At 60.8% G+C, this 55,594-nt stretch carries 55 protein-coding genes, 1 tRNA gene and 1 pseudogene (1 of these 57 running past the window's edge); 19 read left to right on the forward strand and 38 right to left on the reverse strand.

The features are described from left to right. Positions 1-1,295 carry the 3' portion of an HlyC/CorC family transporter gene (locus ACSQ2W_RS11430; RefSeq protein ID WP_436086339.1) on the forward strand. 22 nt of this gene lie to the left of the window's left edge, so only the last 1,295 of its 1,317 coding nucleotides appear in the window; its start codon lies off the left edge, out of view; it ends in the stop codon at positions 1,293-1,295. A 32-nt stretch (positions 1,296-1,327) separates the two neighbouring features. Here ACSQ2W_RS11430 and ACSQ2W_RS11435 read toward each other — a convergent pair whose 3' ends face one another. Beyond that, complete coding sequence (locus tag ACSQ2W_RS11435) at positions 1,328-2,923, reverse strand: caspase family protein (RefSeq protein WP_436086340.1); 1,596 nt, start codon at positions 2,921-2,923, stop codon at positions 1,328-1,330. Between the two features lie 213 nt (positions 2,924-3,136). After that, complete coding sequence (locus ACSQ2W_RS11440; protein ID WP_436086341.1) at positions 3,137-3,418, reverse strand: BolA family protein; 282 nt, start codon at positions 3,416-3,418, stop codon at positions 3,137-3,139. A 151-nt stretch (positions 3,419-3,569) separates the two neighbouring features. On the opposite strand from ACSQ2W_RS11440, the gene ACSQ2W_RS11445 reads away from it, so the two are divergent. From ACSQ2W_RS11445 to ACSQ2W_RS11460, 4 genes are all read left to right on the forward strand, one after another. Then, on the forward strand, positions 3,570-4,205 hold the full coding sequence (locus ACSQ2W_RS11445) for a J domain-containing protein (RefSeq protein WP_436087757.1): 636 nt from the start codon (positions 3,570-3,572) through the stop codon (positions 4,203-4,205). Positions 4,206-4,292: 87 nt separating this feature from the next. Next, positions 4,293-5,288 (forward strand): cobaltochelatase subunit CobS, encoded by a 996-nt coding sequence (gene cobS / locus ACSQ2W_RS11450; RefSeq protein WP_436086342.1) that lies wholly within the window; start codon positions 4,293-4,295, stop codon positions 5,286-5,288. Positions 5,289-5,291: 3 nt separating this feature from the next. Further along, on the forward strand, positions 5,292-7,196 hold the full coding sequence (cobT, locus tag ACSQ2W_RS11455) for a cobaltochelatase subunit CobT (RefSeq protein WP_436086343.1): 1,905 nt from the start codon (positions 5,292-5,294) through the stop codon (positions 7,194-7,196). Positions 7,197-7,360: 164 nt separating this feature from the next. Next, entirely contained in the window at positions 7,361-8,314 is a 954-nt protein-coding gene (locus ACSQ2W_RS11460; RefSeq protein ID WP_436087758.1) for an esterase-like activity of phytase family protein, read from the forward strand. Positions 8,315-8,380: 66 nt separating this feature from the next. Here the strand turns inward: ACSQ2W_RS11460 and ACSQ2W_RS11465 are convergent, their stop codons facing one another. Continuing rightward, positions 8,381-9,016 (reverse strand): VUT family protein, encoded by a 636-nt coding sequence (locus ACSQ2W_RS11465; RefSeq protein WP_436086344.1) that lies wholly within the window; start codon positions 9,014-9,016, stop codon positions 8,381-8,383. Positions 9,017-9,181: 165 nt separating this feature from the next. Next, a complete protein-coding gene (gene rpmB, locus ACSQ2W_RS11470) occupies positions 9,182-9,478 on the reverse strand; it encodes a 50S ribosomal protein L28 (protein ID WP_436080187.1) in 297 nt (98 codons plus the stop codon). A 356-nt stretch (positions 9,479-9,834) separates the two neighbouring features. On the opposite strand from rpmB, the gene ACSQ2W_RS11475 reads away from it, so the two are divergent. Both ACSQ2W_RS11475 and yddG read left to right on the forward strand, forming a co-directional pair. Further along, positions 9,835-10,611 carry a DUF3108 domain-containing protein gene (locus tag ACSQ2W_RS11475; protein WP_436086345.1) on the forward strand — a complete coding sequence of 259 codons (777 nt, stop codon included), beginning with the start codon at positions 9,835-9,837 and terminating at the stop codon, positions 10,609-10,611. A gap of 31 nt (positions 10,612-10,642) precedes the next feature. Continuing rightward, the gene (gene yddG / locus ACSQ2W_RS11480; RefSeq protein ID WP_436086346.1) at positions 10,643-11,533 is read left to right on the forward strand and encodes an aromatic amino acid exporter YddG; all 891 of its coding nucleotides are present in this window, start codon (positions 10,643-10,645) and stop codon (positions 11,531-11,533) included. 3 nt (positions 11,534-11,536) lie between these two features. On the opposite strand, the gene ACSQ2W_RS11485 is transcribed toward yddG, so the two are convergent. Next, the gene (locus tag ACSQ2W_RS11485; RefSeq protein ID WP_436086347.1) at positions 11,537-11,980 is read right to left on the reverse strand and encodes a cupin domain-containing protein; all 444 of its coding nucleotides are present in this window, start codon (positions 11,978-11,980) and stop codon (positions 11,537-11,539) included. Further along, complete coding sequence (gloB, locus tag ACSQ2W_RS11490; RefSeq protein ID WP_436086348.1) at positions 11,980-12,750, reverse strand: hydroxyacylglutathione hydrolase; 771 nt, start codon at positions 12,748-12,750, stop codon at positions 11,980-11,982. Before gloB ends, ACSQ2W_RS11485 begins: the two co-directional genes overlap by 1 nt. Before the next feature lie 88 nt (positions 12,751-12,838). On the opposite strand from gloB, the gene ACSQ2W_RS11495 reads away from it, so the two are divergent. The 3 genes from ACSQ2W_RS11495 (at position 12,839) to ACSQ2W_RS11505 (ending at position 15,876) form a co-directional block, all read left to right on the forward strand. Further along, complete coding sequence (locus tag ACSQ2W_RS11495; RefSeq protein ID WP_436086349.1) at positions 12,839-13,588, forward strand: class I SAM-dependent methyltransferase; 750 nt, start codon at positions 12,839-12,841, stop codon at positions 13,586-13,588. A 258-nt stretch (positions 13,589-13,846) separates the two neighbouring features. Further along, positions 13,847-14,953, forward strand: coding sequence for a histidinol-phosphate transaminase (hisC, locus tag ACSQ2W_RS11500; RefSeq protein ID WP_436086350.1), 1,107 nt, complete (start codon positions 13,847-13,849; stop codon positions 14,951-14,953). Beyond that, positions 14,953-15,876: a prephenate/arogenate dehydrogenase family protein gene (locus tag ACSQ2W_RS11505; protein WP_436086351.1), complete on the forward strand. Its 924-nt coding sequence runs from the start codon at positions 14,953-14,955 to the stop codon at positions 15,874-15,876. Before hisC ends, ACSQ2W_RS11505 begins: the two co-directional genes overlap by 1 nt. A gap of 167 nt (positions 15,877-16,043) precedes the next feature. Here the strand turns inward: ACSQ2W_RS11505 and ACSQ2W_RS11510 are convergent, their stop codons facing one another. Continuing rightward, positions 16,044-17,087, reverse strand: a complete 1,044-nt coding sequence (locus tag ACSQ2W_RS11510; RefSeq protein ID WP_436086352.1) for a DUF2125 domain-containing protein — start codon at positions 17,085-17,087, stop codon at positions 16,044-16,046. 188 nt (positions 17,088-17,275) lie between these two features. On the opposite strand from ACSQ2W_RS11510, the gene ACSQ2W_RS11515 reads away from it, so the two are divergent. After that, positions 17,276-17,821, forward strand: coding sequence for a gamma-glutamylcyclotransferase (locus tag ACSQ2W_RS11515; RefSeq protein ID WP_436086353.1), 546 nt, complete (start codon positions 17,276-17,278; stop codon positions 17,819-17,821). Here the strand turns inward: ACSQ2W_RS11515 and ACSQ2W_RS11520 are convergent. From ACSQ2W_RS11520 to ftsE, 4 genes are all read right to left on the reverse strand, one after another. Next, the gene (locus tag ACSQ2W_RS11520; RefSeq protein WP_436086354.1) at positions 17,812-18,597 is read right to left on the reverse strand and encodes a lysophospholipid acyltransferase family protein; all 786 of its coding nucleotides are present in this window, start codon (positions 18,595-18,597) and stop codon (positions 17,812-17,814) included. The two genes, ACSQ2W_RS11515 and ACSQ2W_RS11520, sit on opposite strands and share 10 nt — an antisense overlap. 93 nt (positions 18,598-18,690) lie before the next feature. Then, positions 18,691-19,389: a YdcF family protein gene (locus ACSQ2W_RS11525; protein ID WP_436087759.1), complete on the reverse strand. Its 699-nt coding sequence runs from the start codon at positions 19,387-19,389 to the stop codon at positions 18,691-18,693. Between the two features lie 91 nt (positions 19,390-19,480). Beyond that, on the reverse strand, positions 19,481-20,491 hold the full coding sequence (locus ACSQ2W_RS11530; RefSeq protein WP_436086355.1) for a cell division protein FtsX: 1,011 nt from the start codon (positions 20,489-20,491) through the stop codon (positions 19,481-19,483). Beyond that, a complete protein-coding gene (gene ftsE, locus ACSQ2W_RS11535; protein ID WP_081920897.1) occupies positions 20,484-21,143 on the reverse strand; it encodes a cell division ATP-binding protein FtsE in 660 nt (219 codons plus the stop codon). Before ftsE ends, ACSQ2W_RS11530 begins: the two co-directional genes overlap by 8 nt. 278 nt (positions 21,144-21,421) lie before the next feature. Here ftsE and ACSQ2W_RS11540 point away from each other — a divergent pair, with 278 nt between their 5' ends. The 3 genes from ACSQ2W_RS11540 (at position 21,422) to ACSQ2W_RS11550 (ending at position 23,230) form a co-directional block, all read left to right on the forward strand. Next, positions 21,422-22,102 (forward strand): hypothetical protein, encoded by a 681-nt coding sequence (locus ACSQ2W_RS11540; RefSeq protein WP_436086356.1) that lies wholly within the window; start codon positions 21,422-21,424, stop codon positions 22,100-22,102. 69 nt (positions 22,103-22,171) lie between these two features. After that, the gene (gene hpt / locus ACSQ2W_RS11545; protein WP_436086357.1) at positions 22,172-22,717 is read left to right on the forward strand and encodes a hypoxanthine phosphoribosyltransferase; all 546 of its coding nucleotides are present in this window, start codon (positions 22,172-22,174) and stop codon (positions 22,715-22,717) included. Positions 22,718-22,870: 153 nt separating this feature from the next. Next, positions 22,871-23,230, forward strand: coding sequence for a response regulator (locus ACSQ2W_RS11550; RefSeq protein WP_436086358.1), 360 nt, complete (start codon positions 22,871-22,873; stop codon positions 23,228-23,230). Positions 23,231-23,421: 191 nt separating this feature from the next. Here the strand turns inward: ACSQ2W_RS11550 and ACSQ2W_RS11555 are convergent, their stop codons facing one another. From ACSQ2W_RS11555 to argH, 11 genes are all read right to left on the reverse strand, one after another. After that, positions 23,422-24,333, reverse strand: a complete 912-nt coding sequence (locus ACSQ2W_RS11555) for a glycoside hydrolase family 26 protein (RefSeq protein WP_436087760.1) — start codon at positions 24,331-24,333, stop codon at positions 23,422-23,424. 74 nt (positions 24,334-24,407) lie between these two features. After that, positions 24,408-24,584, reverse strand: a complete 177-nt coding sequence (locus ACSQ2W_RS11560; RefSeq protein WP_436086359.1) for a hypothetical protein — start codon at positions 24,582-24,584, stop codon at positions 24,408-24,410. Then, on the reverse strand, positions 24,577-26,040 hold the full coding sequence (locus ACSQ2W_RS11565) for a UDP-glucose dehydrogenase family protein (protein ID WP_436086360.1): 1,464 nt from the start codon (positions 26,038-26,040) through the stop codon (positions 24,577-24,579). Before ACSQ2W_RS11565 ends, ACSQ2W_RS11560 begins: the two co-directional genes overlap by 8 nt. Before the next feature lie 24 nt (positions 26,041-26,064). Next, complete coding sequence (locus ACSQ2W_RS11570) at positions 26,065-27,927, reverse strand: glycosyltransferase family 2 protein (protein ID WP_436086361.1); 1,863 nt, start codon at positions 27,925-27,927, stop codon at positions 26,065-26,067. Next, positions 27,911-28,903 carry a UDP-glucose 4-epimerase GalE gene (gene galE, locus ACSQ2W_RS11575; protein ID WP_436086362.1) on the reverse strand — a complete coding sequence of 331 codons (993 nt, stop codon included), beginning with the start codon at positions 28,901-28,903 and terminating at the stop codon, positions 27,911-27,913. Before galE ends, ACSQ2W_RS11570 begins: the two co-directional genes overlap by 17 nt. A gap of 11 nt (positions 28,904-28,914) precedes the next feature. Then, positions 28,915-29,943: a UDP-glucuronic acid decarboxylase family protein gene (locus ACSQ2W_RS11580; RefSeq protein WP_436086363.1), complete on the reverse strand. Its 1,029-nt coding sequence runs from the start codon at positions 29,941-29,943 to the stop codon at positions 28,915-28,917. 1,211 nt (positions 29,944-31,154) lie between these two features. Continuing rightward, positions 31,155-32,759 carry an ArnT family glycosyltransferase gene (locus tag ACSQ2W_RS11585; RefSeq protein ID WP_436086364.1) on the reverse strand — a complete coding sequence of 535 codons (1,605 nt, stop codon included), beginning with the start codon at positions 32,757-32,759 and terminating at the stop codon, positions 31,155-31,157. Positions 32,760-33,100: 341 nt separating this feature from the next. Beyond that, a complete protein-coding gene (locus ACSQ2W_RS11590; protein WP_436086365.1) occupies positions 33,101-35,722 on the reverse strand; it encodes a TIGR02302 family protein in 2,622 nt (873 codons plus the stop codon). Positions 35,723-35,866: 144 nt separating this feature from the next. Then, positions 35,867-37,135: a diaminopimelate decarboxylase gene (gene lysA / locus ACSQ2W_RS11595; protein ID WP_436086366.1), complete on the reverse strand. Its 1,269-nt coding sequence runs from the start codon at positions 37,133-37,135 to the stop codon at positions 35,867-35,869. Between the two features lie 12 nt (positions 37,136-37,147). Continuing rightward, positions 37,148-37,342, reverse strand: a complete 195-nt coding sequence (gene lptM / locus ACSQ2W_RS11600; RefSeq protein ID WP_436086367.1) for an LPS translocon maturation chaperone LptM — start codon at positions 37,340-37,342, stop codon at positions 37,148-37,150. Positions 37,343-37,438: 96 nt separating this feature from the next. Then, positions 37,439-38,842 carry an argininosuccinate lyase gene (argH, locus tag ACSQ2W_RS11605; protein ID WP_436086368.1) on the reverse strand — a complete coding sequence of 468 codons (1,404 nt, stop codon included), beginning with the start codon at positions 38,840-38,842 and terminating at the stop codon, positions 37,439-37,441. A gap of 42 nt (positions 38,843-38,884) precedes the next feature. Between argH and tlpA the strand changes: the two genes are divergently transcribed. Next, complete coding sequence (gene tlpA / locus ACSQ2W_RS11610) at positions 38,885-39,568, forward strand: thiol:disulfide interchange protein TlpA (protein WP_436086369.1); 684 nt, start codon at positions 38,885-38,887, stop codon at positions 39,566-39,568. On the opposite strand, the gene ACSQ2W_RS11615 is transcribed toward tlpA, so the two are convergent. From ACSQ2W_RS11615 to ACSQ2W_RS11650, 8 genes are all read right to left on the reverse strand, one after another. Next, complete coding sequence (locus tag ACSQ2W_RS11615) at positions 39,554-41,146, reverse strand: EAL domain-containing protein (protein ID WP_436086370.1); 1,593 nt, start codon at positions 41,144-41,146, stop codon at positions 39,554-39,556. The two genes, tlpA and ACSQ2W_RS11615, sit on opposite strands and share 15 nt — an antisense overlap. Before the next feature lie 89 nt (positions 41,147-41,235). Further along, entirely contained in the window at positions 41,236-42,108 is an 873-nt protein-coding gene (locus tag ACSQ2W_RS11620; RefSeq protein WP_436086371.1) for a 3-hydroxybutyryl-CoA dehydrogenase, read from the reverse strand. 233 nt (positions 42,109-42,341) lie between these two features. Next, positions 42,342-43,271: an electron transfer flavoprotein subunit alpha/FixB family protein gene (locus ACSQ2W_RS11625; protein WP_436086372.1), complete on the reverse strand. Its 930-nt coding sequence runs from the start codon at positions 43,269-43,271 to the stop codon at positions 42,342-42,344. A 24-nt stretch (positions 43,272-43,295) separates the two neighbouring features. Then, complete coding sequence (locus tag ACSQ2W_RS11630; RefSeq protein WP_436086373.1) at positions 43,296-44,045, reverse strand: electron transfer flavoprotein subunit beta/FixA family protein; 750 nt, start codon at positions 44,043-44,045, stop codon at positions 43,296-43,298. Positions 44,046-44,335: 290 nt separating this feature from the next. Continuing rightward, positions 44,336-45,130: a rhomboid family intramembrane serine protease gene (locus tag ACSQ2W_RS11635; RefSeq protein WP_436086374.1), complete on the reverse strand. Its 795-nt coding sequence runs from the start codon at positions 45,128-45,130 to the stop codon at positions 44,336-44,338. Positions 45,131-45,163: 33 nt separating this feature from the next. Beyond that, positions 45,164-45,742 carry a cob(I)yrinic acid a,c-diamide adenosyltransferase gene (locus tag ACSQ2W_RS11640; RefSeq protein WP_436086375.1) on the reverse strand — a complete coding sequence of 193 codons (579 nt, stop codon included), beginning with the start codon at positions 45,740-45,742 and terminating at the stop codon, positions 45,164-45,166. A gap of 3 nt (positions 45,743-45,745) precedes the next feature. Further along, a complete protein-coding gene (locus ACSQ2W_RS11645; protein WP_436086376.1) occupies positions 45,746-45,943 on the reverse strand; it encodes a twin transmembrane helix small protein in 198 nt (65 codons plus the stop codon). A 21-nt stretch (positions 45,944-45,964) separates the two neighbouring features. Further along, the gene (locus ACSQ2W_RS11650) at positions 45,965-46,798 is read right to left on the reverse strand and encodes an SDR family oxidoreductase (RefSeq protein WP_436086377.1); all 834 of its coding nucleotides are present in this window, start codon (positions 46,796-46,798) and stop codon (positions 45,965-45,967) included. Between the two features lie 92 nt (positions 46,799-46,890). Here ACSQ2W_RS11650 and ACSQ2W_RS11655 point away from each other — a divergent pair, with 92 nt between their 5' ends. Continuing rightward, the gene (locus ACSQ2W_RS11655) at positions 46,891-47,805 is read left to right on the forward strand and encodes a YihY/virulence factor BrkB family protein (RefSeq protein WP_436086378.1); all 915 of its coding nucleotides are present in this window, start codon (positions 46,891-46,893) and stop codon (positions 47,803-47,805) included. On the opposite strand, the gene gluQRS is transcribed toward ACSQ2W_RS11655, so the two are convergent. Beyond that, on the reverse strand, positions 47,800-48,687 hold the full coding sequence (gene gluQRS, locus ACSQ2W_RS11660) for a tRNA glutamyl-Q(34) synthetase GluQRS (protein WP_436086379.1): 888 nt from the start codon (positions 48,685-48,687) through the stop codon (positions 47,800-47,802). The genes ACSQ2W_RS11655 and gluQRS overlap by 6 nt on opposite strands. Before the next feature lie 97 nt (positions 48,688-48,784). Between gluQRS and ACSQ2W_RS11665 the strand changes: the two genes are divergently transcribed. After that, on the forward strand, positions 48,785-49,432 hold the full coding sequence (locus ACSQ2W_RS11665; protein WP_436086380.1) for a DNA-3-methyladenine glycosylase family protein: 648 nt from the start codon (positions 48,785-48,787) through the stop codon (positions 49,430-49,432). Positions 49,433-49,540: 108 nt separating this feature from the next. Beyond that, positions 49,541-50,098 (forward strand): HNH endonuclease, encoded by a 558-nt coding sequence (locus ACSQ2W_RS11670; RefSeq protein ID WP_018327092.1) that lies wholly within the window; start codon positions 49,541-49,543, stop codon positions 50,096-50,098. A gap of 73 nt (positions 50,099-50,171) precedes the next feature. Here the strand turns inward: ACSQ2W_RS11670 and ACSQ2W_RS11675 are convergent, their stop codons facing one another. Beyond that, the gene (locus ACSQ2W_RS11675; protein ID WP_436086381.1) at positions 50,172-50,681 is read right to left on the reverse strand and encodes a disulfide bond formation protein B; all 510 of its coding nucleotides are present in this window, start codon (positions 50,679-50,681) and stop codon (positions 50,172-50,174) included. Positions 50,682-50,702: 21 nt separating this feature from the next. Then, positions 50,703-51,290, reverse strand: a complete 588-nt coding sequence (locus ACSQ2W_RS11680; RefSeq protein ID WP_436086382.1) for a YqaA family protein — start codon at positions 51,288-51,290, stop codon at positions 50,703-50,705. A gap of 177 nt (positions 51,291-51,467) precedes the next feature. On the opposite strand from ACSQ2W_RS11680, the gene ACSQ2W_RS11685 reads away from it, so the two are divergent. Then, positions 51,468-51,552, forward strand: a tRNA-Leu gene (locus tag ACSQ2W_RS11685). Between the two features lie 271 nt (positions 51,553-51,823). On the opposite strand, the gene ACSQ2W_RS11690 is transcribed toward ACSQ2W_RS11685, so the two are convergent. The 5 genes and pseudogenes from ACSQ2W_RS11690 to ACSQ2W_RS11710 all read right to left on the reverse strand — a co-directional run bounded on the left by ACSQ2W_RS11690 (position 51,824) and on the right by ACSQ2W_RS11710 (position 55,497). Continuing rightward, on the reverse strand, positions 51,824-52,141 hold the full coding sequence (locus tag ACSQ2W_RS11690; protein WP_436086383.1) for a hypothetical protein: 318 nt from the start codon (positions 52,139-52,141) through the stop codon (positions 51,824-51,826). A 252-nt stretch (positions 52,142-52,393) separates the two neighbouring features. Then, the gene (locus tag ACSQ2W_RS11695; RefSeq protein WP_436086384.1) at positions 52,394-52,669 is read right to left on the reverse strand and encodes a hypothetical protein; all 276 of its coding nucleotides are present in this window, start codon (positions 52,667-52,669) and stop codon (positions 52,394-52,396) included. Positions 52,670-52,970: 301 nt separating this feature from the next. Next, a pseudogene (locus ACSQ2W_RS11700) lies at positions 52,971-54,824 on the reverse strand (diguanylate cyclase); the annotation flags it as partial. Positions 54,825-54,862: 38 nt separating this feature from the next. Continuing rightward, positions 54,863-55,054 (reverse strand): hypothetical protein, encoded by a 192-nt coding sequence (locus ACSQ2W_RS11705; RefSeq protein WP_436086385.1) that lies wholly within the window; start codon positions 55,052-55,054, stop codon positions 54,863-54,865. Positions 55,055-55,305: 251 nt separating this feature from the next. After that, positions 55,306-55,497, reverse strand: coding sequence for a hypothetical protein (locus ACSQ2W_RS11710; protein WP_436086386.1), 192 nt, complete (start codon positions 55,495-55,497; stop codon positions 55,306-55,308). Positions 55,498-55,594 lie beyond the last annotated feature (97 nt).

A 55,594-nucleotide genomic window follows, 5' to 3' on the forward strand; every position in this document is an offset into this window, starting at 1 on the left:
TTTTCTTGACGGACTATGGCCCGGGCATCCTGATCATCCTCCTGATGGTCCTGCTGTCGGCCTTCTTTTCAGGCTCCGAAACCGCGCTTACCGCCGCCTCCCGGGCGCGCATGCATACATTGGAGGCCAATGGCGACGAGGACGCCGGCCTCGTCAACAGCTTGATCGAGCGCCGCGACCGGTTGATCGGCGCGCTGTTGATCGGCAACAACCTTGCCAACATCCTCTCATCGTCTGTAGCCACCAGCCTGTTTTTGCATTTCTTCGGCGCGTCCGGCGTTGCCTATGCAACGCTGGCCATGACTGTGATCCTCGTCATCTTTGCCGAGGTACTTCCCAAGAGCTGGGCGATCTCGGCGCCGGACCGGTTTGCGCTTGGGGTGGCGCGCACCGTCAATCTCTTCGTCATGGTGGTAGGCCCGGTTTCGAGCTTGGTAAACTGGATCGTTCGGCACATCCTCGCTGTCTTCGGCATCAATCTCTCCTCCGAAATGCCGATGCTGACGGCGCATGAGGAGATTCGCGGCGCCGTCGATCTGCTGCACCGGGAAGGCTCCGTCATCAAGGCCGACCGCGACCGGCTCGGCGGCGTGCTCGATCTTGGCGAGCTGGAAGTCTCCGACATCATGATCCATCGCACGTCGATGCGCGGCATCAACGCCGATGATGCGCCGGCGGTCGCGGTTCGGACGGTGCTCGAAAGCCCCTACACCCGCATGCCGGTGTGGCGTGGATCGACCGACAACATCATCGGCGTCGTCCATGCGAAAGACCTGCTGCGCGCGCTTGCGGAGCCGGATGTGGAGCCGGAAAATCTAGATATCGTGCGCATTGCGCAAAAGCCCTGGTTCGTGCCGGAGACCACCAACCTCAAGGAGCAGCTGAACGCCTTCCTGCGTCGCAAGATGCATTTCGCCGTCGTCGTCGACGAATATGGCGAGGTCCAGGGGCTGGTGACACTGGAGGATATCCTGGAGGAAATCGTCGGCGATATCTCCGACGAGCACGACCTGGAAATCCAGGGCGTTCGCCAGGAGGCCGACGGATCGATCGTCGTCGACGGCAGCGTGCCGATCCGCGATCTCAACCGGGCGCTCGACTGGAACTTGCCGGACGAGGAGGCAACGACGGTCGCGGGCCTCGTCATCCACGAATCGAAGTCGATCCCCGAGGAACGCCAGGCGTTCACTTTCTACGGCAAGCGCTTCATCGTCATGAAGCGGGTGAAGAACCGCATCACCCGGCTGAGGATCAGGCCGGCTGACGACGCGACGATGCCTCCGCCACTGGCGTAGGGCGAAGGCTGCGCGTCAGGGTCGGGCCTGGTTCAGCGGTTGCCGATGATCCCACCAAGGGCGCCGCCGAGCAGGCCGCCGGCAAATGCCGCCCCTGCCGGGTCCATTTCGCTGCCCCTGCGCTCGACCGGACCTTCCAGCGTGTCTTCCGCCGGCTGCTGCTGCCGCGTGACGCGCTGCTGTGCCACCGCTTTCTGGCGCGCCGGGGCCTGGGCCTTGCGAAGCGCTGCGGCTGCTTTCTTCTGGGCCTCGTACTGCGCGCGAACCTGAGGCATCATCGGGTCGGTCTGGACGACGAGGAACATGTGCTGCTGCTGCGTCAGGTAGGTCGTTTCGACAAGCCCGTTCTGGCGCTGCCAGGCGCCGATCGCGCCGCGTGACTTGGCACCAAGTGCGCCGTCCGCACCGCCGGTGACATGGCCCAGTGCCCCGAGCCGCAGTTGCAGGTCAATCCGGGCTCCCTTGTCGAGGTTCAGCGCGGTTTCCGTTTCCGGCGTGCCGACCGTCTGCTTGACGTCGTCAGGAACGGCAACGGCTGTTCTGATCTGCGATGCCGATGCGCTTGCCTCGCCGGCGGGAGCCACGGCCGCCACTTCGGTTTTCGCCACTGTCTTCAACTGGTCGAGATTGAGCTTCGCCAGTGTTGCGAAATTGCCGTTCGGATATTGCTGCAGGTAAAGCTCGTAATGCGCCACGGTGTTGCGCTTGGAGGCTTCCTCCCAGAGCTTCTGCTCGACGGTCCAGTTGACGTCGGTCTTGTCGGACGAGGCGCTGGTGTCCGCGCTGGCTTTGGCTTCCGTTGCCGGGGTCTGTGCCTGTAGAGCCGAGGCATCGCCGCCGATGAAGACTTCGCGGGAGAGGGAAGCGTTGTGCCATGGACGCTGCGCGCCAGCCGTTGCTTCCGACACGTCGGCCCGCACCCGTGTCAGGGCGCTCTGGATTTCCAGACCCGGCGTCGTCAGGTGCCGTGCAAGGGCTGCCGTGTAAGGGCTGTTGATGCCCTTGCCGTCATAGGCGACTGCGCCCGGATCTGTCGCATAGGCGATCAGCAGTCCGCCGGAACCCGTGCTCTGGCCGTTGGCCTGCACCGGCGCCAGGCCGGCGCCCATCGAGGCGGAACGGCTGGCCGGCAGCACCTTTGCCAGTGAGCGTGCCAGCGGATTGTCGCGGCAGGCGTCGAGAATGATGATGCTGACGGCCGGATCCGGCGGCAGGGCGCCGAGAACCTTGTCGGCCGGAATGGTGCGGGTCTGGAGCTGCGCCGCCTTTTCCAGCTGCGCGTCGATCGGGACGAGATAGTTGCGGCCATCCACCTGCAGCCCGTGGCCGGCATAGTAGACGATCGCGACCTCGGCGTCGTAGGCGATCTCGGTGAACTGGTCGACCAACGCCGTCATCGCCGCCTTGTCGAGATTCTCGCCGTCAAGCACGGTAAAGCCCGCAGCGCGCAGCGTCTCCGACATCAGCTTGGCGTCGTTTTTCGGATTGGGCAGCTCGACCGCGTGCTGATACGCGCTGTTGCCGATGACGAGCGCGACGCGTTTGCCTGAAGGCGTCGCTGCCGATGCGTAATCGATTGATAAAAACGCGGCGACAAACGCCGCGACAAGCCCAAACCTCCTGAGCATAGTCTTGACCCCAAAAAACAAAGGCCGGCCGGACAACTTGTCGGCTGCGCCTTAAAGATGAAAATTTTCCGTATGTCGCAATTTCAACGGATCACGAGATCCGTCCATTCTCCGCCCGCTATAATTGTAGATGCAGGACCGAAAACCGTCAATTCGACGCAGTGTCGGTTTTGATGAGTTCGGTCGGGCATTGCGAGAGAGTTAACACGGCCGTTACCAGCGCGTTGTTTCCCCGGGAACAGCGGGTTCGACCGCAAGCGCATGCAGCCCGGCGTCGAATTCGGGTTTCAGGAGATCGTTGATGGCGCGGTGGCGCGCGACGCGGCTCATGCCGATAAAGGCGCTTGAGACGATGCGCACGCGTATATGTGTTTCGCCGGTGCCGTGGAAATCCGGCTGATGGCCCGCGTGCAGGTGGCTTTCATTGATGACGATCAGCCGTTCGGGTGAAAAGGCCGCCTTGAGTTTTGTTTCGATGCGGCTTTGAAGCGACATGTTTTAGCCCCGTTTCTCTGGCTTTTCCGGTGCGTCGACCGCAGACGAAAGACCCGTCCCGGATTGCTTTTTGCTCGGTGCAAAATGGTTTCACAAAGCCAGCAACATTCCGATTTGTCAATTCTTGTCGTGGTGCTCGCCACGCCCCATAATTAGCGCCATGAAACTCGATTCAAAATACTTCGATGGCATCCGGACCCGCCGCAAGGTGAACCAGAAACCGGAACCGATGGCCCCAAAATGCCAGTGGGATGGGTGCGAGGAAAATGCTGCGCATCGCGCGCCCGTGGGGCGCAATGCCGAGAACGAATATTTCATGTTCTGCTTCGAGCACGTGAAGGAATACAACAAGGGCTACAACTACTTTTCCGGCCTTTCCGACAATGAGATCGCGCGCTACCAGAAGGAAGCTCTGACCGGGCATCGCCCGACCTGGACGGTCGGCGTCAACAAGAATGCCAAGAACGGTCCGGCGCAGTCGCAGATGCGGTCCGGTTCCGCCGGCGCACAGGCCCGCATGCGCGATCCGTTCGGCTTCGTCGAGCAGGCGCGCGCCCGCGCCGCCCGGCAGGAACCGCGCCTGCGCAAGCTGAAGACGCTGGAGGCCAAGGCCTTCGATACGCTCGGCCTGCATGCCAATGCCACAGCCGCCGACGTCAAGGCCGCCTACAAGGAGCTTGTAAAAAAGCATCACCCCGATGCAAATGGCGGAGACAGGGGATCGGAAGAGCGTTTTCGCGCCGTGATCCAGGCATATCAATTGTTAAAACAGGCTGGCTTCTGCTAGTAACCCGTTTTATTACGGTCACACATTTAAAAGCATAGACGGGACGCCCCACGAGAAAAATCAAGGGGCTTCCGTGCTGGAGACATGATGAGCAAGGTAGACCTCGACATTTCCAACCTTCCCGACACGACCGTTTCCGTCCGCGACGTTTTCGGTATCGATACCGATCTCAGGGTTCCGGCCTATTCCAAGGCGGATGCCTATGTGCCGGACGTCGATCCGGACTACCTGTTCGATCGCGAAACCACGCTCGCCATTCTCGCCGGCTTTGCCCACAACCGCCGCGTCATGGTGTCCGGTTACCACGGCACGGGTAAGTCGACCCATATCGAGCAGGTCGCCGCACGTCTCAACTGGCCTTGCGTGCGCGTCAACCTCGACAGCCACGTCAGCCGTATCGATCTCGTCGGCAAGGACGCGATCGTCGTCAAGGACGGCATGCAGGTCACCGAATTCAAGGACGGCATCCTGCCCTGGGCCTACCAGCACAATGTCGCGCTCGTCTTCGACGAATACGACGCGGGCCGCCCGGACGTGATGTTCGTTATCCAGCGCGTGCTCGAATCGTCGGGACGTCTGACATTGCTCGATCAGAGCCGCGTCATCCGCCCGCATCCGGCCTTCCGTCTGTTTGCAACCGCCAACACCGTTGGCTTGGGCGATACGACCGGCCTCTACCACGGCACGCAGCAGATCAACCAGGCGCAGATGGACCGCTGGTCGATCGTCACGACGCTGAACTACCTGCCGCATGACAACGAGGTCGATATCGTCGCTGCCAAGGTCAAGGGCTTCACCAAGGACAAGGGCCGCGAGACGGTCTCGAAGATGGTGCGCGTCGCCGATCTTACCCGCGCTGCATTCATCAATGGCGACCTGTCGACCGTCATGAGCCCGCGCACGGTCATCACCTGGGCCGAAAACGCCTATATCTTCGGCGATCTCGCCTTTGCCTTCCGCATCACCTTCCTCAACAAATGCGATGAGCTCGAACGGCCGCTGGTGGCCGAACATTATCAGCGCGCCTTCGGTGTCGAGCTGAAGGAAAGTGCGGCCAACATCGTGCTCGAAGCCACGGCCTGATCCATGGCGGGCCGCGGCGACAATTCGAAACCAAGACCGGCGGGGACCGTTGACGTCGAGCCGTTCCGCCGCGCGCTGACCGGCTGCATCCGTTCGATCGCCGGCGATGCGGAGATCGAGGTGGTCTTCGCCAACGAGCGCCCCGGCCTGACCGGGGAGCGCATGCGGCTGCCTGAGATCTCCAAGCGGCCGACCCGCCAGGAGCTTTCGGTAACGCGCGGGCTCGGCGACAGCATGGCGCTGCGCAAGGCCTGCCACGACCAGCGCATCCATGCCACCATGTCGCCGCAGGGCGCGGATGCCCGGGCGATCTTCGACGCAGTGGAGCAAGCGCGTGTCGAAGCCATTGGTTCGCTGAGGATGAGCGGGGTTGCGGACAACCTCGCCTCCATGCTCGACGAGAAATATGCCCGCGCCAACTTCGGCAATATCGACCGGCAGGCCGATGCGCCGCTTGAGGAAGCGATGGCGCTGATCGTGCGCGAGAAGCTGACAGGCCAGAAGCCTCCGGCCTCGGCCGGCAAGGTGCTCGATCTCTGGCGCGATTTCATCGAGGAAAAGGCAGCCGGCGACATGGCCAACCTGTCGGCCACTGTCAACGACCAGCAGGCCTTTGCCCGTGTCGTGCGCGACATGCTCACCTCGATGGACGTTGCCGAGAAATACGGCGACGATGACGTCGAGCCCGACGACCAGGATACTGAGACCGACGAGGACCAGCCGCGCAGCCAGGAGCAGGATGAAAACAGCTCCGACGAGGACGCAGGCTCCGACGCCGCTCCCGCCGATGAGAACGAATCCGCCGACGAGCAGATGGACGAAGGCGAGATGGACGGCGCCGAGATCTCCGAAGACGAGATGTCGGATGACGGCGAGGACGACAGCGAGACGCCCGGCGAGGTCAAGCGACCGGCCCATCCCTTCGACGATTTCAACGAGAAGGTCGATTACACCGTCTTCACCGAGGAGTTCGACGAGACCATCTCGTCCGAGGAACTGTGCGACGAGGCCGAACTCGACCGGCTGCGCGCCTTCCTCGACAAGCAGCTGGCTCATCTGCAGGGCGCGGTCGGCCGCCTGGCAAACCGATTGCAGCGCCGCCTGATGGCGCAACAAAACCGCTCCTGGGAGTTCGACCTGGAAGAGGGTTATCTCGATTCGGCGCGTCTGACGCGCATGATCATCGATCCGATGCAGCCGCTGTCCTTCAAGCGGGAGAAAGACACCAACTTCCGCGATACGGTGGTGACTCTCTTGATCGATAATTCCGGCTCCATGCGCGGCCGGCCGATCACGGTTGCTGCCACCTGTGCCGATATCCTTGCCCGCACGCTGGAGCGTTGCGGCGTCAAGGTCGAGATTCTTGGCTTTACAACCAAGGCCTGGAAGGGCGGCCAGTCGCGGGAAAAGTGGCTGGCGAGCGGCAAGCCGCAGACGCCGGGGCGCCTCAACGACCTGCGCCACATCATCTACAAGTCGGCGGATGCGCCATGGCGGCGCGCCCGCCGCAATCTCGGCCTGATGATGCGCGAAGGGCTGCTGAAAGAAAACATCGACGGCGAGGCGCTGATCTGGGCGCACAACCGGCTGCTCGGTCGCTCCGAGCAGCGCCGTATCCTGATGATGATCTCCGATGGCGCGCCGGTCGATGATTCGACCTTGTCGGTCAATCCGGGCAATTATCTCGAGCGGCATTTGCGTGCCGTCATCGAGCAGATCGAAACGCGTTCGCCGGTCGAACTGCTGGCGATCGGCATTGGCCATGACGTGACGCGCTATTATCGCCGCGCCGTGACCATCGTCGATGCCGATGAACTGGCCGGCGCGATGACCGAGCAGCTTGCGTCACTCTTTGACGACGAGAGCAGGCGGCGTCGCTCGGCTCCTGCGCGGCGGCGCGCAGGTTGAGATACATCGTTCGGGGCGATGATCGCTGTCCCGGTCTTGTTTGCGCATTGTTTAATTGATTTTTTAAGGAGCGACATTGCATGCTCCTCACCGGCCGGCCGGAAGGAATCCTGTTGAAAGCGATACTGATTCGGACCGCCGCTTTTTCTCTCGCGCTCGCCGTGATGCAGATGGCGGCTGCACCGCTTCAGGCGCAGGATATCATTCCGGTGAAAAGCCGGCAGATCGAGAATTTCAAGATCGGCTCGGACCGGAAATTGTTCGGAAAGCTGGAATTCATCGGCGGCATCGAGATGTCATCGAGCAGTCCCTTGCTGGGGGCAATCTCTTCTATCCGCTTCCGGCCCGACCGGAGATCCTTTCTCGGCGTCATGGATACCGGGCATTGGGTGGAAGGCGCGATCCGCCGTGATGACAAAGGCCGGATCGCTGGTGTCAGCGATCTGGCCGTGACGTCGATAATCGATGCCGCGGGGCGGACGGAGCAGGCCAAGGAACTGATGGACTGCGAGAGCGTGGCGTTGCGCGCCGCAGAGGTGCTTGTGAGTTGCGAGCGGGTTCACCGGGTCGACGCCTATCCTGATCCGGGTTTCGCGCAATCGCGGCCGATCGAAAGCCTGCCGATCCTCATTTCGCCGAATTCCTTGCGCGGCAACCGCGGGCTTGAAACAGTTGCCGTTTCGCCAAAGGACAGCCCGCTTGCCGGTGGCGTGGTGATTGTCTCCGAGTTGAGCTTCGACAAGGCCGGCCACCTCTATGCAGCGGTCCTTGATGGTCCGCGCAAAGGCATATTCGGCGTGGTCCAGAAGGATCCCTTCGCGATCACCGATGGCGCCTTCCTGCCGAATGGCGACCTCTTGCTTTTAGAGCGCCGCTTCAGCTTCGCCGAGGGCATGGGCATGCAGGTGCGCCGTATTCCCGGCGACGAGATAAAGCCCGGCGCTGTCGTCGACGGCGGGGTCATCCTGCAGGCGGATATGGGCTACCAGATCGACAACATGGAAGGTCTGGACGTGGTTCCCGGCCCGGACGGCGATATCCGCGTCGTTCTCGTGTCGGACGACAATCACTCCATTCTCGAACGCAATCTGATGCTGGAATTCCGGCTGGTTGATTGACGAGCTATCGCGCGGGCTTTGGCTGTGCTGAGAGTTTCGAGCAGTCGCCCTGTCGTTCCAAACAACTCACGTGGCCCTTCGCGCCGGCATCGGCTTGATGACGCTCATCAGGGCGCCGTAGGGCAAAAGCATGGCGAGGCCGACGAGAATCTTCACGCCGAGGTCGCCGAGCGCCCAGGAAATCCAGCGCGGCGCTTCGGCAGTCATGACACCGAGGATCGGTGCGTTTTCCAGGGCGAACGGGTCGTTCGGGCCGAAGACGGCGAAGAAAGAGGCGAACGCGAAGGAAAAGAAGATCGCCGTATCGAGGAAGGAGCCGAACAACGAGCCGATCAGCGGCGCGCGCCACCAGCTCTGTGCTCTCAACGTGTTGAACACCGAGATATCAAGGAGCTGGCCGAGCAGGAAGGCCGATCCGGATGCGATCGCAATGCGCGGCGTGGCGATCAGCGCCGATAGCAGGATGGCAACGGCAAAGCCGGCGATCACCACCTTGCGGGCGGTCTGTGGTCCGAACTGGCGGTTGGTGAGGTCGGTGACCAGGAAGGCGACCGGATAGCTGAAGGCGCCCCAGGTCAGGAGGTCTCCCAGCTGCATGCCGGCGATCGAGCCCGGCAGGGGATACTGGACGAGGAAATTGGATGCTACAACCACGGCGGTCATCAGGGCGACATAGATCAGGAAGGTGCGGTTCGTCAGCATTTTTTTATCCTGGGGTATGCCACCAGTTGGAGGAATATGAAGTCGCGATTTCACCATTCGTCAAGCCGGTGATCGCAGCGAATGTTTACTGAAAACGTCACACGAGAAAAAGGCTCGCCGGTTGCCCAGGCAAGCCTCTCAAATCTCTACCCGCAAGTCTGCTGATTAGGCAGCGACCGCTTCAGCCGTCTTCTTGACGATCTGGCGGCGCAGCAGGCGCGCGCGCATGGACAGCTCGGCTTCGTCAGCCTTGAGCAGGAATGCGTCGAGGCCGCCGCGATGTTCGACCGAGCGCAGGGCTGCAGCCGAAACGCGCAGACGGTAACGCTGGCCAAGCGCGTCGGAGATCAACGTGACGCTGCACAGGTTCGGCAGGAACTTGCGCTTGGTCTTGTTGTTTGCGTGGCTCACATTATTGCCCGACTGGACGCCCTTGCCGGTCAATTCGCAACTACGGGACATGATGCACCTATTTTTCTTTTCGGCTTCGGTCCATGCGTTAGCGGGCCTAAGCGCCCAGGCCGCATTCCGTTGGCCATGATTGGAAAGTTGCGGTTCTATAGTCAGGCCGAGCCCCGCCGTCAAGCCAAACCTTCGTTTTCCGGGAAAACTCTTGAAATCCACGCCGGTTTTTACAAGGTCGCGAGAGGCTTCGATAGGGATGGGACACGTTCCCATACATCTTTGACCGGCGCAATTCCACTTTGCTGCGCCGTGGGTTAAAGCTTGTGGCAAATGCGGGTCTTGCGGCGCAGAAATGCCGCAAACCCGCCGTATCTGCGAAGTTTGCTTGAGCGGAAAATGGAAGGGCTTCCCGAATGAACTGGCGCATCGGTATCTCGGCGCTTCTGGCTTTCGTCACGACGACGTTTTCCACAGGCTCGGCTCGGGCCGTCGAGGTGAAGCACAACACGGATTACAACATTTCGCTGGCCGGCCTGCCGATTGCCAAGGCGTCGTTCCACACCGAGTTCAATGCCGATCGATACACCATCTCCGGCACGATGAATTCGGCCGGTCTCGCCGACATCTTTGCCCAGACCTCCGGTCAAACCTCCGTTTCCGGCGTTGTCGGCCGGTATCGTTTGAGCGCGTCGGAATATCGGGTGCGCTATCAGACGGGCAAGAAGGGCAGGGCCATTGCCGTGCAGTTTCGCAACGGCAATGTGCTGTCGGCCTCGATGAAGCCAGCGCGCAGGATCCCGAAAAACTGGGTGCCGGTGACCAAGGCCGACATGCGCAACGTCGTCGATCCGCTTTCCGGCCTGATCTTTCCCGCGGACGCGCGCGTCTGCCCGCAGAGCGTGCCGATCTTCGACGGCGAATCACGAATGGACCTGAAACTCTCCGCAAAAGGCACCAAGCCCTTCAAGACCGATGGTTTCGAAGGCGATGTCATCGTCTGCGGAATCAAGTTCGTGCCGAGATCCGGCTACCGCAAGGGGCGCCAGGACGTCGATTATCTGCGCAAGCTCGAAACCATGGAAATCTGGTTTGCCAAGTCTGATGCCGCGAATGTATATGCTCCCGTCTATGTCCGGATCCCGACGCGACTCGGCCCGGTGACCGTTTGGGCCACCAGATTCGGCGGCTGACATTTCCCTTTAAATGCCCGGGGGCAGGCGCATGAAGTTCAAGGCAACGCTGATCGGATTTTCGGCGATCCTCATGTGGTCGCTGCTGGCCTTGTTAACGGCAGCCTCGGGCACCATGCCGCCCTTCCAGCTCTCGGCGATCTGCTTTTCCATCGGCAGCCTGCCGGGCGTCGCTGTATTGGCGCTGAAGCCGGAGCGGTTCGCACTGCTGAAGCAGCCGGCAAAGGTCTGGATCGTCGGCATTGCCGGGCTGTTCGGCTACCACTTCCTTTATTTCACGGCGCTGAGAAACGCACCTGCCGTCGAGGCCGGGCTCATTGCCTATCTCTGGCCTTTGCTCATCGTCGTCGGTTCGGCGCTGCTGCCGGGTGAGCGGTTACGCTGGTATCACATTGCCGGCGCGCTTTGCGGTCTTGCGGGGACGATCCTGATCGTCGCGCGCAACGGGGTTCAGTTTGAGAATGCTTATGCCATGGGCTATGGCGCGGCTCTGGCCTGTGCCTTTACGTGGTCCGGTTATTCGCTGCTGACCCGGCGTTTCGACGCGGTCTCGACGGATGTCGTCACCGGCTTCTGCCTGGCGACCGCGGCGCTGTCCTTCCTCTGCCACCTCGGTCTGGAAACGACGGTTTGGCCGGAAACGGCAACGCAGTGGATCGCGGTCGCCGGTCTCGGGCTGCTGCCCGTCGGCGCGGCCTTCTACGCCTGGGATTACGGCGTCAAGAACGGCAATATCCAAATCCTTGGTGTTGCCAGTTATGCGGCGCCTGTGCTTTCCACGCTCGTCCTCATCCTGTTCGGCTTTGCCGAGCCGTCCTGGCGCATTGCGCTCGCCTGCCTGTTCGTGACAGGCGGGGCGGTGCTTGCGGCCAAGGACGTCATTTTCCGGGATCGGACCGAAGCCCCGCAACCAGCCGAGTAGAGATCATGCTGCGGGCGGCTGCCAATCCGGCGGCGCCATCTCGAAGGCGGCAAAGTCGAAGCCCGGCGCAACGGTGCAGCCGACCAACGTCCAGGCGCCGAGCGAGGCGGCCGACTGCCACCAATCGGCCGGCACGATTGCCTGGGGTCGCTCACCGCTCAGGATGTCCGGTCCCACCGTGATGCGTGTCGCCGGCTTGCCATCCTCGGCAATTCTGAGCGCCAGCGGCGCACCGGCATAGAAGTGCCACACCTCGGCTGCGTCGCGGACACGGTGCCAGTGCGAACGCTCGCCACGCTCCAGAAGATAGTAGATGGCTGTCGAATGGCCGCGCGGGCCGCCCGCCTCATCCCTGAAGGTCTGGATGTACCAGCCGCCCTCGGGATGGCGCTGCATCTCCAGGGTCTCGATGATGGCCTGCGCCGACAGCGGTAGTTGGACGTGCATCAGAAATTGTCCTTGCGTTTGCGGATTTCGGCAAAGACTTCGGCATCCGTTGCGTCCCTCATATCGAGATGTGCCCGTATCCCGGCGTCCTGCGGCCGCAGGAAGGGGTTGGTCTGCTTCTCCAGCCTCAGCGTCGTCGGCGCCGTGGGTTCGTCTCTTGCACGGATCGCGTCGATGTCTGCGGCACGTTTTTTCAGAGCCTCGTTTTGCGGATCGATGGTCAGGGCAAACCGGGCATTCGACTGCGTGTATTCGTGGCCGAAATAGACCGTCGTGTCGTCCGGCAATGCCATCAGTTTCTGCAGCGACGACCACATCTGCGCCGGCGTGCCCTCGAACAGCCGTCCGCAGCCGAGCGCAAACAGCGTGTCGGCGGAAAACAGCAGTTTATCGTCAGGAAAATAAAAGCAGATGTGTCCGGCCGTATGCCCCGGCGTTTCAAAGACTTCGACCCTGTGGCCGGCAAAATCGAAATGGCCGCCGTCCCCGATCGTGCGGTCGATGCCGGGGATTTTGGTTGCCTCGTTCTCCGGTCCGATGATCGTAACGCCAAACGCCTCCTTCAAGGCGAGGTTCGCCGAGACGTGGTCCGGGTGATGATGGGTCGTCAGAATATGGGTCAATGCCCAGCCGCGCCGTTTCAGCGCGCCAAGGATCGGTTGTTCTTCCGGCGCATCGATGGAGGCGGTCGCGCCGCTTTCAGGGTCGTGGACCAGCACGCCGAAATTGTCGGTGCGGCACAGAAAGAGGTCGAGTTCGAGATTGGCCATGATATGGCTCCTGGCAGAGACGGGTCGTTACGGCAAATGTAGTGACGGACGCCTTGAAGTCCACCCGTTCCAGACTAACATGGGGGTCATGCACTCAGATATTGTCGACCTCCGCGAGTTCTATCATTCCGGCCTCGGACATTTTGCCGAACAGTCGATCAGTATGGCGCTGTCATCCGTCTGGGCGCGGCTGCCGGAGGAGCGGCTGGTCGGGCTCGGCTATGCCGTGCCCTATCTCGACCGTTTTCGCGCCGATACGGAGCGGACCTTCGCCTTCATGCCGGCAGGGCAGGGGGCGGTGAACTGGCCGGTTGCCGAACTCTCCTCGACGGCACTGATCTTCGACGAGGAGCTGCCCTTGCCCGATTCGTCGATCGACCGGGTGCTGATGGTGCATTCACTGGAATTCGCCGAAAATCCGCGCGAGACAATGAAGGAACTCTGGCGCGTGCTCGCACCCGGCGGCCGCCTCGTCATCGTCGTGCCGAACCGCCGCGGCGTCTGGGCCCGGATGGAACATACGCCCTTCGGCTCCGGTCGCCCCTATTCGCGCGGACAATTGACTGCGCTTCTGCGCGAGACCAATTTCACGCCCGGCGCATCCGCCGACGCGCTGTTCTTCCCGCCCTCCAAGCTGAAGATGGTGCTCAAGCTGCGCAGCGCCTTTGAGCGGATCGGCCGCTCGCTTTGGCCGGTGTTCTCCGGCGTCATCATCGTCGAGGCGCAGAAACGGCTCTACCAGGGCCTGCCGGTTGCTGCCCGCGCCTCCCGCCGCGTCTTCGTGCCGGTGCTGGCACCGCACGGCGTTCCGACGACGCGGGAGAGTGCGTTGAGTTGAGGTCATGAGGCCTCCAGCAAGTTCGCCCCCTCCGTCAGCTTCGCTGACATCTCCTCCACAGGTGGGGAGATTGTTCTTTTCCCTTGTGAGTTCAAAGGTTGGCGGCTGATCTCCCCCCTTGAGGGGGAGATGTCACGGAGTGACAGAGGGGGGTAACGCCGCTTTATGCGGAGAAAGAGCCACAGGCCAACACTCGACAAAATCAGCATTCGCCGGTATTGGCTGGGCCTCGTCTTTTGTCTCCGGAAAGCTGATCCCATGAGCACTGAACTGCAAGGCCCCGCACCCCGTCCCGGTATCCTCGACATCGCCGCTTACGTACCGGGCAAGGAACATGCTCCGGGTGTCGCCAAGGTCTACAAGCTTTCCTCGAATGAAACCCCGATGGGCGCCAGCCCCAAGGCGATCGAGGCCTTCCAGAAGGCGGCGGCGAGCCTTGAGCGCTATCCGGATGGCCAGGCGGTGGAATTGCGCGAGGCGATTGCCTCCGTGCACGGCCTGAACGCCGCAAACCTGATCTGCGGCAACGGCTCCGACGAACTGCTCGGCCTGCTCTGCCACGTCTACCTGGCGCCGGGCGACGAGGGCATCATCACCGAGCACGGTTTCCTCGTCTACAAGATCCAGATCATGGCTTCGGGCGCGACCCCGGTCATCGTCAAGGAAAAGGATTGCCGCGTCGATGTCGACGCCATTCTCGCCGCCGTGACCGAAAAGACGAAGATCGTCTTCATCGCCAATCCGGGTAATCCGACCGGGACCTATGTGCCGGTCGAGGACATTCGCCGCCTTCAGGCCGGGCTGCCGAAAAACGTCATCCTCGTTCTCGACGCGGCCTATGCCGAATACGTCCGCCGCAACGACTACGAGGCCGGGCTCGAGCTCGTCTCGTCGAACCGCAACGTGGTGATGACCCGCACCTTCTCGAAGATCTACGGCCTTGCTGGGCTGCGGATCGGCTGGATGTATGCCCCGCTCGCGATCATCGATGCGCTGAACCGCGTACGCGGCCCGTTCAACATGAACGCCCCGGCCATCGCTGCCGGTGCCGCTGCCGTTCGCGATCAGGCATTCATCGCGACGGCCGTCGATCACAACCTCGATTGGCTCGGCAAGGTCAGCGGCGCTCTCAGCTCGATCGGCCTCAAGGTGACGCCGTCGGTTGCCAATTTCGTGCTCATCCATTTTCCGGATGTGGACGGCAAGCGGGCACCGGATGCGGATGAGTTCCTGACGAGCCGCGGTTTTATCCTGCGGGCCGTTCGCGCGTACGGCCTCCCCAATGCATTGCGCATGACGATCGGTTCTGCAGAAGCCAATGAAGGCGTGATCGCCGCGCTCACCGAGTTCATGGGCCGGGCGTGATGGCAAAGCAGTTCGAAACCATCGCGCTGATTGGTATCGGCCTGATCGGATCGTCGATCGCACGCGAGATCAAGGACAAGGGGCTTGCCGGCTCCATCACGGTTGCGACGCGCAGCGACGCGACGCTGAAGCGGGCGCAGGAACTGAACCTCGGCGACCGCTACACGACATCCGCTGCCGAGGCCGCCAAGGATGCCGATCTGGTGATCGTTTCCGTCCCGGTCGGCGCGTCCGGTGCCGTTGCCGCAGAGATCGCTGGCAACCTCAAGCCGGGCGCAATTGTCACCGATGTCGGTTCCACCAAGGGCTCGGTCATTGCCCAGATGGCGCCGCATATCCCCGAAGGCGTCCATTTCATTCCGGGCCACCCGATTGCCGGCACGGAATATTCCGGCCCGGATGCCGGCTTCATCGGTCTGTTCAAGGGCCGCTGGTGCATCCTGACGCCGCTGCCGGAGACGGACGAGACGGCGAAGGCAAAGCTCAGGACCTTCTGGGAAACGCTGGGCTCGATGGTCGATGATATGGACCCCGAGCATCACGACAAGGTTCTGGCGATCGTTTCGCACCTGCCGCACATCATCGCCTACAATATCGTCGGTACCGCCGACGATCTCGAAACGGTGACCGAATCGGAAGTGATCAAATATTCCGCTTCCGGTTTCCGCGATTTCACCCGTCTTGCCGCGTCTGACCCGACGATGTGGCGGGACGTTTGCCTGCACAACAAGGACGCGATCCTTGAAATGCTGGCGCGGTTTTCCGAGGATCTTGCCTATCTGCAGCGGGCGATCCGGTGGGGCGATGGTGAAAAACTCTTCGATCTCTTCACACGTACTCGCGCCATCCGCCGCTCGATCATCCAGGCCGGCCAGGATACCGAGATGGCCGACTTCGGCCGCCACGCGATGGATCAGAAGTAGCGGGACCCGGCATCTACCGTTGCCCCTCACCCTAACCCTCTCCCCGCAGGCGGGGCGAGGGGATTTGCCCGAGGCTCGCCGCTTGTTCCTTCTCCCCGTTCATGGGGAGAAGGTGCCCGACAGGGCGGATGAGGGGCTGCTGCTACTGTTATGACACTCGCGCAGCATCACAGCTGCGGCAATTCCCCAATCGGGAAGAACGCCAAAAACGCTATCCCGTCGCGCACATTCAGCTTCACGGTCGCCTCGTTCTTGCCGTCGGCAAGAGCCGTCAGCATGTTGGCGATGTTGTTGACCATCGCCATGCCGTCTTCATTCGAAAACACCTTGACGAGGTTCTGACGCCAGCCCTCGATGTTCTTCATCGTGACGCTGAACTCGCCCGAGATCAGGCCCTTGTCGTCGACGGTGAAGGGGCCGGATGCGGTGGTGACCATGCCGTTTCCGAGATCGAGCGTCAATTTGCGCATCTCCCCCTTGCTGTTGCGAAGCGCCCCGGGCTTGAGCCCGCCGGCATTCATCAGCGCCGCGCGGTCGACAAGGGTCATATCGGCGCTGGCGCTGAGCAGCGGCAGGAGGCTTGGGCCATTGTCCAGCCTTGTGTCAAATCCGTCGACGCTGAATGCCGCATCGAGATCGTTGCCGTTCTGGCGGAGATGCGCCTCGCCATGTCCGGCGAGGAAAGCGAGCTTGTGCGTATCGCCTATTGCGGCGTCCTCATGCGTGGCGGGCAGAATGGCAGTGCCCGTCAACTGGTCATAGGTCATCGAGGTTCGTTGAAGGCCGGAAAGGGTGGCCTGCACGCTGGCATGCAGCAGCGACCAGTCGCCCGATACCGACAGGCCCGGAGACACCCGGATTTCAGCCGGGCCGTCGAGCTCGATCACCGCATGTCCCGGCCGGTAGACCTGGGCTGCCGAGCGTAGTGCGCCGAACGAGGCCGAGGCTCCACGTGCCGCATCGTCAAGGCGGACCGTATCGCAGAAGAGGCCGATGCGGAAAGGAAAGCCGCGCACCGTCATGCCGCCGCATTCCGCCGACGACCCGGTGCCGTTGTCCTCGCTCAGAAAGGCCGGCAGCCGCGTCTCGATCTGGTTTGCCGCAAAAAACCATGCGCCGGCATAGAGAACCAGAAACAGGAGGATACCGATCGCCAGCCATCGCATCTTTCGGCTCCCTGCGCTGGGTTCGGCAATGTCTGCTGCTGTCATGGTCTGCTCCAAGGATATCGCCGATCTCTGATGCAGGTGCACCAGGGACTGGCTGCTGGCGTCTTCGCGTTTGCGCGCAATCGTGCAGGAAACCGATTCCGATTGGCGATCTTATGCGCTAGGAAAGCACCAGAGTTGTCTGTCGGCCATTCCGGCGCCTTATGGCTGCGTCGGAATGGCGACAATGAATGGCAGGGGATATGGACGATTTTTGGGTCTTTGGCTACGGTTCGCTGATGTGGAACCCCGGTTTTGCCTTCGAGAACAAGATGACGGCCCGGGCTTTCGGCTACCGGCGCTCGCTCTGCGTCCGCTCCTGGGTGCACCGCGGCACGCAACAGCGCCCCGGCCTGGTGCTCGGCCTTGACTACGGCGGCTCCTGCCGCGGGATGGCCTTCAAGGTCGCTCCGAAGGACAAGACCGACGTCATCGACTATCTGCGCGAGCGCGAACTGGTCACCCATGTCTACAAGGAGCGCACCATGCCGGTTAAGCTTGCCGATGGGCGGCGCGTGCCGGCGCTTGCCTACATCATCGACCGTGCCCATGTGCAATATGCCGGCGCACTGAGCACCGAGGAAGCGGCCGCGACGGTTGCTGTTTCTCATGGAAAATCAGGCGCCAACACGGAATATGTGATGAACACGCTCGCCCATCTACAGGAGATGGGCATCCGTGACCACTGGCTCGAAGAAGTGGCAGCGACCGTCAAGCGGATGCAGAGTCAGGCCTGAGCCTGCAATTCCTTCAGCCGCTGTCTTGCCGTCGGCGGCAGCGGCAGATGCGGATTGTCCTTCACCGTTTCCACCAACAGCGCGTCGCTGGCTTTTTCCATCACGTCCATCAGCGTCTGCAGAAAGACGTCGGGATCGAGGCCGGCTTCGATCGGCGGCAGGATGCGCACCTTGAAATGGCCGGGATAGCGCAGGAACTTGCGGCGGGGCCAGAACAGGCCGGGATGCATGACGACCGGTACAACTGGCACGGTCAGGTCACGGTAGAGCCGGGCGATGCCGTATTTATAGTGCGGCGGCGCACCGGGCGGGCGGCGCGTGCCTTCAGGGTAGATGATCAACTGGCGGCCCGTTGCCATCTCATCCTTGGTGCGCTGCATCACCGCAGCCATCACCCTGCCGCGGGCGCCGCGATCGACCGGCACCATGCGCTGTTTCTTGACGTACCAGCCGAACAGCGGGATCCAGACGAGTTCGCGCTTGAGGATGAAGAAGGGATCGGACAGCCAGGGCAGCAGCGCATAGACGTCCCAGAAGGACTGATGCTTGGGAGCGAAGATATATCCCTCCTTGGGGATATTCTCGAGACCCTCGATCTCGAACGTCGTGCCGACGATCGTCTTGAAGAGCCAGTGATTGCTGCGGGCCCAGTTCTTCGGAACGAACCATGCCGTCTTGCGGGGCACCAGGAAGTAGATCGGCGTCATTACGATCATCTGGGCAATCAGATTGACGTAGAACGCGATGTTGAACAGGACCGAACGCAGGATGATCATCAGGCAGGCTTTCGCAGCAAAGGACTGATCGCTGCCTACACGAATATTTGAGGAAGGAAAACCGCTTCGCTTGCGAGTTTCCAGCCTTGTCGCTCAGTTTCCGGACGTGGTCGTGTCCTTACCTTCGGTGCGAAGGCCGCTTGCCGGATGGGCACCCAGCGTGTCACGCGCGGATGCGATCGTCAGTTTGACGTATTCGGAAAGGATCGTCTTCAACACCATCGGATTACGCAGCCAGTTGGTGCTTTTCAGATCGGAGTTGACGACGGGATAGGCTATGAACGCGATGCCCGGATTGGCACGGCGCAGTTCGAGCAGGCTGCGCGGCATGTGGTAATTGTTGGTGACGACGAGAATGCTCCGATAACCGTTGTCGCGAATCCAGCTGGCGGTTTCGTTGGCATTACCGATGGTGTCGATCGCGTCATGGCCGATATCGACGCAGCATTTGAAGAGGTCGGCGGAACTCTGCGTATTGCGGCGAATCTGGCCGCCCGTCGTCGAAGGGTGGACGCCGGAGATGAGCAACCGCTTGCCTGCTCCACCTTTCAGGAGTTCCACGGCCTGGTCGATCCGTTGGAAACCTCCGGTCAGGACAACGATGGCGTCAGCTCTGGGGTTGGCCGGCGGGTGCAGCGAGGCGACGGAATCGGCGAAATAGAGGAAGCCTGCCGTGGCGCAGCCGGCGACGAACAGCAGAACATAGAAGGTCAGCCGCACCAGCCGCCGGCGAAGGCTGACATGCCTGCGCACCCAGGCCCCGTTCCGCCGCATTCCGCCACTTTCGCTCATTGCTGTCCCGGGCGCATCGCCAGCCATTGTGATTCTTCCATACAGGCAGATTGCGGCAAGGAATGGATGCGTGGCAATGCAATCATGTCGGTCAGTTTTGATGGGTATCGATACGGGCCGGATCGGAGCGGATCTGGTCGATCTCGTAGATCGTCCGCATGACGGTGAACCGCGCGGTCAGCGTGGTCAAAAGCGCGATGACGATCATGATCGCAGCGATGCCGAGATAGCCGGTATAGCCGATGGTGAAGCTGCCGAAGAGCGCGGTCGCCTGGTCGCTTTGTGGCGTCGCGATCGATCTCGATTGCCAGAAACCTGCGACCGCGAAACAGGCCGCGGCCAGCGCGCCGCCGGCGCCGGCGCCCTTGAGGCTGATCTTCAGGAAGTGTTTCTGGAATTCCGAGGCAACAAAACCGGCTTCGGCTCCAACAAAATGCAGGACCTCGACGATATGCCGGTTGCCTGACAGCGTCCCACGTGTGGCGAAGATGACCGTCAACACCATCGCGGAAAACACCAGCATCAGCACACCGGTGCCGATCAGCGCCGTCGTATGGGCCATCGCCACCAGCCGGTCGACCCAGGTGCGATGATCGTCGAGATAGGCTTGCGGGATGGTTTCCGTCAGCATCTTGCGCATCGCGGCGAAATCGGGCGGATTTTTCTCGTCGATGGTGATGATCACCAGACGCGGCACCGGAAGGTCGTCGAGATTGAGGCCTTCGCCAAGCCAGGGCTCGAGCAACCGGGCCGTCGCCGCCTTGTCGACGATGTTGCCGTCGGTGGTGCCATCGAACGTCAGCGCCAGGTCGCGTGTGTCGGCGAGCGCCTTTTCCATGTCCAGCTTTTCATCCGGCTTGATCTGGATGGTGATCTCGCGGGAAATCTGGCTCTGCCAGCTTTGCGCCGTCGCGCGCACCATGCTGACGGCGCCGAGTGTCAGGCAGGCAAGGAATGCCATGATGGCGATCACCAGCATCAGTGCATTGCCCGACACATTGCCGGGCGGAACGATCGGTGCCGTTGGCCGCACCCGCAGCGCTGCCTTGCGCTCCTGCGGTGCAGCCGGCTGCGGGCGATCGGTGGCGCGGGCGTCACTCATAGATATCGAGCCGTCCCTGCGAGAGGATCATGCGCCGCGCCTCGACCTGATCCATCAGAGAAAGATCATGGGTGGCGATGACGACGGCCGTGCCGAGCCGGTTGAGCTCGAGAAAGAGGTTCAGGAGCCGCCGGGCCATCGGCGGGTCGACGTTGCCTGTGGGCTCGTCGGCGAGCAGGATCTCCGGCCGGTCGATCAGGGCACGGGCGATCGCCGCGCGCTGCTTCTCGCCGCCCGACAGAACTGGCGGCAGAACGTTGATACGCTCGCCGAGCCCGACCCAGCCGAGAAGTTCGAGAACGTCGGCGCGGTAGGACGATTCGTCCTTGCCCCGCACGCGCAGGGGCAGCGCGACATTCTCGTAGGTGGTCAGGTGATCGAGCAGGCGGAAATCCTGGAAGACGATACCGACGCGGCGCCGCAGCATCGGGAACTCCTCGCGCGGGATGGTCGAGATGTTGCGGTCGAACATGCGGATCAGGCCGCGCGTTGGCTTCAACGAGAGGAACAGCAACCTGAGCAGAGTGGTCTTGCCGGCGCCCGACGGGCCGGTCAGGAACTGGAAGGATTTTTTGGGAATGTCGAAGGTCAGGTCGCGGAGAATTTCCGGGCCCATTCCATAGCGCAATCCGACATTTTCAAAGTGAATCAACGGGTCAGTCCAGCTTCTGGTCAGGCTTCTTGGCACGCATTTCCGGCGGGTTGATGGCCTCTGCCACAGGAAACGGCGTCGCGCTCACTGCTAAGCTCCCAACATGGTTAAACAATGGTTAATTTTCGATGAAAGCGGCTGGTTCCAGGGCGTCATTTTCGAAGCATTAACCATTTAGGTTTACGTCTCGGAAAGGTTTGTTTCAATGCCCGATACCGGCCCTCGGGCCGATCCCGGCATTCTGGCGTGGCCGGTGTGGCTGCGAGAGAGGAGAGACCATGAACGCTTTCCGTTCCAACAGGGGCAATACCGCGCGGATGGACCTTCTGCCGCCTGATCGTCCTCAGCGTTCGGCCCAAACGTCAAGTGCTTCTCGTGCGACCGATATCATCGACGCGGATTTCGAGACCGTCACCGCGAACAGCCGCCGCAATGTCTACCCGGTCTTCAACGATCATTGCCGCGCTGCACCTCGGCAGCAAACGCGTGCCGCCGTTGGTCAATCGCGCGCCGCGTTGGTTCTTCTATGGGCGGTGAACCATCTTGAACGCCTGCTCCAAACCGCGTCGCCTAAGGCGTTTGCGGTGCTTGTGACCTGTCTGTGCGCCCCCGTCTTCCTGCTTTTCGCCGGTCTTTCCCACCATCAGCCGGCCGTTGCGGCATCTCCTGGCTTGGCCATCAGCGGCGTCACTGCGGCATTGAGCGATGCCAACGGCATGAAGGTTGTTTCGGTCTATGGCGCCGTCGAAAATCTTTCCGATGCGCCGAAGGCCGTGCCGATGATCCAAGTCGATGTCATCGCCGGCGGACAGAAACGCACGGCCAGCCGGATATTCTCGGGCGAGCCGGTTCTGGCTCCCGGCGAAAGCCGGCCGTTTTCGGCGCGTCTCCCACACGCAGGTGGAAAACTGCCGGACGTGACGGTTTCCTTTGGCGAAAAGGGTGATTCGGCCCCGTGACTGTGCTAAGCGGCTAACTTCCGGAGGCATAGCACGCGGTCTCCATGACCATTTCTGGAGAATATCCGTATGCCCGTTGTCCGTGGGAAAAACATCGAACAGCTCTATTCCGCCGAAACCATCGCGGCGCGCAATATCGAACTGGCCAAGAAGATTGGCGAAGGCCCGACAAACGATCTCCTGGTAATTGCGGTGCTCAAGGGGTCCTTCATTTTCGCAGCCGACCTGATCCGCGCCATGCACGCGACCGGTCTTGCCCCGGAGGTCGAGTTCATCACCTTGTCGAGCTACGGCACCGGAACCGTGTCGCAGGGCGTCAGGATCATCAAGGATATCGACAGCGACGTGCACGGCCGCGATATTCTGCTGATCGACGACATCCTCGAATCGGGCCGCACCCTGCGCTTCGCCAAGGAACTGATGTATGAGCGCGGCGCCAAGTCGGTCTCGGTCGCGGTTCTTCTCGACAAGAAGGTGAAGCGTCAGACCGATCTCGAAGCGGATTACGTCGGCTTCGAATGCCCGGACTATTTCGTCGTTGGTTACGGCATGGATGTCGCCTATGCGTTCCGCGAACTGCCCTTTGTCGGCATCGTCACCGGCGACGCTGAGTAGCCGGTCGACCGGGACAGCCGCTGATCCGGTCATCCGCGTTTACGGAAAACAAAGAAAACTCTGGTGGTGTGAGCCCGCAGCGATGTGCTGCAGGTGAGGGACCACGCAGCCACGCGTGATCCCAGCGGAGTTGTTGCCGGAACGGAGGCCATGATGGCGAAAATCCTGATTACCGAAGATGAGGACGGCCTGCGCCGTTTCGTTGCCCGGGCATTGCAGCTGGATGGTCATGAAACCGTCGAGGCCGCCGATGGCGCCGAGGGACTGGCCTGCCTGCGTGGCGAAAACTTCGATCTGCTCTTGTCCGACATCCGCATGCCCGTCATGGACGGCATCGAGCTTGCCCATCAGGCGTCGGCGGCCTTTCCGGCGCTGAAAATCCTTTTGATGACGGGTTACGCCGAACAGCGCGAAAGGGCCGACAATCTGACCGGCAAGGTCATCGATGTCGTCTCCAAGCCCTTCACTTTGCCGGACATCCGCAAGGCCGTTGCCGTCGCTCTTGCGGCATAGACCGTCCCTGCAACGTCAAAAACACACAGTGACGGAGGCCGCCACGAACCGGTTTGGCGGCTCCATGGATCACAATCAGCCCAACGGACTTCCCGCGCTGCCGGGCATCGCTTCCCTCAAGATCGTCCCGACCGGCCTTGAGCCTCCAATGCACCCGGCACCAGACGCGTCGCGGCCATTCGCAGCTCGGGTCAGTTCACACCTGCCCCGGACTTCACACGCCAGTTCGGCCGCCCGAGCCCGAAAGGCCATGCAATGACGTCGCGGTCGTTGAAATAGACCACTTCCTTGAGATCCGGAAACTGGGCGTCCTTGGCGGTCACCGTCTGGATCCACGGCTGCATATAGTTGGCGTCGCCCTCATAACCCAGTTCTGCCACCCATATCGGCTTTTTGAACGGCGCTACCCGCTCGTAGCCCGGCTTCAAAGCTTCCGTGAAGGTCCTGGGGGCGCCATATTCCCGTATGTCATATTCCTGCAGGCCGAAGACCGAGAGACCGACGAGATCGACATAGTCATCGCCGGGATAGTATTTCTCCAGTCCCGCCAGCCCTTTTGGAGACCACATGATCTGGACGGTGGGGATGTCCTTGCGGAACGCGTCGGCAACCTTCTTGTAGGCCGTGATATAGTCCTGCGCGGGCCAGTTGGACCACGAGAAGCGGCCGGATGTGTCTTCCATTTCCTGACCCCAGCGGATGATCACCGGACTCTTCAAGGTTTTCACCACATCGACGATTGCCCTGACGTTCGCGTCGTACTCTCCGGCCAGCACCTTGCGGCGCAATTCGTCGGAGCTGAGTCGCCAATCTTCGTTCCAAGACCACGGCTCGATGGAGATCAGCAGCTTGCGTTTGCGCTGCAGGGCGTATTCGTCGGCCACGCTGAGGGTTGCCAGATCGACGTCTTCCCACGGCAAAAACAGGGCTTCGGTTTCGACACCGCTTTGTGCGCTGAAATCGCCATAGGGGTCGTAAGCGCCGAATTTCGTCGCGTTCGGGTGCAAGATCGGCCGCTTGTCGATGATGGCCGCTTTGATGCCGGCGTCCTCTGCATAGGCAGGCGAAGGGGCTGCGCCGGTGATGATGGGCGTGACGGGCATCAGCAAAAGTACGCCTCCCGCCACGGTTCTTACAAGTCTGTGTGTCATATCAGCCTCCTTGGCTGGACGAACCGTTAAAGCTCTCCCTGAGCCCTGTTCAGGTCCGGTGAGGCAGCATGTCCTCTTGAGCTTGATGTATTTATCTTCAGCAGCATATTCGTCGTCTCGGCATGAGCGGCCAGCAGCAACGTTCCGATCAGCATTCCGCCTGCGGAAAGCGCTGTGATGGCAACTCCTGCGACTTTAATCATGGTCAAGCTCCTTCCTGTCGTTTGCGTTGCGCTTTCTGACGAAACTCGCGTCAAAGAGGTTGCGGGTACCATTGCGAACATCGGTGCCGGGCGGGATATAAAGGACGCGCCGGTTGATCCTGATGACGCGTTCTTCATGGGGGCGTCTGACCGGATAGCCAACCCGCTCGACCGTGAAGCCGTATCTGTTGACCAGCGTATCGACGTCGTAAACGCCACGGAGATCGAGAAACACGCGCCGGTTCATTGTCGCGCCGAGCCGTTGGAAGTCGAGATTTCGAAGACATTGCCAATCCGTCATCAAGACGATCGCATCGGCGTCCTCGGCGCATTCATAAGGACTGCTGGAAAACGTCACATCGCGCAGCAGCGCGTGCGCATTCTTCATGCCCCTTGGATCGAAGGCATGCACGTGCGCGCCTGCGCTCTGCAGCGCGTTGATGAGCGTCAGCGACGGGGCGTTGCGCATATCATCCGTCCCGGCCTTGAATGTCAGGCCAAGCACGGCGATTTTCTTGGATTGCAGGGGTTCGCCCAGCAACGCGCTCAGCCGGTGCCCCAGCGTGCGCTTGCGTGAGGTATTGGCAGCGATGGTTTCCTCGACCAGGCGCAACGAAACGCCGCATTCCTGTGCCGTGCGCAGCAGCGCCACAGTGTCCTTTGGAAAACAGGAACCGCCATAGCCAGGCCCGGCCTTCAGGAATGCATCGCCGATGCGCTTGTCCAGGCCCATTCCGAGTGCGATTTCATCGACATTGGCTCCGACCTTCTCGCAGAGGTCGGCCATTTCGTTGATAAAGGTGATCTTCGTCGCGAGGAAGGCATTGGCGGCGTATTTGGTGAGTTCGGCGCTGCGGCGCGTGGTTGCGATGATCGGCACGCCCGCGTCCGCGAGCGGCCGGTAGAGCGTGCAGAGCAGCGCCCGTGCGCGGTCGCTTTCGCAGCCGATGAGCACCCGGTCTGGTTTGTCAAAATCGGCAATTGCGGAGCCTTCGCGCAGGAATTCGGGATTTGACGCAACCTCGAATTCGATGCCGGTCCGAACGGATCGCATCAAAGCTTCAAGTCTTTCGCTGGTGCCGACTGGCACGGTTGATTTGGTGACAATCAAAGTGCGGCCGCATAACGCCAAAGCTGTCTGCCGGGCCGCCTCGAAGACATAGGACAGGTCCGCATCGCCATCGTAATTGCTGGCCGGTGTCCCGACGGCGATGAAGACGATGTCGGCACCACGAACCGCGCTATCGAGATGGGTCGTGAACTGCAGATGTCCGGATTCGAGATTTGATGCCACGAGATTGGTGAGACCGGGCTCGAATATTGCGACCTCGCCGCGGTTGAGCGCCTCGATCCGAACGTTGTCAATATCGACGCAAACAACATGATGCCCCCAGTTGGCAAAGCACGTTCCGCTGACCAGACCGACATACCCTGTTCCGATGATAGCAATTTTCATCTGGTTGTTTCCTTTGATTTTTTCTTATGAAATTCCGTGCCATTTGATCTTGAAACGCGTAATTTTGATCTGAGAACCGCCCTGGCCGGCCCCCGCGACGGCAAAGTGTGTTTCGGTGAAGGTGATGATGTTTTGCCCATATGCGACCGCTTCGAGACCGGGCATGCCGCGTGAATAGATGGCGTTGCTCGTCACGGCCAGGCACATCGCCAGAGTTGCTGCCGTGGCCAGGCCTCTCCTGGATGTGGAGATCAGCGGAAGGCCGTTTTCCCGCGCGTGGCCGATGATTATGACGGCGAGCACCGCGGAATAGACGATCGAATTGACGATCGCGAACAGGTAATAGCCTTTGGCCGAGCCTGGATCGGAAACAAGCAATGCGGTTGCCGCCGAAGAAACCGACATCGCGATGTAGGGGACAAGCACCCGCAGCGGTGGATAGGCCGCGATCTTGCCGTCCTTCGGCGTGATCCGGAAATCGACGAAGGAACCGGTAATCTGGTCCCGAACCGCAAACAGTGAACCGGCAAGCGACCATGGCCAGCGTGCGAGCAGGAACACGGCGGATTCCCAGCCGAGAACCTTGGCGTCGTAGGGCCGGAACGTTCCGGTGGAGCGCCAATAGAAAGCCAAGCCGATCAGCACGATCGACAAAGGCAGGATATGCGCGAGGAAATCCGGATAGGCCACATTCACCAAGTTACGGCCCGTTGCCAGCGCTGCGATCGGCAACAGGAACATGGCCGCCATGAAGACCGAGAAGAGCGGATACCATAGCTGCGAGAACAGGAACTGGAATTGCAGTTTGCCTGAGAGGCTCGGCACATAGTCCTTGGAATAGCGAAGCAGGATCGTGACAAGGCTTCGCGACCACTGGAACTCCTGGATGGCAAGATCGGCGAAGGTGCGGGGACCTTCGCCATGGGCAATCGCGTCGATGGCGTGAACACCCTTCCAACCGCCTGCATTCATCAGGAGCGTGGTCGAATGATCTTCCGCCAGTTCGGGGCCGAGGCCACCTATTTGTTTGAGTGCCACCGTTCGCACTGCGTAATGCGAACCAATACAAAGCGGGGCCCAGCCGTGGTTGTAGCCGATCTGCAGGCAGCCGTGCATGCTGGCTTCCGCCTGAAGCCGCCCGCGTGCAGCCCAGCTTTCCGCGGCATTGGAATCGCAAATGCTCGGAGCCGACACGTAGCCCACGGCTGGATCCGCGAATGGCCGCATGATCTCGCGCAGGTATGTCATATCCGGCACGTGGTCTGCATCGAACTGGCAGACAAAATCGTAGCGGGCATAGCCGTAATGATCGTAGAAATAGGCAAGGTTGCCTTCCTTGCACCGGGTGCGCCGCGGCCAGGTCTTGCGATGATACGCATCCACGCCCCGACGGGTCGAGATGAAGATGCCGTGGCGCTCGCACCACGTGATCGTCTCGCGATCCGGAGCCTCATCCGCCAGCCAGACGTCGTAGTCATAATCAAGCTGGTCAAGCATTGCGTTGAGCGTCTTGCGAACAACCCCGAACGGTTCAGAGGGCGCCTTGGTAACGACCATTGCGATACGCCCCTGGACGCGTTGCTCTGCAATGTGCGGTGCCTGGCTGCTGCCGCCAAACAGATAGATGAAGTAAGCCGGGAGCAGCGTTATCCACGCCATGATCAGTGTCAGCGCTACGAAAGGCAGCACGGTGATGAAATGCTCGGGCCGGAACCACCACTGCCAGAACCAGATCAGCCCCGCGATCCAGGCGAAAACACCCGCCAGATACACGACGCGCCGCTCTCCCGCAAAGACGGGCACCAGCACCTCGGACGGTCTGCGCGCCGCAACGCTCTGTCGTGGACGTGCTGACTTCGTCTGAGGCAGGTCAAGCGACAACGTCATGCTTGACCTCCAATCCGAAGGTCGGAGCAGCGGTTCGAATGATTGTTTCGATGTCGGAGAAACGCGGCGCGAAGTGCAATACGGATGCGGCCACATTGAGATCGGCGTAAAGCGCCGGTGGATCACCCTCGCGCCCAGTTTCGCGGCGAACGGGGACGCGGCGATGCGTCAGCCGTTCGATCGTATCGATAATCTGTTGCACGGAGGTGCCCTGACCGGAACCCAGGTTGGCCACGGTGTTCCTGCCGCCGATGATCAGATGCTGGACCGCCGACACATGCGCCTGGGCGAGATCCGTCACGTGGACATAGTCGCGAATGCACGTGCCGTCCGGCGTATCGTAGTTGTTGCCGAAGACGGTCAGTTCGGGGATTCTGCCTGCCGCGGCCATCAGGGCGCGCGGAATGAGATGGGTTTCCGGATCGTGCCGCTCGCGAAGTTCACCGTCGATATCGGCCCCGGCGGCATTGAAATAGCGCAACGCCACGTAACGGATTTTATAGGCCGAAGCGTAGTCCTTCAGCATCATTTCGCCGATCAGCTTGGTGCGCCCATAAGGATTTACCGGGACCTGCGGACTATCCTCGGCAATCGGCAATTCAGCCGGGATACCATAGGTGGCGCAGCTGCTCGAGAAGACGATATTCCGCAGCTTGATGTCCGCACATGTATCCAGCAGCGAGAGGATGCCGGCGACATTGTTGTTATAATACTTGCGCGGATCGGCCATGGACTCGCCCACATAGGCCGAGGCGGCGAAATGAATGATGCAGGCTGGCTGCCAGAGTCTGATGGCATGTTTCAACTGATCCCGGTCGCGCACGTCGCCGCGAACGAGCGGTCCCCATTTTACATTCTCCTTGGCCCCTGTCGTGAGATTGTCGTAAGCGACAGGCGTGAAACCTGACTGATGCAAACGCTTACAAGTATGGCTTCCAATATAACCAGCGCCGCCGGTGACGAGAACGGTCTCCACCTCGCCACCTCTCAGTTGTTTGCCGCCGCATGTCGTAAAACGCCGTCGAAATGGTCGATGGTCGCGAGAAGACCATCGTCAATATCGACGTGCGGGCGCCAGCCAAGCTGTCCGGCCGCTCGGCTGATATCCGGCCGGCGTTGCTTGGTATCGTCAACGGCAGCAAGCATATGGACGACCGGTGATTTTGAATTGGTGAGACGAATGATGCGGTGCGCCAAGTCGATCATGGTCAGTTCGGTGGGGTTGCCGAGATTGATTGGCCCGATGACGTCCGGTGATGAGTTGAAGAGTTTCATGAACCCGCCGACCAGATCGTCGACGTAGCAAAACGAGCGGGTCTGCAATCCGGATCCGTAGATGGTTATGGGCGCGTTGCGCAGTGCCTGGACGATGAAATTCGAAATGACTCGCCCGTCATCGGGGCGCATGCGCGGTCCGTAGGTATTGAAAATCCGCGCGACCTTGACCTTCAGGCCATAGAGGCGGTGAAAGTCGAAAAACTGGGCCTCGGCGCAGCGCGTTCCTTCGTTGTGGCAGGCCCGGGGCCCTGTTGTCCCGACATCGCCGAGATGGTCTTCACGCTGTGGTGATACGCGCGAATCGCCATACACCTCCGAGGTCGATGCCTGGATAATGGTCGCATCACGGCGGCGGGCAAGCTCCAGCAGGTTTCTGGCTCCGACGATATTGGTGAAGAGCGTGCCGACAGGGTCGGCCTGATAGGCAGGCGACGATGCCGGACCTGCAAAGTTGAAGATCACATCGACCCTGACGTTAAGCGGTGACCGGACGTCGTGCCGTCTGAAGGTGAAGTTCGGCAGGTCGAAGAGGTGCTTGATGTTTTCGATGCGCCCCGTTGAAAGGTCATCGACGCAGATGACGTCGTTGTCTGCCGCCAGCAGCGATTCACATAGATGCGAGCCTAGAAAACCTGCGCCCCCCGCGACAAGTATTTTCTTGAGCTTTTTACTCTTGTTACTGGGAAACTGTAGAATATTTTCAGTAATGCCCTTTTCAGATTTTTTTGCTCGCGCCATGTCTCAGCCTCCCGCATGGACTACACAAAACAGATGTCGAACGCAGAACTCCCCACAATTTTAAGGGCGCACAAACAACGATCCCCCAAATTTTTACGGGCTAGAAACGCCGGCTCGCAGAATGCTCGGGGTAGAGCGCGATATTTGGACGGGGTCTGCCGCTTGTGCGGTTAAAAATTCAGATCGAAGGGCGCGATCCGATTAAGTAAAAAATGGTTACCTATACATTAATTCGATTATGCACTTGAATGTGGCAGGAGTCAAAGGTGGATTCGGAAGTTTGTTAAACGTTGAAAAAATACACCTTTTCGGTGTCGCAGAGAGACACAGAACGCAGGTCTTAGGTGAATCTCTACTTATCTTTGCGTACTAATACTTGTCCTGCAGTCCCGCACACATTGGGCTCGAGGAAGTAATGAGTCGACAAAGAGCGCCTGTGCGCTCTCAGATTTATAATGAAAGAGGTTGCAAACAGGAGATTGTTCTGTCTAAAGGAGTAAGTTCTGTGCCAAATTTGTGCATCTGATCAGATTTCATACAATGGTTGAAATTTCTTCACTCTGTTAATCGATCGTTTATTTGAAGAAGTTCTAATAAAGCGATTGTTAACGATATGATGAAATACTGAGATTCGAGACAGGCATCGATCAGTCGTGGGGCAAGGATGCATTCGAAAAGCGTTGAGGCAAATGAGGCGTCTGTAAGGGCGAAATTTCGTGGCATTTCGTGCGTGATCGCAATCGGTCTCGTTTCCTTGCTCGCATCGTGTTCGTCAGAGCGGGCATCCCTCGACGTGGTCTCTGCCGCTGCGTATCAAGCTCCCAAGGAGGGCGCTGTTCCGGGTGCGGCAGCCGCGGAGGTCAGTGAGAAGCGGGCAAAAATCGCTTCCGTGAAAAGCGCTGAATATGTTTCGGGTTTGAAGGGGCAGACGCGTTTGATCGCCTATGGCCGGGGTCCGTATATCTGCTCGCCGAGCGGTTTCGGCCGCACCTCCCGTTGCGTGCCCCGCTGGAATTTCAACTGACTATCCATGATAGCGGAGCTCGGCGTTTCCGGGAGTAAGACCTACAAGCAAGGCTGGTACGCGGAGATTTTCAATTCGCCGGAATATAAGGCGCAGTTCCCGCTGCTGGAGAGGATCCTGTTCTTCAATGACAAGGAACCTTACCGCTGGCCCTTGGGATACGGCTCACCGGACTGGCGCTTTGACCCTAAAACCCTTGGGTTGCTGGTTCAGCGTTAGAAGATGACTGCGCGGGGCCGGCAACTCTTTTCATGCGGCTTCCCCGATAAGACGCCATTGGCGGCGCGAGCCGGTAAATCAGCACGGTGTCGTCATCGATGACACGCTCGGCCGTCTTGTCGAGATGTGCAACAAGGCCCGGGTTGTATTCGAGAAGCTTGCGCCCCTTTGAATCGCGTGCATTTTTCGCGATACCGAACCAGGCCGCGTTTTTCGCCCGCAGCGTCTCCAGCATGTCGATCGCTTCACCGTCATCGGGAAGCACCGACCAGTCGTTCATCCCGCCGCCTGGCGGGAAAACCCAGCCCCGGCGCCTGCTGTAATAGATCGCAATCGGATCGCCGATGGTGGCTGATACTGCAATCACCAGGTCGCCCGGCTTGCTGAGAGAACTCAACTGTACACCAAGCTCATGGCCGGATTGGGCGTAGGGGGTTTTCATGAGCCGGAGCCCGGGAATGCTGCCGCCGACAATCACCACGCCCACGATGGCGGCCAATCGCAGCCAGCGTGCTCGGGAGCCCGAGAGGAGACCACCGTCCATGGCGGTCAACAGGACAAGCCCCCGGCCCGCCAATGCGGCCATCGGCACGCTGAAAATATGGAAGTTCCATGGATTGGTTTTGATCTCGCGCGCGGCGAAGAAATAGACCAGAAGAGCGCCGGCGAGCCACACATGGAAAAACCAAGGGGCGGCCCTGTGGCGCGCCGGATCGGCCATGCCCGGCGGCGCGGCCAGCAGCGCTATGCCGGCGAGTATCACGACGGGCAGGGTAAAGAGCCAGTTGCTGGCGATCTTCCATGCGGCGGGAAAGTAAAAGGCCTGACTGAAGAATTTCGACAGCCCGTCATCCCATAGATAGCCGCTGCCGGCGACATGATAAGGCGGATAGTTCGTGCCCACATAGAGCGCCCATCGGTAGTAGCCGAGGATCAGCGCGCCGGCGATCAGAGCGACCGGCATGATCTGCAGGGCGCGGCGCGGGTTGAGCCTGCCTCTGACCTGCAGTATGGCAAATGTCGCATAGGTCATTGGAGCGACCACGGCGATGCCGGGCAGTTTCGCCAGCACGCCCAATGTCGTGATCATGCCCGAGAGCACCAGAAGACCGTGGCGGTCTTCCTGCAGATAGACGACATATAGCCAGGCGCCGGTGATGACCAGCGACAGCATCGCCGGGTCGGGAAGAAACGACTGGTCGATGAAAACCGCACCGGGCATGATCGCGAGCAGAACGGCACCGGCATGCGCGTGCATCGTGTCCCACAGGCGATCGAGCAACCGGTGCAGGGCAAAGACGCCCCAGAGGCCGAAGGCGATAGCAACCAGGCGCCCCAGCCAGTCATGCCAGCCGAAAAGCGTGTAGAGCAGGGCGGTGATATAGGAGATGATTTGCAGTTCGCGCCCCTGATAGGCAGGCCCCGGACCGGTCCAGCTGACCTCCGGAAAGAAGATGTTCCAGCTACGTGTCAGGAAATTATCGGCCATCATGGCCGTACTGGCTTGGCGCCAGCTAAACGCATCGATCAGCGGCTGTTGAACATCGTGGAGACGAAACAGGGCGGCAAGCACCAATATGCCAGCCAGAACCGCGGAATTGCGCTGCCCGATACCGGATTCCGGCATGTTTGTCCTCCTCCACCGGCAAACCACGGTAAAGACTATGGTACAAATGCGTAACGCTATGGTTACTCCCCGAAAATTCAGACATTATCAGCGTTTGCGAGAAAAAGGCGCGGTATGGCGGAATTTGCACATGCCGCGGTTTTCGACTGGCGGCGCTCAGCTGGTCCAGACCCGCGGCTCCTTCTCTCCGCACGGCTGGCACGTTGACCTTCGTCTCTCTCGGTGGACGAGAACATCCTCAGCGCGCATTCATCGGGCTCAGGCGTTTCGGGTTGATCTTGAAATGCTCAGCGAATATCGAGCAGCCGTTCCAAATATTGCCGCTCTGTCTCCGGCGAGGAATTCGTGCCGAGACGGCGGCGGATTTCTTCCAGGATTTCGCGCGCACGCTGGGTATCGATCTCGTCGGGCACCTTGACCTGGTCGCCGAAATCCGGTCCGGCATTCTGCTGCCGGCGGCCGAGCGGGTCGCGGCCGTTCTGGCCGTATTGCGGAATGCCCTGCCCCCCCGGGCCCTGACCCTGGCTCTGCATCTGCTGCATCATGTCCTGCGCGCCCTCGCGCAAGGCCTGCAGCGCGCGTCCCTGACTGCCGACGGCCTGTTCGCCCTCTCCTTTGCCGAGCGCGTTTGCTGCGCCCTTCATCTCGCGGCCGGCCTCGCCGAAACCCTTGCCGGGCTTGATGCCCATGCTCTCGAGACCCTTTTGCAACTCGCCAAGTTGTTTGCCGAGCTGTTCCTGTTGTGCCTGCAGATTCTTCAGGGCTTGCTTCAGCTCCTCGGCTGTCATGTTGTCGAGCGGACCTGGCTCAGCGTTCTCGTCGGACTGCTGGCCGGGCTCCTGCGGCATATCCTGATTAAAGAGCTCCTGATCTTCGCCATCGAGCGGATCGCCGCGCTGCATGCGGTCACGCAACGCCTGGTCAAACTTGAAGGTCTCGTCCATCAGCTGTTGCTGTTGCTGCATCAGCTGGCCGAGCTTGTCCATCTGCTCGCGCATCTGGCTGTTCGCCTCACCCTGCTGTTGCTGCATGCGGCCCGCCTGGAGATTGTTCATCATGCGCTGCATTTCCGACAGCAGCTGGCGTGCCTGATCCTTGGCGCCGGATTTGGCGAGGTTCTCGATCTGGTTCATCATTTTTTCCAGATCCTGCTGGCGCAGCACGTTGTTCTGGTCGGGATTGGCAGCCATGCGCGGATTCTTGGCGGCCTGTCTGGCAAGTGCCTCCATATAGTCCTGCATCGCCTCGCGCAGTTCCTGCATCAGCTTGGCGATTTCCTCGTCGGATGCATTGCGCTCCAGGGCTTCGGACAGCTTCTGCTGGGCATCGCGCAGCCGCTTGTCGGCCAGCGCCATGTCGCCGTCCTCGATGCCGAGCGCGATCTCCCAGAGATGGCTGGCGGCATCACGGGCCAAGTCGTCGTTGCGCACCAGGGCCATGCGCGTGCGCGCCGATTGCAAGAGCAGGAAATGGGTTAGGTTCGGGATTGTCTCGTCCGGCCGGATCATCAGCGCGTCGTTGAGGTCGATCGAACGCGGCAGCTGGTTGGCGTCAAGCGAGAAGACCTGGCGTTGTTCGGCGACAGCGCCGGCCAGCGGCTCGAAGAATTGGCGGGCAGGCAGGATCATGTCCTGCGGCACGCTGCGGCCTTCCTGACCAGCCGCATCCCGGGCAACAAGGGTGACGCGGACGCGCTTTCCGGAGAGCGGATGTTCGCTGAGATTGCGGCTCGTCAGCCCCTTGGCCTCGCGCGCATTGCGCTTGGGCAGATCCAGGCGATATTCCGGCAGCGGGTAAAGCGGATGGGCGCCGGCCTCTGGCTTGTCCAGCGGCTTGATCTCGGCCCAGGCATCCTGAATGCCGTAGTCGTCCCTGGCGGCAAAGCCGATTTCCAGCGCCGCGTTCACCGTGGGACGGGGAATGCCGTCGAAGGCGATATCCGGCACGCTGTCGGGGATCACCGTGAAGGCCCATGCTTCGTCACCGACGGCAAGCGTACCGTCCTTGGTGATCTTCAGAAGATGGGTTTCGCTGCCGGGTTTGGCCGGATCCGCGGCAACAGTTTCGGCGGCTTTCTGCACTTCGGTCGGCTTGACGTCCTGCGCCGCCATGACCAGCGGCTCGGCCGCGCCGTCTTCGTGGTAGGTCACCGGCGTGGTGCCGCCGCCGCTGGTGATGCGCACGGTCAGCTCGCTGAACTGCGGGATGCGAAGTGGCTCGGTGCGGCCTGACGCCGTTTCGCTGTCCTGGTGGCCGGTGAGGAAGACCGGCGCACGGCCGGTATAGGCGGGCGGCGTCACCCAGGCATCGATGCGCACATCCGGCTTTGCCTCGACCTGTTGTGGCGGGTGAAAGGCATCGGAAATCAGGCCTGCCCGGTTCGAATAGGAATAGGCAAAAGCGACACAGGCGATCAGCACGGGAAGGGCGCGCAGGCCGTAGTTGTCGCTGCGGGCAATGTCAGGCCGCGGCAGCCCGGTTTCCAGCGCTTTGATCGTTTGCGCCATGCGTGCCTGGTGTTCCAGCCACAGCGCCTGTCCGGCGGCACCGCTGGTGGCCGGCTGGTCGTCCTGCACGCGGATCGCCTGGTGCGCGAGGTTGTTGCGCTCCTCCAGCATCCGGTCCGCGTCGCTATTGCCGGGAATGCGAAGGCGCATCAGCGGAATGAGCAGGATAACAAAGGCGGCGGCAAAGCCAAAAAGGACTGTGGCGTGCAGCCAGCCGGGCGCAACGCGGAAGAGGCCGAACCATGCGGCGGAAAGGAAGAGAAGGACGATCGCGGCCAGAGGCAGGGCGCGGGGTGCTGCCCGTTCGGCAACGAGAACGATGCGGGCAAGCGCCCGCTTGACCGCCAGGCTTCTCATCAAGCCTGCTGTCCCCGTCGAGCCATCCCGGCGGATTTTCGTCATCCGTTCCCTTTCAGCGTTCGAAACGTGCCGCGAAGGATAACACTCTTTGTGGCGAAGACGAGGGCGCCAACGCAATCGTGATCGATTTCCGCGGTCGCCGCGGCCGCTATCAACAACGGCCGGCTGCGGAGCGGCGGTCTGGCGTCAGTCGAGCCAGTTCGGCACGGAGTCGAGCCCGATCAGATCCTCGTAGCTGGTGCGGGGACGAACTACATGGAAACGGTCGCCGTTGACCAGCACTTCGGGCACCAGGAGGCGGCTGTTATAGGTGCCGGCCTGTACCGCGCCATAGGCACCGGCGGTACCGACGGCGATGAGATCACCCGGCTTCGGCATCGCCATTTCGCGATCAAGCGCCAGATAGTCGCCGGTCTCGCAGACCGGGCCGACCACGTCGGCCTTGATGCGCGGGGCGTTGGCAGCGGAAATCCGCACCGGCCGGATTTCATGATAGGCCTCGTAGAGCGTCGGGCGGATCAGGTCGTTCATGGCGCCATCGACGATGACGAAGGTCTTTTCGCCGCCATCCTTCACGTAGATGACCTCGGTCACCAGAATGCCGGCATTGCCGACGATCAGTCGGCCCGGCTCGGCGACGATCTTGCAGTTGAGGCCGCGCAGCTGGTCCTTGACGATGTTGGCATAGGCGTCGGGTAGGGGAGGCGGATTGTTGTCTTCCTTGTAGGGCACGCCAAGCCCGCCGCCGACATCAACGTGATCGATCGCATGGCCGTCGGCGCGTAGCGTATCGACCAGCTCGCGCAAAAGCTTGAAGGCATCCTCAAACGGCTGCAGCTCGGTGATCTGGCTGCCGATATGCATGTCGATGCCGGTGACCTTGATGCCGGGCAGGGTCGCAGCATGGGCGTAGACGGCACGCGCGCGCTCCCACGAGATGCCGAACTTGTTTTCCTTCTTGCCGGTCGAGATCTTGGCATGCGTCTTTGCATCGACATCCGGATTGATGCGGAAGGAGACATGCGCCTGCTTTCCGAGCCTGACGGCGCGGGTGTTCAGGATTTCGAGTTCCGGCTCGGATTCGACGTTGAAGCAGTAGATGCCGGCCTCGAGCGCCAGGTCCATTTCTGCCGCCGTCTTGCCGACGCCGGAGAACATGATGCGGCTTGCCGGAATGCCGGCCGCCAAGGCCCGGCGCAGTTCGCCGCCCGAAACCACATCGACACCGGCGCCCAGCCGTCCGAGCGTCTTCAGCACAGCTTGGTTGGAATTGGCCTTCATCGCATAGCAGACCATCGCGTCGATATCGGCGAATGCCTTGGAGAAGACCGAATAGTGCCGCTCGAGCGTTGCGGTGGAGTAGCAATAGAACGGCGTGCCGACCGCCTTGGCGATGTCGATGAGAGAGACGTCTTCCGCAAAGAGGATGCCGTCGCGATATTCGAAATGGTTCAACGGAGTGCCCTGTTAAAGGAGAGGATCAAGGAGAAAGCGCTTGTCTTGCACCTCATCCTTCTTTTCTACGGTGCCTGGCGCCGCTTTGGTGTTGATCGGCGCGGTCGAGCCCGGACGGTCGAGATCACCCTTGCGGCCACAACCGGACAGGGTCAGCCCCGCGATGGCGAGAGCTGCAAGCAGAATGGTGGTTTTTCGTAAGAGCATGGATGCTTCCCGGTCCGGGGCAGTGACGCCCTTCTTGCAAGATTCGTCAAAACTCATATCGAGTTTTCAAGGCCTTGTGCACCCTGAATCTTGACCTCAGTTCCGCGCCCGCCACCAGGCGATCTGCTTCCTCACTTCGCTCGGTGCCGTGCCGCCAAAGGAGGTGCGGCTGGCAACCGAAGCCTCGACTGTCAGCACGTCGAAGACTTTGTCGGTGATATCAGCATGGATCGCCTGCAGCTCTTCGAGTGACAACTCGGCAAGCTCGCAACCCTTCTGCTCGGCCAGCGCCACCGCCCGGCCGGTGACATGATGGGCGTCGCGGAAGGGCAAGCCGGCTTCACGCACCAGCCAGTCGGCAAGGTCGGTCGCGGTGGAATAGCCCGAACCGGCGGCGGCCTTCATCCGGTCCGCGCGAATGGTCATGTCGCGGACCATGCCGGTCATGGCGGCGATGGCGAGCTCCAGGCTTTCGGCCGAGTCGAAGACCTGTTCCTTGTCTTCCTGCATATCCTTGGAATAGGCGAGCGGCAGGCCCTTCATCACCGTCAAAAGAGCGATGAGCGAACCGTTGATGCGTCCGGTCTTGGCGCGCACCAGCTCGGCTGCGTCCGGGTTCTTCTTCTGCGGCATGATCGAGGAGCCGGTGGAGAAGGCGTCGGACAGGCGCACGAAGCCGAATTGCGGCGTCGACCAGATGACGATCTCTTCCGCCAGCCGTGACAGATGGGTGGCGCAGATCGAGGCGATCGCCAGGAATTCCAGTGCGAAATCGCGGTCGGAGACGGTGTCGATCGAATTGCGCGTCGGCTCGCGGAAGCCGAGCGCCTTTGCCGTCATGTGGCGGTCGATCGGAAAGCCGGTGCCGGCAAGGGCCGCCGCGCCGATCGGGCTTTCGTCCATGTGCTCGATGGCGTGGCGCACGCGCGAGCGGTCGCGGCCGAACATCTCGACATAGGCCATGCAGTGATGGCCGAAGGTGACGGGTTGGGCGGTCTGCAGATGGGTGAAGCCGGGCATCACCGTCTCGGCATGTTCTTCGGCGCGGTCAAGGAAGGCGGAGATCAGCGCCGTCAGCATCTTCTCCGTCTTCTGTAGTTCTTCCTTCACCCAGAGGCGGAAATCGAGCGCCACCTGGTCGTTGCGCGAACGGGCTGTGTGCAGACGTCCGGCAGCCGGGCCGATCAGCGTGGCAAGCCTCGCCTCGACGTTCATATGGATGTCTTCGAGCCGGCGGGAGAATTCGAACTGGCCGCTCTCGATCTCTGACAGGATCGTGCTCAAGCCGTGAACGATCTTGTCTTTATCCTCGGCGGAAATGATGTCTTGATGCGCAAGCATGGTCGCATGCGCTATTGAGCCGCGGATATCCTGGGCAAAAAGCTTCTTGTCGAAGCCGATCGAGGCATTTATCTCCTCCATGATTGCTGCAGGCCCTTGCGCGAAGCGCCCGCCCCACATCTGGTTGGAGCTTTTGGTTTCGGAAGTGCCGTCGCCCATGAAGATGCCCGCCCTGGAGAATGACCCGTTTTGGAAAATAAAGTGACAGACCGACAAAAACGCCTTCCTGCCGCCAGACTTGTGGTGATCGCTGCCCTTTTCGGGCTGATCGCCGGTGCGGCAGCGGTATACGTCAGGGAAAGCGGGTCTGGCAATGGTGCGGCGGTGGAAACCGCAGATGCAAAGGCTTGCGAAGCGGCAAAAGGTAGGGTCGCGGCGATCACGCCGTTCCTGAAAGGCCAGGTCGCCGCCATGGCGCCGGTCAGCGAGCCACGCCCGCTTGCCGGATTGAGCTTCAAGGACAAGGACGGCAAGGACCTGACGCTTGCCGATTTTACCGGCAAGACCGTTCTCCTCAATCTCTGGGCCACTTGGTGCGTGCCCTGCCGCGAGGAGATGCCGGCGTTGAACGCGCTGCAGAAGGCTGCGGGCAGCAACAAGTTTGCAGTGGTGGCCGTCAACATCGATATCGGCGGCGACGAAAAGCCGAAGGCCTTTCTGAAAGAAATCGGCGTGCATGATCTCGGCTACTACCGGGATGCCTCCATGGGCGTGTTCAATGCGCTGAAAAAGGAAGGTCTCGCCTTCGGCCTGCCGGTCACGCTGCTGACGGATGAAAAGGGTTGCCTGATCTCCTCGATGAACGGGCCAGCCGCCTGGGACAGCGACGACGCCAGGGCGCTGGTGAAGGCCGCTGTCGCAGCGATGCCTTCAGGCGCTCGCTAACAGCGAACGGCGTCCATCCGCCTGTTCGCGCGCGCCGGCCTCCTTTGCCGCCATGGCGAGGATCGTTGTTGCGGGCACCGGCTTGGAATAGACATACCCTTGCCCCTCGCGGATTCCGAGTTGCAGCAGGGCAGCAATCTGCTCCTCCGTCTCGACGCCTTCGGCGACAACGGTCATGCCGAATTTCTCCGCGATTGCGGCCAGCATTTCGACCAGCTCCGACGACTTGCGATCGAGGGCAATGCCATCGATGAAGAACTTGTCGATCTTCAGATAGTTGGCGCCGAGCGCATGGATTGCTGACAGACCGTTGTGGCCGGTTCCCGCATCATCGATGGCAACCCGCATGCCGGCGGCGATGAGCTTGCCCGTCACCATGGCTGCGCGCCCCTTGTCGGAGATGACCTGTCGTTCCGTCACTTCGACAACAAGCGATCGCAGCGGCAGCCTGAACCGTGCGGCCTGCGCGGCGAGATTGGAGACGAAACCCTCCGTCAGATATTGATCCGGCGTCACGTTGAAACTCAGTTTGAGATGGCTCTGCGTCTGCAGCAGCTCGCCGAGTTGCGCTCCGGCATGCCTCAGCAGTTCGGTCGTAAGCCTGTCGATTCGGCCATTGCTTTCGGCCAATGGAATGAAGGCCAGCGGCGGGATCACCGCGCCGTCGGGCTTGATCCAGCGCGCCAGCATTTCGAAACCCAGAAGTTTTCGGCTTTCAAGGTCGAAAATCGGCTGGAAATACGGCTTGATCTCGCCATTGGTCAAAGCTACGTCGAGTTCGTCGAGGATGGAGGTGCGGCGGAACATGCCGCGCGCTGCAAGGACGCCGAAGCCGAGGCCGAGGGCGACGGCGATCGCGATCGTCTGCGGCGACAGCGACTGGTTCCATTGCGCAAGGGTGGCGGAATCGACCTTCAGGCTGATCCCGATGGGATAATGGACCGATTTCTCCTCGAAAGTGGTGAATTTGATGTCATCGGTGTACCATTTTCTTACCGGACTATAGCTCGCGAATGACGTTCCGTCCGACAAGGTGAGGTCCATCAGCGCGCTGGCGCGCAAGTCGACCGGCAGGACTGCAAAGAGCAGCCCGCTGGTCGCAAGAACTTCAAGGATGTTTTCGTCCGGCCCGTATTGCCAGCGCACCCCCAGTCCCTTCCAGCCCGGGAAACCAATAGCCAAGAGCGAATAGCCGGGGCTCTTCGTACGATTGTGCCGCGCCGTCGCGATCGATTGTTCGAGCGCCCGGTTCTTTTCCTCGTAACTCCAGCAGGCGCCGCCTTTCGTTTCCAGCCGCATGTTCTTCATGATGCTGGAGCCGTAGAACGCTTTTGTCATCGCCATTCGATCGACTGAGGCACAGGTTGTGCCGCGGTTGACGATGACGTCGCTCATTTTCATGACGGCGGAATCGATCGCCAGTTCCGTGCGCGCGAGGGTGTCGCTCGTGAGCTGACGCAACTGCTTGTCGTTCCAGGATGCGATGAAAACCGTATGGGCAAAAGAAAGGCCACCGACGAAGAGGCCGGTAAAACACAGCACGAAAGCTGCGAATCGTAATTTGCGTTGCGCTGTCATGGCCCGAACCGTTGCTGAGGCAGGACGGTGGGCGAAACAGGTTAAGATCGGTTGAAGTTTCTACCGCTGATTTAGCCTTGCGGCACCACTTAGCGTGTCGGAACCGGCGTATCACCGCGATAATCATAGAAGCCGCGGCCGGATTTGCGGCCGAGCCAGCCGGCCTCGACATATTTGACCAGAAGCGGGCAGGGACGGTATTTGGAATCCGCCAGGCCGTCATGCAGAACCTGCATGATCGAAAGGCAGGTATCGAGGCCGATGAAATCGGCAAGCTGCAGCGGCCCCATCGGATGATTGGCGCCGAGCCTCATCGCCGTATCGATGGCGTCAACGCTGCCGACACCTTCATAGAGCGTGTAGATCGCCTCGTTGATCATCGGCAGGAGAATGCGGTTGACGATGAAGGCCGGGAAGTCTTCCGCAACGGTGATCGTCTTGTCGAGCGCCGTGACGAACTGCTTGGCGGTCGTAAAGGTTTCTTCCCCGGTCGCAATGCCGCGCACCAGCTCGACCAGCTTCATCACCGGTACCGGGTTCATGAAGTGGATGCCCATGAAGCGTTCCGGCCGGTCGGTCGCGGACGCAAGCCGGGTGATCGACAGCGAGGAGGTATTGGTGGCGAGAATAGCATCGGCCTTGAGGACCGGACAGACCTGGCCATAGATCTTGCGCTTGATGCTCTCGTTCTCGGTCGCGGCCTCGATGACGAGATCGGCTTGGCTGAGGTCGTTGATGTCTGCGGATCCCTTGATCAGCGACAGTGCCTTCTTGCGTTCCTCGTCGGTCAGCTTGCCGGAGGAAACCTGCCGGGCCATGTTGCCGTTGATGGTTGCAAGCCCGGCTTCGACGCGATCGGCGGCGATGTCGTAGATGTGCACCTTGTAACCGGCCGCAGCCGATACCTGGGCAATGCCGCAGCCCATCTGTCCAGCGCCAACAATTCCGACATTCTTGATCATCGAGCCGATTTTCCATCATCAGTACGAAAGGGCGGACGCGCTTCCGTTTCAAGCAAAGAGCAATGAACCGCTTCAGGAGAGCGTTCCGGCTGCAAGTGATAAAGGCATCGCGCCCAATTTTCCAGCCTTTATTCACGGCCGGAGCAACCGGAGACCGGACATTCGCGTAGCCTGCAAAAACGAAAGACGGCCGCGCCGGCTGGCACGGCCGTTCATGATGTTTTTGCAGGAACTCAGAGCGCCTTTTCGAGTTCCGGCAGGATATCGAACAGATCGCCGACGAGGCCGTAATCGGCGACCTGGAAGATCGGCGCTTCCTCGTCCTTGTTGATGGCGACGATGACTTTCGAGTCCTTCATGCCGGCGAGATGCTGGATGGCGCCGGAGATGCCGCAGGCGATGTAGAGCTCAGGCGCGACCACCTTGCCGGTCTGGCCGACCTGCCAGTCGTTCGGGGCATAACCGGCATCGACGGCGGCACGGCTTGCGCCGACGGCGGCACCGAGCTTGTCGGCGACCGGCAGGATCACCTGCTGGAACTTTTCGGCCGAGCCGAGCGCCCGGCCGCCGGAGATGATGACCTTCGCCGAGGTCAGTTCCGGCCGGTCGGAGGAGGACAGCGCATCCTTGACGAAGCTAGACACGCCCGGATTGGCGGCGGCGGCAACGGTTTCCACCGGTGCCGAACCACCCTCCGCGGCAGCGGCGAAGGAGGCGGTGCGCACGGTGATCACCTTCTTCGCTTCAGTGGTCTGCACCGTCTGGATGGCGTTGCCGGCATAGATCGGCCGCTTGAAGGTATCGGCCGAGATCACCTCGGTGATCTCCGAGATCTGGGCGATGTCCAGGAGGGCGGCAACGCGCGGCAGAACGTTCTTGCCGACCGAGGTCGCGGCCGAAAGGATCGTGTCATAAGCACCGGCCAGCGACACGATCAGGGCGGCGAGCGGCTCGGCGAGGTTGTTGGCAAGGTCGTCGCTTTCGGCGAGCAGCACCTTGGACACGCCGGACAGCTTGGCGGCTGCGTCGGCCGCGGCTTGTGAGCCCTTGCCGGCCACCAGCACATGCACGTCGCCACCGATCTTGGCGGCCGCCGTCAGCGCCTTGGCGGTCTGGTCGGACAGGGTTGCGTTGTCGTGGTCAGCCAGAAGAAGAATGGCCATGGTGTTAGTCTCCTTTTCTGGACTTTAGAGGACGCCGGCTTCGTTCTTGAGCTTGTCGACCAACTCGGCAACGGACTTTACCTTGATGCCGGCCTTGCGACCCCCCGGCTCCTCGGTCTTCAAGACCTTGAGGCGGGCTGTCGTATCGACGCCGAAATCGGCAGGCGTCTTTTTGTCGAGCGGCTTCTTCTTCGCCTTCATGATGTTCGGCAGCGAGGCGTAGCGTGGCTCGTTGAGGCGCAGGTCGGTGGTGACCACCGCCGGCAGCTTGATCTCGATGGTCTGCAGGCCGCCGTCGACTTCGCGGGTCACCTGAGCCTTGCCGTCACCGATCTCGACCTTGGAGGCAAAGGTGCCCTGTGCCCAGCCCAAGAGGGCCGACAGCATCTGGCCGGTCTGGTTCGAATCGTCGTCGATCGCCTGTTTGCCGACGATGATCAGGCCCGGCTGCTCGGCTTGCGCAACGCCCTTGATGATCTTGGCGACGGCGAGCGGCTCGACCTGATCGTCGGTCTCGACCAGGATCGCCCGGTCGGCGCCCATGGCAAGCGCCGTGCGCAGTGTCTCTTCGGCCTTGGCCGGGCCGACGGAGACGACTACCACTTCCGACGCCTTGCCGCCTTCCTTCAGCCGCAGCGCCTCCTCGACCGAAATCTCGTCGAACGGGTTCATCGACATCTTCACATTGGCAAGCTCGACACCGGAACCATCCGGCTTCACCCGGATCTTCACGTTGTAGTCGACCACCCGCTTTACGGTGACAAGGATTTTCATAGTGTCCTTCCTTACAAGACGTTTGCCGAGAAAATGCGCTTTAACGCAGATGCCTGATTGTCGGTTGGCGACATCGATACGCGTTTTTTCTCCAATTACAATCTTTGCCGCCTCCGGCGGCCAGAAGATTGCGACAGGAAAAATACTTACGTTTACGTGCGCGTCAATATCAAATCGCAGTCGGTTTATGCGCTTTTGCGGCCAACGTTCAACCCGGCAGCTCCGCCATGGTTCTAATTAACTGTTTTTAATAGGAATATTCTGCCAAGTGCCGACCTTCCCACGCTGGATCATGACGGTCTTCCCCAAGGAGTGGGCTTTCTCGTGTTTTCGGCGCCAACGGGAGATAGGATGACCGGCGTTGCCTCCACATGCCGGACGGCGCGCGGCGTGACGATCGTGCGATCGAACAAGGGTACGTCCCGGCGTCGCAAAATGACAACCAGCACCAGCCCGGCAATGATGCCGCCGACATGCGCGCCCCAGGAAACGCCGCTCTCGGGATCGGCCACGAGCATGAAGAACTGCTGTCCGATCCAGAACGCAAGCGGAATGAAGGCAGGAAGGGGAAGCGGGATGCGAAAGAGCACCAGCACCCAGACGCGAACTTTTGGATGCAGGAGGAAATAGGCGGCGACCACGCCGGAGATCGCACCGGACGCGCCAATCAGCGGCGTTTCGGAGGCGGTATCGACGAGCCCGTGCGTCAGGGCGCCGGCGGCGGCGCACAGGAGATAGAAGATCAGGTAGCGGACATGCCCCAGCGCGTCCTCGACATTGTCGCCGAACACCCAGAGGAACAGCATGTTGCCGGCCAGATGCCAGAAATCGCCGTGCAGGAACGCATAGGTGATGTAGGTGGCCTCATCCGGCACCAGCACGAGATCGGGCGTCAGTTGCGCATAGTCGAAGGCGATGGCGGGAATGTAGCCGAGGCTAAGGGCGGTCGCGTTGGAAAAGGTCTCCGGCACCAGCAGCGGCCCGGTGAACAGCCAGACGATCACATTGATGATGATCAGGCTGATGGTGACATATTGGACCTTGATGTGTTTCAGGGAATTCGCGTCGTGCAGCGGTATGAACATGAGATCCCCTGAAAGCGTGGTAGCGTGGCGAGACTACCGGTTTTTTCCCGGAACCCAAAGCACATCCGACTGGCCTTTGCCGTTCGTCCAGCGCGCCGCGACGAAGAGGAAATCGGAGAGACGGTTGACATAGGCGAGCGCTTCATGACTGACAGCCTCGCCTTCCATCCGCGCCAGTTCGACCATTTGCCGTTCGGCCCGCCGCGCGACCGTGCGGGCAATATGCAGCGCTGCCGCTGCGCCGCTGCCGCCGGGCAGCACAAAGGAGCGCAACGGGTCGAGGTCGGCATTCAACGCGTCGATCTCGGTTTCGAGCCGGGTGACCTGTGCTGCGATGATGCGCAGCGGTTCGTAAGGCAGCGTCTCGCCCGTATCCGGTGCAGAGAGATCGGCGCCGAGGTCGAAGAGGTCATTCTGGATGCGCATCAGCATCGCATCGAGCGCCGCGAACTCGGCGGTATGCTGGCGCGCCAGGCCGATGAAGGAATTGGCCTCGTCGATGGTGCCATAAGCCTCAACGCGCAGGTCGCTCTTCAGCCGGCGCGGCCCGGTGGTGAGCCCCGTCATGCCGTCGTCGCCGGTCCTCGTGTAGATCTTGTTGAGTCGCACCATGGGTCAGCGACCGCCGCCGGTGAACAACAGCGTCAGCATGATCAGAACGATCGCGGCCGCCTGCAGGAGCACGCGGGCCTGCATCAGCTTGTTGGAGGTGTTGCCGTCGCCGCCTCTCATCATGTTTATAAGGCCGCGGATGAGGACGACAGCGACGAGGCCCATGACGAGCAGCGTCAAACCGGTCATAAAACTGTTCATGTGAATACCCTCGTCTTTGCGTCAGCCGAGTCGGCCGATGATGCGATAAAACAGACCGGCCGGAAGCAGCTTCTTCAGAAGCGCGCCCTGTTTGGCCGGCTGCGTCACGATGTAATGCGGCTTTGGCTTCTTTGCGGTCAATGCGCGTTTCAGCACAGCATAGACTGCGTCTGGCCCGAGCTTGCCCTTGGCGGGTGCGCTCTCGCCCTTCAGCCGCCGCATCTGCCGTTCATATTCCCTGGCATGGACCGAGCCCTTCAGGTCGATGAAACGCTCGACATAGGCGATCGCATTGGCGGTGAAGCGGGATGTGATCGGCCCGGGCTCGATCAGGCTCACCTCGATGCCGCTTCCGGCAAGTTCCATGCGCATCGTCAGCGTCAGGCCTTCGAGCGCGAATTTCGATGCATTGTAGGCGCCTCGCCACCTGTACGGCACGATGCCGAGAATGGAGGAGCATTGTACGATGCGACCGTGACCCTGCGCCCGCATGGCCGGGATGACCTGCCGCGTCAGATCGTGCCAGCCGATGACATTGGTTTCCAATTGTAGGCGAAGAGCTTCCACCGGTAGGTCCTCGACTGCGCCTGCCTGACCATAGGCGCCGTTGTTGAACAGCGCGTCCAGCCTGCCGCCCGTGCGGGCAAACACCTGTTCCACAAGAGAATATATGGTGTCCGTTTTGGTATAATCCATAAGGAAGGCTTCGATACCGTCGTTTTCCAGGGGCCTGAGATCCTCCGCCCGCCGGACGGTCGCAAACACCCGCCAGCCGTCCCTGGCGAGTGCCCGCGCGCACCAGGCACCGATGCCGGAAGAACAGCCGGTGACGATTATCGTGGGACGGTCGGTCATTCTGGTCAAATCCTGTAGAAATTACCGCCCGGTTTCCCATATTCAGGAACGGGTTACAATCGCACAGAACCGCTGAAGCAGTTGGAGAGAGAATGCCGGCCTTCATTCGCATAGCCTGGAAGGTCATTTTCGATGCGGTCTGGCATTTCAGCGAGGATGATGGCTGGGCGATGGCAAGCCATGTCGCGCTTTCCACCCTGTTGGCGATCTTTCCCTTCCTGATCTTCGGCACGGCGCTCGGCAGCTTTCTCGGCGCAGACCAGTTTGCCACCACCGCCGTGCATTTCATCTTCGATACCTGGCCCGCATCGATCGCCAAGCCGATCTCCGACGAGGTGGTTCGGGTGCTGACCATTCCGCGTGGCGGACTTCTGACCGTATCGGTGCTTGCCGCCGCATATTTCGCATCGAACGGCGTCGAGGCGCTGCGTGTATCGCTCAACCGCGCCTATCGCGTCGCCGAAAGCAGGCCCTGGTACAAGACGCGCGTGGCGAGCCTCGGTTTTGTGCTGGCCGGGGTGCTGGTGCTGGCGATCGTCAGCATCCTGCTGGTGGCCGTGCCGCTCGCCGTCGGCTATGCCGGAACCTATCTGCCGTGGTTCAACAATCTTCTCGTTCTGCTCGACAGCTGGAGCCTTGCCGGCGTCTTCGTCATGCTGGCGGTGGGGCTGATCGTCAGCCATCTGTGGCTGCCGGATGGACACCGGAAAATCCTCGACGTGCTGCCGGGCATTATCCTGACGCTGATTGCCTGGTCGATCGGCGCCTACATCTTCGCCTCCTACCTTGCCACTTTTGCCAATTATGTCTCGACCTATGCCGGGCTCGCCTCGATCATGATCGCCCTGGTCTTCCTCTACATCGTCGGCGCCATCTTCATCATTGGCGCGGAGATCAATGCGGCGATCATGAAATACAAGGTTAAGCGCATGCTCATCCGCAGCTTCAGGGGCGCCAAGGATGTAGACGGCCAGCAGGCAGAGAACCACCCGGAAAATATCCTATAGTATCATCGCCCGAACATCGTCCGGCGTCCTTCCGGCGTCACGCAAAGCTGCAATCCCCGTGTCCTTGTTGCTCTTCGACAGCTTGCGCCCGTCCGGTCCGGGGATGAGGCGGTGGTGATGGTAGACGGGCTCGGGAAGGTCGAGCAGCCGCTGCAGCAGCCGATGCACCGAGGTCGCATGATAGAGATCGTGTCCGCGCACCACATGCGTCACCCCCTGCAGCGCATCGTCCAGCGTCACCGCGAGATGGTAGCTCGAGGGCGCATCCGAGCGCGACAGGACGACATCGCCCCAGGCGGCCGGATCGGCGGCGATCTGTCCCGTTTCACCGTTCGCCCCCGCGCCGGTTTCCTGCCATGTCAGCGGCGCGCCCAGTTCCGCGATCGCCTTGTCCATGTCGAGCCGCCAGGCATGCGGTTTGCCCCCGGCAAGCATCCTCTGGCGGCCGGCGGCTGATAGCTTCCGCTCCTCGCCGGGATAGAGCGGTGCCCCATCCGGATCGCGCGGCCAGGCCTTGCCCTTCGCTTCGAACGCGGCAACCGCAGTCTTGATCGCACCCCGTGTCAGAAACGCGGGATAGACCAGGTCCCGGTCGATCAATCGGCCGAGTGCCTGCCGGTACAGATCGAGATGCTCGGATTGCCGGCGGACCGGTGTTTCCCATGACAATCCGAGCCAGCCGAGATCGTTATAAATCCCGACTTCGAATTCCGGCGTGCAGCGGGTAGTATCGATATCCTCGATCCGCAGCAGGAAGCGTCCGTCCGTCGCCTTCGCCATGTCATGGTTGAGAATGGCCGACAATGCGTGACCGAGGTGAAGCTGGCCGTTGGGGCTCGGCGCGAATCGAAAGACCGGTTGTTTTGGCAATAGCGCGTTCATGTTTCCTTCTTGCCATGGAAGAACGCGCCGGGCCATTCGTTTCATTCCTGTTGCGGTGGCAAATTGCATGAACGCCGCTTTGCGTTGGAGGATGGAGATGCGGATCATCCGCACGCATGAGGATATCGCCGCCGGGTTGCACGGGCTGGTGATGCTCGATGCGCGGCTGGAGCCGGTGGTTGCCAAGGCCGGACCGGTGCCTTTGCGCCGCGCCGATCCCGGTTATCGCGGCATCGCCAATATCATCGTCTCGCAGATGGTCTCGAAGGCCAGCGCCGCAGCGATCTGGCGGCGCATGGAAGAGAAACTGGGCGACATCTCGGCTGCGGCCGTTCTTGCCGCCTCCGACGAGGATTGCCGAGAACTCGGGCTATCGCGCGCCAAGGCCGAGGCCTTGCGCGCCGTGGCGACGGCAGTGACCCGTGGGGAACTCGATCTGGAGGCGATCTGCGCAATCGAAGGCAACGCCGCCATCCGCGAAATGACGTCGATCAAGGGCGTCGGCCGCTGGACGGCGGAAGTCTATCTGTTGTTCTGCGCCGGTCATCCCGACGTCTTTCCTGTCGGCGACGTGGCACTGCAGAACGCCGTCGGCCATGCGCTGACGCTGGAGGTCCGGCCCTCGGCGCGGGAGCTTGATTCGCTGACGGAACTCTGGGCTCCGTGGCGCAGTGTCGCCGCCCGGCTTTTTTGGGCGTATTATGCCACCGAGATGCGCCGGGACGGCCTGCCAGTGGCGCCGTAAGGTAAAAAGCGAATCTTTTGTTTCCTTTTTCCTTTTGGCTTCACAATCCTGACGCAACGCGCCTAATATAGAAGGTGCAGGTGCCGAATCGAGCAGGAGTATACTGGCTTGACGATTGCAGTCTCACCACACGGCCTTCCAGCGCTCGTGCTGAACGCTGACTATAGGCCGCTGAGTTACTACCCCTTGTCGCTCTGGTCCTGGCAGGACGCGATCAAGGCGGTTTTCCTGGACCGTGTGCATATCCTCGCAGAATACGACCACCAGGTTTCTTCCCCAAGCTTCACCATGCGCCTGCCGAGCGTCGTCTGCCTGAAAAGCTATGTGCAGCCGTCGCGCCATCCGGCCTTCACCCGGTTCAACGTGTTCCTGCGTGACCGGTTCGAGTGCCAGTATTGCGGCTCGCCGGATGACCTGACCTTCGACCACGTGATCCCACGCTGCTGCGGCGGCCAGACCACCTGGGAAAACGTCGTTGCCGCCTGTTCGCCCTGCAATCTGCGCAAGGGCGGCAAGCTGCCGCGCCAGGCGGGCATGTTCCCGCACCAGAAGCCGTTCCACCCGACGGTGCAGGACCTGCACAACAACGGCCGGCTGTTTCCGCCGAACCATCTGCATGACAGCTGGATGGACTATCTCTACTGGGATGTTGAACTGCAGCCCTGATGGCCGTTCGCCACGGACATTGCCACGGACATTCATTGGAAGAGCAGCGGCGTAAACCGCCGCCGACGCGGGTTTATGCCTTTGCCGCGCCCCGCAGTGCAATGGCGGCCAGGATCAGGCTGGCGATGACGTTCCATCCCGCAAAGGAAAGCCCGAGAACGCGCAGCGCCGCATCCGTGCAGGAGGGGCCGTGCTTGCTGTCGAGATCGCCGAGCAGATCGCCGACGTTGGTCGATACGCCCGATGCCGAGGTTGCGCAGGTCGCAGGGCCTTCCCAGAAATGCCACTCGACTCCGGCGTGATAGACCCCAAGCCCGGCGCCGACCAGCATCAGGATGCCGACGATCGCGAGCAGCGATCGTGTCAGCCAGACCGGCAGTTTCACTACGGAGGTGACGATGGCGAGGATGCCGATCGGGATGCCCCAGTAATAGGGCGTGCGTTGCATCAGGCAAAGCGCGCAGGGGATATAGCCGCCGATATGCTCGAAGGCGAGCGCGCCGCCGACCGTGGCCGCCATGCCGAGCGTGGCGACGATGGAGGGAGAAAGGCCCCTGGAAGGCTGGGTCAGGCTATCGCTCAAGACAAGGCTCCATCAGGCGTATCAGGCAAGGAAACGATAGGCCGCAAACATGGCGATCAGCAGGCCGGCAACGGCCGCGGCCAGCATGCCCAGCCGCTTTTCGATGAAATGGCGGATTTCCTCGCCGTAGCGGCGCAACAGCCAGGCGAGCACGAAGAAGCGTGCGCCGCGGGCGATGATCGCCGAGATGATGAAAAGGCCGAGATTGATATTGGCGGCGCCGGAAAGGATGGTCACCACCTTGATCGGCGGCAGATGCGCAAGGCCGGAGGTCACCAAAAGCAGCACGAGCGTCTCGTAGCCGACCGACGCCTTCAACTGCTCGAAGGCGTCCAGCTTGCCGTAGAAATGCAGGATGGGCTTGGCCAGCGTCTCGAAGGCGTAATGGCCGATATACCAGCCGGCGATGCCGCCGAGCACCGATGCCGCCGTTGCAACGAGAGCATAGCGCCAGGCGCGCTCCGGCCGGGCCAGTGCCATCGGAAGGAACAGGACATCGGCGGGAACGAGGAAGATGGAACTCTCGACGAAAGCAATGACCGCCAGCCAGACTTCAGCGGATTTCCGGGCGGCGAGCGACATTGTCCAGTCGTAAAGGCTGCGAAGCATGCGGGCGTTCCAGTTAATCTCGAAGCCTTTTAGGCAGGATTGCCGGTGCTGTAAATGATGTGCTGCAGGTGCGAAGCGCACAGTTTTGTGATTCCCGCCGGCCCGATCGTCAAAATCCCGGTTGACCGGCCCGAAACGCATCGTGTACACGCTTTTTGCTACCTCACAGGTATCCGTGCCCCATTGGCGGAACTGGTAGACGCGCTCGACTCAAAATCGAGTTCCGAAAGGAGTGCTGGTTCGATTCCGGCATGGGGCACCAACCATGCATTTCAGGCTTGTTTTTCCTAGGCTTTTTTCGCCTTTTTTTGTCCCACTTTTATCCACCCCCTGAACAGGCGGGACAGTTTCAGTGCTATTTTGTTCCGGCACGAGCTTGCCGATTCCGTTCTCAGCCATGCGCCTGCGGTTCGCTTTTCGGGTGTAAACCGACGTTTGGGCTAGGGGCGCGATCAGCGGCACAGCCGCCCCGGACGGCCGCCAAACCTAACGCGCGTCTGTGGGGTACCCATGAGGCCCTAATTGGATAAGAATTATGCGTGCCGACGCAGGGCCATGCCTACAAACAGCATAATGATGAACATCGAATATATGGTGATAAAGAGGACGCGAACGAAGTTCACGAGGGGAGAAGTTTTCACCCGATGGAGCTGATTCACACGCACCCCGCACGGCTTTATCACCTGCAGCACTAAACAACCGAATAAAGCGGCAATAAAAAACAAAGCGAGATATGGGTCCATCCAGTCCGGAACTCTTACAAACCCCCAATTGAATGCGACCGCTCGATTGGCCGAAAGCAACGTCAAAGAAGCAAAGAAGCAAACCTTTGCATACTTAGAAAGATTCATGGATTGCTGCCCCAACTCACCACGACCGAGAGGTCGGTAGCGTCTCATAGCGCACGTGACAGTCAAGGATTAGGGGCATCGTCTAAATGGGGTAGAAACGGCCTTTGTGAGCCTCAAATAGAAAAGGCCGGGCTACCCCGACCTTTCGTTGTCGCCTCGCGCCGCTGCCAGTACATCCGTGGTCAACGGCGCTAGGGAACTACCTGAAACCAATGTAGGCCTCGATTGCGACACCGGCAAGTCTGCACGCGCTCACCCGCTGATACGGCCGTCCATCATTTCTTGATCACGACGTTCGACCGCCGTTACAGCAAGTTCCTTAGACGCCGCATAGCCCTGTTGCACGTCAAATTGGTTGGTGTCGGGCCCGCCGACATTTGACCACCTCCACGCTCCTTCGGTTTCCAGTCGTCCCTCGAGTGTCACTCTGCCGATCATTCGCTCGCCTTCGTAGCCAACAAAATCGTGGTCGGGCGAGAAATACATTGAGATCCAATAATATTCATGTGGTGCGGTATCAGGAGGCATCACTGGTCACTCCTTCGCGTGCGCAAGGTTTGCCGTCGCCCCAATTGTGCCCTTTGACGGGCCGCAGGATGCGCCCCGTGTCTAGAAAAGGAAAGGCGATACTTCGCCGAGGCAAGATAATGTGGGACATCGCAGGAAAAAAACATAGTGTTTTGGCACAATGCTCGCTTGTCCCACATTAGGCTAGGCCGCTGATTTTACTCGCTTCCAGTACTCCGGCATGGGGCACCATATTTTTTTTCGCGATGCCGCCCGTCAACCCATCGTCGGCCAGCTTTTTCAACGGAGCCAGGTCGCCGGGCGGCTGGCGATGGAGAATGCGATTGCGGCCTTGCGCCTTGGCGTCGTAGAGCGCGGCATCCGCGATCGACAGCAGGAGGCCCGTCTCTGCCTGCAAGACGCGCCCTTGCGCGGAAGATATACCGATGCTCGCGGTCACCCTTCCGAATTCACTCTGGGAATGGGTGATGTTCCTTTCATTCAGTTGGAGGGCGAACTGCTCGGCAACGACGAGCGCGCCTGCCTCATCGGTGTCCGGTAGCAGGACCACGAATTCCTCGCCGCCATATCGGGCAACGATATCCGTCGACCGTTTTGTCGCATGCAGCAGGCACTTGGTGACGAGCTGCAGGCATTGGTCCCCCGCCGGATGTCCATAGGTGTCGTTATAGGCCTTGAACCGGTCGATATCGATCATCAGCAGACTGAGCGGTATGTTGGTTCTCACGCTTCGTGCCGCCTCGCGCGCAAAAGCCTCGTCGAAGGCCCGGCGATTGACGAGGCCGGTCAGCCCGTCCGTCTCGGCCAGGCTCTTCAATTGCTCGGCCGACAGCCTGAGTGCCTTTTCCGCCTGTTTCATCGCGGTGATGTCCGAGACGACGACCATCGCGGTCCCGTCTTCGGCGAGCCTCGTCCTGATGCTGCGCCAGTCCCCGTTGTAAAGCTCGACCTCTTCGTCCTTGTTGGAATGCAAGGTGGCGCTGACCATCGCGACCCAGCTGTCCGTTTCGTCACTGGGCAGATCCAGCCGCTCGCAGGTCGCGATCGAGCGGCGCAGGATATCGCGGATATGCGCGCCGACGACGCGGGCATCCGCAGACAGCGGGAAGGCGTCGCGATACTGCTTGTTGCAAAAGAGAAGGAAGCCCCTTTTGTCGAACATTGCAAAGCCGTCGGACATGCCGGCCATGGCGTGCGACAGCAAGTTCTTGCTTTCGCGCAGTTCCCGTTCGAGCGCAGTGCGTTCGGTGATGTCGCGTGTAACGCCGGCAAGCCCGATGACACGTCCTTCCCTGTCCCGGAGGGGGACCTTGGAGGCCAGCATATACCTGTCGCCGATATGTTCGACGGAATCGATAAGCGGCACTTCCGTGCGCATGACCTCCTGTTCGCGGTAATATAATTCCTCGGCGAGCGGCCGTTTCATCAGATGGAAGTCAGTCAATCCGAACATCTCCGCCGGCGTCTGAAACCGAAAAAGGCGGACCATGTTGTCGTTGACGGTGATGAACCGGCTGTCCCGATCCTTGACGTACAGATAGTCGGGCGATTGCGAAAATGCAGTCACCAATATGCTGCGTTCCAGTTCCAAGTGCTGCGTTTTCAACAGGATGAGACCGCAGGCGGCTATTGCAATACAGTTCAGCATCACCATAGGCTGGCCGACCATGATGAGCGTGTTGGCCTTCGACAGCGTGGGAAGGGCCGCCATCGACACAACGAGCGTGGTGCCGGTTGCCACTGTCAGGAGAACGATGTCGAGGAGCGTTGGCGATCTCTTCCTGACGAGGAAATGGGCGATCAGACCAAGGCCGGCGACAGCGCTGATTGCCGCGATACCGTCGACGGCGCCGGCGCCGCCGACCGTGGTACGGAAAATGATGGCAACCGACGCGGCAATGAACGCGGCGACCGGCCCTCCAAACAGGCCTGCGAGCGCGAGCGGCGAGAAGCGCAGATCGATAAAGATGCCGGGAGTGAATTCGGCCGCGAGCAGTATGGAACCGATCGACGTCCCGCCGGTCATGACCCCGAAGACGAACTTTCCGTATCCGTCCAGCCGCCGCTGGAACCAGATCGACACATGCGCCCAGATCGAAGTCGCCAAGCACACAAATGCAAGGTTACCGGCAAGTTGCCCCCAGATGCCATTCATCGCCTGCATCGGCCTTCCATCATATCTACAAAAGAGCTTTAGGCAGCAACTGGTGTGAGTTTTGTTAAAATTCTCGGGGTTTGCGCCGTTACTGTTTGATTTGGGGCGCGGAATGTTGCGATTTTGTCACGCATCCGTGAGCGCGTGACAAGCGGCCGGAAATGATCTGGAATGGCGCGGGGAAGGGACGACATCGGCGTGAACCGCTCCTTCGTTTCGAAGTCTTCCATCACACTTCCCGCCGCCAAATTCACAAGCTGAAGCATCGCCCTGACGGAAAATGTGGGGACCGGCAAACGTCAGCATCCAACTGTGGCCGAAACGCTGCAGCCATTGATTTCAGAAGGTGCTAATGCTCAGTCGTGAATGCGGCGCGACCTGATCCACCCCGCGCGTTAGTTCGCGGGGTGGTGCGTCTGCCAATGGTCGGCGGGCAGGGTATGTCAAAGACCACAAGGTCTGTGGACGGCGCTCTGCTTTTTCAATCCCGGCGTCTGATGGCGTCCCGTTCGAAGCTCGGCGTCCAGCCGCGGGTACGCAGATGACGGCAGTCTTCGATAAGCGTGCCGATCGTCGCGCGAACATCGCCGTCGTGAAACGCCAGCGCGGCGGCAATCTCATCGACCGGCTCGGAATATTGAATGTCATGCGCAATGGCGCCGATCGTCGACACGGCTCCTCCTTCCCCTGTGCAGAGACTGTGCATATCCTGTGGATAAATCGTCAAATTCGGCGGCCGCATCGCTGCAGATGTTCTCATTATGTTCTCA

Origin of the sequence: Pararhizobium sp. LjRoot255, from assembly GCF_964252905.1 — a bacterium.
Lineage (GTDB): Bacteria > Pseudomonadota > Alphaproteobacteria > Rhizobiales > Rhizobiaceae > Pararhizobium.

Excerpts from the sequence above, each read along its gene's own strand:
- ACSQ2W_RS11645 (WP_436086376.1), bottom strand. The coding sequence starts at position 45,943 with ATGAACAGTTTTATGACCGGTTTGACGCTGCTCGTCATGGGCCTCGTC.
- ACSQ2W_RS11640 (WP_436086375.1), bottom strand. The coding sequence starts at position 45,742 with ATGGTGCGACTCAACAAGATCTACACGAGGACCGGCGACGACGGCATG.
- ACSQ2W_RS11635 (WP_436086374.1), bottom strand. The coding sequence starts at position 45,130 with ATGTTCATACCGCTGCACGACGCGAATTCCCTGAAACACATCAAGGTC.
- ACSQ2W_RS11460 (WP_436087758.1), top strand. The coding sequence starts at position 7,361 with ATGCAGATGGCGGCTGCACCGCTTCAGGCGCAGGATATCATTCCGGTG.
- ACSQ2W_RS11555 (WP_436087760.1), bottom strand. The coding sequence starts at position 24,333 with ATGCCCGTCACGCCCATCATCACCGGCGCAGCCCCTTCGCCTGCCTAT.
- hisC (WP_436086350.1), top strand. The coding sequence starts at position 13,847 with ATGAGCACTGAACTGCAAGGCCCCGCACCCCGTCCCGGTATCCTCGAC.
- ACSQ2W_RS11495 (WP_436086349.1), top strand. The coding sequence starts at position 12,839 with ATGCACTCAGATATTGTCGACCTCCGCGAGTTCTATCATTCCGGCCTC.
- lptM (WP_436086367.1), bottom strand. The coding sequence starts at position 37,342 with ATGCTCTTACGAAAAACCACCATTCTGCTTGCAGCTCTCGCCATCGCG.
- ACSQ2W_RS11475 (WP_436086345.1), top strand. The coding sequence starts at position 9,835 with ATGAACTGGCGCATCGGTATCTCGGCGCTTCTGGCTTTCGTCACGACG.
- ACSQ2W_RS11655 (WP_436086378.1), top strand. The coding sequence starts at position 46,891 with ATGCCGGCCTTCATTCGCATAGCCTGGAAGGTCATTTTCGATGCGGTC.
- ACSQ2W_RS11695 (WP_436086384.1), bottom strand. The coding sequence starts at position 52,669 with ATGCCTCCTGATACCGCACCACATGAATATTATTGGATCTCAATGTAT.
- ACSQ2W_RS11515 (WP_436086353.1), top strand. The coding sequence starts at position 17,276 with ATGGCAGGGGATATGGACGATTTTTGGGTCTTTGGCTACGGTTCGCTG.
- ACSQ2W_RS11650 (WP_436086377.1), bottom strand. The coding sequence starts at position 46,798 with ATGACCGACCGTCCCACGATAATCGTCACCGGCTGTTCTTCCGGCATC.
- argH (WP_436086368.1), bottom strand. The coding sequence starts at position 38,842 with ATGGGCGACGGCACTTCCGAAACCAAAAGCTCCAACCAGATGTGGGGC.
- gluQRS (WP_436086379.1), bottom strand. The coding sequence starts at position 48,687 with ATGAACGCGCTATTGCCAAAACAACCGGTCTTTCGATTCGCGCCGAGC.
- ACSQ2W_RS11440 (WP_436086341.1), bottom strand. The coding sequence starts at position 3,418 with ATGTCGCTTCAAAGCCGCATCGAAACAAAACTCAAGGCGGCCTTTTCA.
- ACSQ2W_RS11665 (WP_436086380.1), top strand. The coding sequence starts at position 48,785 with ATGCGGATCATCCGCACGCATGAGGATATCGCCGCCGGGTTGCACGGG.
- ACSQ2W_RS11680 (WP_436086382.1), bottom strand. The coding sequence starts at position 51,290 with ATGCTTCGCAGCCTTTACGACTGGACAATGTCGCTCGCCGCCCGGAAA.
- ACSQ2W_RS11540 (WP_436086356.1), top strand. The coding sequence starts at position 21,422 with ATGAACGCTTTCCGTTCCAACAGGGGCAATACCGCGCGGATGGACCTT.
- ACSQ2W_RS11465 (WP_436086344.1), bottom strand. The coding sequence starts at position 9,016 with ATGCTGACGAACCGCACCTTCCTGATCTATGTCGCCCTGATGACCGCC.
- ACSQ2W_RS11705 (WP_436086385.1), bottom strand. The coding sequence starts at position 55,054 with ATGGAAGACTTCGAAACGAAGGAGCGGTTCACGCCGATGTCGTCCCTT.
- yddG (WP_436086346.1), top strand. The coding sequence starts at position 10,643 with ATGAAGTTCAAGGCAACGCTGATCGGATTTTCGGCGATCCTCATGTGG.
- ACSQ2W_RS11520 (WP_436086354.1), bottom strand. The coding sequence starts at position 18,597 with ATGATCATCCTGCGTTCGGTCCTGTTCAACATCGCGTTCTACGTCAAT.
- ACSQ2W_RS11590 (WP_436086365.1), bottom strand. The coding sequence starts at position 35,722 with ATGACGAAAATCCGCCGGGATGGCTCGACGGGGACAGCAGGCTTGATG.
- rpmB (WP_436080187.1), bottom strand. The coding sequence starts at position 9,478 with ATGTCCCGTAGTTGCGAATTGACCGGCAAGGGCGTCCAGTCGGGCAAT.
- ACSQ2W_RS11560 (WP_436086359.1), bottom strand. The coding sequence starts at position 24,584 with ATGATTAAAGTCGCAGGAGTTGCCATCACAGCGCTTTCCGCAGGCGGA.
- ACSQ2W_RS11550 (WP_436086358.1), top strand. The coding sequence starts at position 22,871 with ATGGCGAAAATCCTGATTACCGAAGATGAGGACGGCCTGCGCCGTTTC.
- ACSQ2W_RS11435 (WP_436086340.1), bottom strand. The coding sequence starts at position 2,923 with ATGCTCAGGAGGTTTGGGCTTGTCGCGGCGTTTGTCGCCGCGTTTTTA.
- ACSQ2W_RS11690 (WP_436086383.1), bottom strand. The coding sequence starts at position 52,141 with ATGAATCTTTCTAAGTATGCAAAGGTTTGCTTCTTTGCTTCTTTGACG.
- gloB (WP_436086348.1), bottom strand. The coding sequence starts at position 12,750 with ATGGCCAATCTCGAACTCGACCTCTTTCTGTGCCGCACCGACAATTTC.
- ACSQ2W_RS11615 (WP_436086370.1), bottom strand. The coding sequence starts at position 41,146 with ATGACAGCGCAACGCAAATTACGATTCGCAGCTTTCGTGCTGTGTTTT.
- hpt (WP_436086357.1), top strand. The coding sequence starts at position 22,172 with ATGCCCGTTGTCCGTGGGAAAAACATCGAACAGCTCTATTCCGCCGAA.
- ACSQ2W_RS11630 (WP_436086373.1), bottom strand. The coding sequence starts at position 44,045 with ATGAAAATCCTTGTCACCGTAAAGCGGGTGGTCGACTACAACGTGAAG.
- cobT (WP_436086343.1), top strand. The coding sequence starts at position 5,292 with ATGGCGGGCCGCGGCGACAATTCGAAACCAAGACCGGCGGGGACCGTT.
- ACSQ2W_RS11570 (WP_436086361.1), bottom strand. The coding sequence starts at position 27,927 with ATGACGTTGTCGCTTGACCTGCCTCAGACGAAGTCAGCACGTCCACGA.
- ACSQ2W_RS11510 (WP_436086352.1), bottom strand. The coding sequence starts at position 17,087 with ATGACAGCAGCAGACATTGCCGAACCCAGCGCAGGGAGCCGAAAGATG.
- ACSQ2W_RS11565 (WP_436086360.1), bottom strand. The coding sequence starts at position 26,040 with ATGAAAATTGCTATCATCGGAACAGGGTATGTCGGTCTGGTCAGCGGA.
- ACSQ2W_RS11530 (WP_436086355.1), bottom strand. The coding sequence starts at position 20,491 with ATGAGTGACGCCCGCGCCACCGATCGCCCGCAGCCGGCTGCACCGCAG.
- ACSQ2W_RS11525 (WP_436087759.1), bottom strand. The coding sequence starts at position 19,389 with ATGAGCGAAAGTGGCGGAATGCGGCGGAACGGGGCCTGGGTGCGCAGG.
- ACSQ2W_RS11620 (WP_436086371.1), bottom strand. The coding sequence starts at position 42,108 with ATGATCAAGAATGTCGGAATTGTTGGCGCTGGACAGATGGGCTGCGGC.
- ACSQ2W_RS11625 (WP_436086372.1), bottom strand. The coding sequence starts at position 43,271 with ATGGCCATTCTTCTTCTGGCTGACCACGACAACGCAACCCTGTCCGAC.
- cobS (WP_436086342.1), top strand. The coding sequence starts at position 4,293 with ATGAGCAAGGTAGACCTCGACATTTCCAACCTTCCCGACACGACCGTT.
- ACSQ2W_RS11505 (WP_436086351.1), top strand. The coding sequence starts at position 14,953 with ATGGCAAAGCAGTTCGAAACCATCGCGCTGATTGGTATCGGCCTGATC.
- ACSQ2W_RS11485 (WP_436086347.1), bottom strand. The coding sequence starts at position 11,980 with ATGCACGTCCAACTACCGCTGTCGGCGCAGGCCATCATCGAGACCCTG.
- ACSQ2W_RS11580 (WP_436086363.1), bottom strand. The coding sequence starts at position 29,943 with ATGGCGCGAGCAAAAAAATCTGAAAAGGGCATTACTGAAAATATTCTA.